The 57,426-nt window shown below is 71.4% G+C and carries 47 protein-coding genes and 3 pseudogenes (2 of these 50 cut by a window edge); 26 read left to right on the plus strand and 24 right to left on the minus strand.

The window, feature by feature from the left end:
* Positions 1-11, minus strand: partial view of a phosphatidylglycerol lysyltransferase domain-containing protein gene (locus tag ACFZCP_RS26670; protein WP_391431568.1) — the 5' portion only. It extends 1,810 nt beyond the left edge of the window; only the first 11 of its 1,821 coding nucleotides appear in the window; the start codon lies at positions 9-11; its stop codon lies beyond the left edge, outside the window.
* Positions 12-126: 115 nt separating this feature from the next.
* Positions 127-408, minus strand: a complete 282-nt coding sequence (locus tag ACFZCP_RS26675; RefSeq protein WP_362689453.1) for a hypothetical protein — start codon at positions 406-408, stop codon at positions 127-129.
* Positions 409-487: 79 nt separating this feature from the next.
* Here ACFZCP_RS26675 and ACFZCP_RS26680 point away from each other — a divergent pair, with 79 nt between their 5' ends.
* Positions 488-1,318 (plus strand): M55 family metallopeptidase, encoded by an 831-nt coding sequence (locus tag ACFZCP_RS26680; protein WP_391431020.1) that lies wholly within the window; start codon positions 488-490, stop codon positions 1,316-1,318.
* Between the two features lie 316 nt (positions 1,319-1,634).
* Here the strand turns inward: ACFZCP_RS26680 and pstB are convergent, their stop codons facing one another.
* The 8 genes from pstB to ACFZCP_RS26720 all read right to left on the minus strand — a co-directional run bounded on the left by pstB (position 1,635) and on the right by ACFZCP_RS26720 (position 13,219).
* Positions 1,635-2,459: a phosphate ABC transporter ATP-binding protein PstB gene (gene pstB, locus ACFZCP_RS26685; protein WP_391431023.1), complete on the minus strand. Its 825-nt coding sequence runs from the start codon at positions 2,457-2,459 to the stop codon at positions 1,635-1,637.
* A gap of 35 nt (positions 2,460-2,494) precedes the next feature.
* Positions 2,495-3,403, minus strand: coding sequence for a sortase domain-bontaining protein (locus tag ACFZCP_RS26690; protein WP_391431026.1), 909 nt, complete (start codon positions 3,401-3,403; stop codon positions 2,495-2,497).
* Between the two features lie 74 nt (positions 3,404-3,477).
* Positions 3,478-5,478, minus strand: a complete 2,001-nt coding sequence (locus ACFZCP_RS26695; protein WP_391431029.1) for an Ig-like domain repeat protein — start codon at positions 5,476-5,478, stop codon at positions 3,478-3,480.
* A 196-nt stretch (positions 5,479-5,674) separates the two neighbouring features.
* Positions 5,675-8,296: a hypothetical protein gene (locus ACFZCP_RS26700; protein WP_391431035.1), complete on the minus strand. Its 2,622-nt coding sequence runs from the start codon at positions 8,294-8,296 to the stop codon at positions 5,675-5,677.
* Positions 8,293-9,984: a substrate-binding domain-containing protein gene (locus ACFZCP_RS26705; protein ID WP_391431038.1), complete on the minus strand. Its 1,692-nt coding sequence runs from the start codon at positions 9,982-9,984 to the stop codon at positions 8,293-8,295. The genes ACFZCP_RS26700 and ACFZCP_RS26705 overlap by 4 nt, the downstream gene beginning before the upstream one ends.
* Positions 9,984-11,306 carry a phosphate ABC transporter permease PstA gene (pstA, locus tag ACFZCP_RS26710; protein WP_391431041.1) on the minus strand — a complete coding sequence of 441 codons (1,323 nt, stop codon included), beginning with the start codon at positions 11,304-11,306 and terminating at the stop codon, positions 9,984-9,986. The genes ACFZCP_RS26705 and pstA overlap by 1 nt, the downstream gene beginning before the upstream one ends.
* A 1-nt stretch (position 11,307) precedes the next feature.
* The gene (pstC, locus tag ACFZCP_RS26715) at positions 11,308-12,279 is read right to left on the minus strand and encodes a phosphate ABC transporter permease subunit PstC (protein ID WP_391431045.1); all 972 of its coding nucleotides are present in this window, start codon (positions 12,277-12,279) and stop codon (positions 11,308-11,310) included.
* Between the two features lie 337 nt (positions 12,280-12,616).
* Entirely contained in the window at positions 12,617-13,219 is a 603-nt protein-coding gene (locus ACFZCP_RS26720) for an ABATE domain-containing protein (protein WP_391431048.1), read from the minus strand.
* A gap of 102 nt (positions 13,220-13,321) precedes the next feature.
* On the opposite strand from ACFZCP_RS26720, the gene ACFZCP_RS26725 reads away from it, so the two are divergent.
* The 3 genes and pseudogenes from ACFZCP_RS26725 to ACFZCP_RS26735 all read left to right on the plus strand — a co-directional run bounded on the left by ACFZCP_RS26725 (position 13,322) and on the right by ACFZCP_RS26735 (position 16,291).
* On the plus strand, positions 13,322-14,104 hold the full coding sequence (locus ACFZCP_RS26725; RefSeq protein ID WP_391431050.1) for an MBL fold metallo-hydrolase: 783 nt from the start codon (positions 13,322-13,324) through the stop codon (positions 14,102-14,104).
* A 148-nt stretch (positions 14,105-14,252) separates the two neighbouring features.
* A pseudogene (locus ACFZCP_RS26730) lies at positions 14,253-15,173 on the plus strand (ABC transporter ATP-binding protein); the annotation flags it as partial.
* A gap of 275 nt (positions 15,174-15,448) precedes the next feature.
* Positions 15,449-16,291 (plus strand): ABC transporter permease, encoded by an 843-nt coding sequence (locus ACFZCP_RS26735; RefSeq protein ID WP_391431053.1) that lies wholly within the window; start codon positions 15,449-15,451, stop codon positions 16,289-16,291.
* 324 nt (positions 16,292-16,615) lie between these two features.
* Here ACFZCP_RS26735 and ACFZCP_RS26740 read toward each other — a convergent pair whose 3' ends face one another.
* A complete protein-coding gene (locus ACFZCP_RS26740) occupies positions 16,616-17,074 on the minus strand; it encodes a hypothetical protein (RefSeq protein ID WP_391431056.1) in 459 nt (152 codons plus the stop codon).
* A 196-nt stretch (positions 17,075-17,270) separates the two neighbouring features.
* Between ACFZCP_RS26740 and ACFZCP_RS26745 the strand changes: the two genes are divergently transcribed.
* The 6 genes from ACFZCP_RS26745 (at position 17,271) to ACFZCP_RS26770 (ending at position 24,155) form a co-directional block, all read left to right on the plus strand.
* Positions 17,271-18,239: a cyclase family protein gene (locus tag ACFZCP_RS26745; RefSeq protein WP_391431059.1), complete on the plus strand. Its 969-nt coding sequence runs from the start codon at positions 17,271-17,273 to the stop codon at positions 18,237-18,239.
* A gap of 234 nt (positions 18,240-18,473) precedes the next feature.
* Entirely contained in the window at positions 18,474-20,054 is a 1,581-nt protein-coding gene (locus tag ACFZCP_RS26750) for a GMC oxidoreductase (RefSeq protein WP_391431064.1), read from the plus strand.
* A gap of 173 nt (positions 20,055-20,227) precedes the next feature.
* Positions 20,228-21,067, plus strand: a complete 840-nt coding sequence (locus ACFZCP_RS26755; protein WP_391431067.1) for a glucose 1-dehydrogenase — start codon at positions 20,228-20,230, stop codon at positions 21,065-21,067.
* 36 nt (positions 21,068-21,103) lie between these two features.
* The gene (locus ACFZCP_RS26760) at positions 21,104-22,654 is read left to right on the plus strand and encodes a cytochrome ubiquinol oxidase subunit I (RefSeq protein ID WP_391431070.1); all 1,551 of its coding nucleotides are present in this window, start codon (positions 21,104-21,106) and stop codon (positions 22,652-22,654) included.
* Positions 22,651-23,691 (plus strand): cytochrome d ubiquinol oxidase subunit II, encoded by a 1,041-nt coding sequence (locus ACFZCP_RS26765; RefSeq protein WP_391431073.1) that lies wholly within the window; start codon positions 22,651-22,653, stop codon positions 23,689-23,691. The genes ACFZCP_RS26760 and ACFZCP_RS26765 overlap by 4 nt, the downstream gene beginning before the upstream one ends.
* Positions 23,692-23,819: 128 nt before the next feature.
* Positions 23,820-24,155 (plus strand): hypothetical protein, encoded by a 336-nt coding sequence (locus ACFZCP_RS26770; RefSeq protein ID WP_391431077.1) that lies wholly within the window; start codon positions 23,820-23,822, stop codon positions 24,153-24,155.
* 62 nt (positions 24,156-24,217) lie between these two features.
* Here the strand turns inward: ACFZCP_RS26770 and ACFZCP_RS26775 are convergent.
* Positions 24,218-25,114: pseudogene (locus ACFZCP_RS26775) on the minus strand (LysR family transcriptional regulator); the annotation flags it as partial.
* Positions 25,115-25,192: 78 nt separating this feature from the next.
* Between ACFZCP_RS26775 and ACFZCP_RS26780 the strand changes: the two are divergent.
* From ACFZCP_RS26780 to ACFZCP_RS26790, 3 genes are all read left to right on the plus strand, one after another.
* The gene (locus ACFZCP_RS26780) at positions 25,193-26,218 is read left to right on the plus strand and encodes an EamA family transporter (protein WP_391431080.1); all 1,026 of its coding nucleotides are present in this window, start codon (positions 25,193-25,195) and stop codon (positions 26,216-26,218) included.
* A gap of 104 nt (positions 26,219-26,322) precedes the next feature.
* Positions 26,323-26,985: an NAD(P)H-binding protein gene (locus tag ACFZCP_RS26785; RefSeq protein ID WP_391431571.1), complete on the plus strand. Its 663-nt coding sequence runs from the start codon at positions 26,323-26,325 to the stop codon at positions 26,983-26,985.
* 232 nt (positions 26,986-27,217) lie between these two features.
* Positions 27,218-31,462 carry a molybdopterin-dependent oxidoreductase gene (locus ACFZCP_RS26790; protein ID WP_391431083.1) on the plus strand — a complete coding sequence of 1,415 codons (4,245 nt, stop codon included), beginning with the start codon at positions 27,218-27,220 and terminating at the stop codon, positions 31,460-31,462.
* Positions 31,463-31,890: 428 nt separating this feature from the next.
* Here the strand turns inward: ACFZCP_RS26790 and ACFZCP_RS26795 are convergent, their stop codons facing one another.
* The 9 genes from ACFZCP_RS26795 to ACFZCP_RS26835 form a co-directional block, all read right to left on the minus strand.
* Positions 31,891-32,250, minus strand: coding sequence for a PASTA domain-containing protein (locus ACFZCP_RS26795; RefSeq protein WP_391431086.1), 360 nt, complete (start codon positions 32,248-32,250; stop codon positions 31,891-31,893).
* 132 nt (positions 32,251-32,382) lie between these two features.
* Positions 32,383-33,951: a multicopper oxidase domain-containing protein gene (locus ACFZCP_RS26800; protein WP_391431089.1), complete on the minus strand. Its 1,569-nt coding sequence runs from the start codon at positions 33,949-33,951 to the stop codon at positions 32,383-32,385.
* Entirely contained in the window at positions 33,948-34,373 is a 426-nt protein-coding gene (locus ACFZCP_RS26805; RefSeq protein WP_391431092.1) for a hypothetical protein, read from the minus strand. Before ACFZCP_RS26805 ends, ACFZCP_RS26800 begins: the two co-directional genes overlap by 4 nt.
* Positions 34,366-35,778 carry an MFS transporter gene (locus tag ACFZCP_RS26810; RefSeq protein ID WP_391431095.1) on the minus strand — a complete coding sequence of 471 codons (1,413 nt, stop codon included), beginning with the start codon at positions 35,776-35,778 and terminating at the stop codon, positions 34,366-34,368. Before ACFZCP_RS26810 ends, ACFZCP_RS26805 begins: the two co-directional genes overlap by 8 nt.
* A complete protein-coding gene (locus ACFZCP_RS26815) occupies positions 35,775-36,128 on the minus strand; it encodes a darcynin family protein (RefSeq protein WP_391431098.1) in 354 nt (117 codons plus the stop codon). The genes ACFZCP_RS26810 and ACFZCP_RS26815 overlap by 4 nt, the downstream gene beginning before the upstream one ends.
* Before the next feature lie 91 nt (positions 36,129-36,219).
* Positions 36,220-37,116 carry a hypothetical protein gene (locus ACFZCP_RS26820; protein ID WP_391431101.1) on the minus strand — a complete coding sequence of 299 codons (897 nt, stop codon included), beginning with the start codon at positions 37,114-37,116 and terminating at the stop codon, positions 36,220-36,222.
* Positions 37,113-38,024: a TauD/TfdA family dioxygenase gene (locus ACFZCP_RS26825; protein ID WP_391431103.1), complete on the minus strand. Its 912-nt coding sequence runs from the start codon at positions 38,022-38,024 to the stop codon at positions 37,113-37,115. The genes ACFZCP_RS26820 and ACFZCP_RS26825 overlap by 4 nt, the downstream gene beginning before the upstream one ends.
* Complete coding sequence (locus tag ACFZCP_RS26830) at positions 38,021-39,619, minus strand: AMP-binding protein (protein WP_391431106.1); 1,599 nt, start codon at positions 39,617-39,619, stop codon at positions 38,021-38,023. The genes ACFZCP_RS26825 and ACFZCP_RS26830 overlap by 4 nt, the downstream gene beginning before the upstream one ends.
* Entirely contained in the window at positions 39,612-40,259 is a 648-nt protein-coding gene (locus ACFZCP_RS26835; RefSeq protein WP_391431109.1) for a thermostable hemolysin, read from the minus strand. Before ACFZCP_RS26835 ends, ACFZCP_RS26830 begins: the two co-directional genes overlap by 8 nt.
* Before the next feature lie 435 nt (positions 40,260-40,694).
* Here ACFZCP_RS26835 and ACFZCP_RS26840 point away from each other — a divergent pair, with 435 nt between their 5' ends.
* On the plus strand, positions 40,695-41,735 hold the full coding sequence (locus ACFZCP_RS26840) for a LuxR C-terminal-related transcriptional regulator (RefSeq protein WP_391431112.1): 1,041 nt from the start codon (positions 40,695-40,697) through the stop codon (positions 41,733-41,735).
* Here the strand turns inward: ACFZCP_RS26840 and ACFZCP_RS26845 are convergent.
* On the minus strand, positions 41,663-43,915 hold the full coding sequence (locus ACFZCP_RS26845; protein ID WP_391431115.1) for an MMPL family transporter: 2,253 nt from the start codon (positions 43,913-43,915) through the stop codon (positions 41,663-41,665). The genes ACFZCP_RS26840 and ACFZCP_RS26845 overlap by 73 nt on opposite strands.
* Positions 43,916-44,064: 149 nt before the next feature.
* Between ACFZCP_RS26845 and ACFZCP_RS26850 the strand changes: the two genes are divergently transcribed.
* From ACFZCP_RS26850 to ACFZCP_RS26865, 4 genes and pseudogenes are all read left to right on the plus strand, one after another.
* Complete coding sequence (locus tag ACFZCP_RS26850; protein ID WP_391431574.1) at positions 44,065-44,811, plus strand: WHG domain-containing protein; 747 nt, start codon at positions 44,065-44,067, stop codon at positions 44,809-44,811.
* A 60-nt stretch (positions 44,812-44,871) separates the two neighbouring features.
* Complete coding sequence (locus tag ACFZCP_RS26855) at positions 44,872-45,273, plus strand: BlaI/MecI/CopY family transcriptional regulator (RefSeq protein WP_391431119.1); 402 nt, start codon at positions 44,872-44,874, stop codon at positions 45,271-45,273.
* Between the two features lie 17 nt (positions 45,274-45,290).
* Positions 45,291-46,253, plus strand: coding sequence for a M48 family metalloprotease (locus tag ACFZCP_RS26860; protein WP_391431123.1), 963 nt, complete (start codon positions 45,291-45,293; stop codon positions 46,251-46,253).
* 325 nt (positions 46,254-46,578) lie between these two features.
* Positions 46,579-46,992: pseudogene (locus ACFZCP_RS26865) on the plus strand (site-specific integrase); the annotation flags it as partial.
* A gap of 66 nt (positions 46,993-47,058) precedes the next feature.
* On the opposite strand, the gene ACFZCP_RS26870 reads toward ACFZCP_RS26865, so the two are convergent.
* On the minus strand, positions 47,059-47,496 hold the full coding sequence (locus ACFZCP_RS26870; protein WP_003974483.1) for a hypothetical protein: 438 nt from the start codon (positions 47,494-47,496) through the stop codon (positions 47,059-47,061).
* Positions 47,497-48,059: 563 nt separating this feature from the next.
* On the opposite strand from ACFZCP_RS26870, the gene hemL reads away from it, so the two are divergent.
* The 8 genes from hemL to ACFZCP_RS26910 all read left to right on the plus strand — a co-directional run bounded on the left by hemL (position 48,060) and on the right by ACFZCP_RS26910 (position 56,498).
* Positions 48,060-49,379, plus strand: coding sequence for a glutamate-1-semialdehyde 2,1-aminomutase (gene hemL, locus ACFZCP_RS26875; RefSeq protein WP_391431577.1), 1,320 nt, complete (start codon positions 48,060-48,062; stop codon positions 49,377-49,379).
* Between the two features lie 86 nt (positions 49,380-49,465).
* The gene (locus ACFZCP_RS26880) at positions 49,466-50,113 is read left to right on the plus strand and encodes a histidine phosphatase family protein (protein ID WP_391431580.1); all 648 of its coding nucleotides are present in this window, start codon (positions 49,466-49,468) and stop codon (positions 50,111-50,113) included.
* A 146-nt stretch (positions 50,114-50,259) separates the two neighbouring features.
* Positions 50,260-51,561: a hypothetical protein gene (locus tag ACFZCP_RS26885; protein ID WP_391431126.1), complete on the plus strand. Its 1,302-nt coding sequence runs from the start codon at positions 50,260-50,262 to the stop codon at positions 51,559-51,561.
* A gap of 235 nt (positions 51,562-51,796) precedes the next feature.
* Positions 51,797-52,387: a redoxin family protein gene (locus ACFZCP_RS26890; protein ID WP_391431129.1), complete on the plus strand. Its 591-nt coding sequence runs from the start codon at positions 51,797-51,799 to the stop codon at positions 52,385-52,387.
* 1 nt (position 52,388) lies between these two features.
* Positions 52,389-53,153 (plus strand): cytochrome c biogenesis protein CcdA, encoded by a 765-nt coding sequence (locus tag ACFZCP_RS26895; protein ID WP_362689509.1) that lies wholly within the window; start codon positions 52,389-52,391, stop codon positions 53,151-53,153.
* Between the two features lie 3 nt (positions 53,154-53,156).
* On the plus strand, positions 53,157-54,872 hold the full coding sequence (locus ACFZCP_RS26900) for a cytochrome c biogenesis protein ResB (protein WP_391431133.1): 1,716 nt from the start codon (positions 53,157-53,159) through the stop codon (positions 54,870-54,872).
* On the plus strand, positions 54,869-55,969 hold the full coding sequence (gene ccsB / locus ACFZCP_RS26905; RefSeq protein WP_362689515.1) for a c-type cytochrome biogenesis protein CcsB: 1,101 nt from the start codon (positions 54,869-54,871) through the stop codon (positions 55,967-55,969). Before ACFZCP_RS26900 ends, ccsB begins: the two co-directional genes overlap by 4 nt.
* A gap of 127 nt (positions 55,970-56,096) precedes the next feature.
* Positions 56,097-56,498, plus strand: a complete 402-nt coding sequence (locus ACFZCP_RS26910; RefSeq protein WP_391431136.1) for an SRPBCC family protein — start codon at positions 56,097-56,099, stop codon at positions 56,496-56,498.
* 77 nt (positions 56,499-56,575) lie between these two features.
* On the opposite strand, the gene ACFZCP_RS26915 is transcribed toward ACFZCP_RS26910, so the two are convergent.
* Positions 56,576-57,426, minus strand: the 3' portion of a protein-coding gene (locus tag ACFZCP_RS26915; RefSeq protein WP_391431583.1) for a hypothetical protein. It continues 697 nt past the right edge of the window; 851 of the gene's 1,548 nt are visible here — the last part of the coding sequence; its start codon lies off the right edge, out of view; the stop codon is at positions 56,576-56,578.

Raw genomic sequence — 57,426 nt, forward strand, 5'->3', positions numbered from 1 at the left:
CGTGCGGGCATCGACTGACTCGCGGGCATGGTGACGGGCACCTTGGGGGAAGGGGACGGGACACTTGACCCTACAGCTCGTAGGGGAGCGGGGGTACGGGCTTGCACATACCCGGTGCACAGGTTCTCATCCCGGGCGCTGGGTGCCGCGCCGGGCGGCCGCCAGCACCCAGGCCAGGTTGCCCACCGCCGCCCCGGCCGCCACCGCGGCGACGATCACCCCGCCGGTGGCGAGGCCGTCGCTGAACAGGTGCGGGCGCCGGTCGAGGCTGTGCAGCCCGAAGCCGCACAGCTCGTAGACGCCGACGGCGGCGACGATCAGGCTGACGACCAGCAGGGTCAGCGTGGGGCCGAGACTGCGCGGGCCGAGGTCCACCGATGGGTTCGGCTCCGTTTCCGTGTCCTGCATGGTGTCCCCCGTTGAACAGACGTGTGGCCGTTGGCGGTTGGGAACCTACAATACGTAGGGTCGGGTTAGGGTCGGTGCCGTGCGGATCTACATCAGCGTGGACATGGAAGGCATCACGGGGCTCGTCGACGCCGACGACGTCCAGCCCGGCGGGCGGGACTACGAGCGGGGCCGCTCCATGATGGCCGAGGATGTGAATGCGGCCGTGCGCGGCGCGCTGGCGGCCGGGGCGAGCGACGTCCTGGTGAACGACGCACACGGCCCGATGCGCAACCTGCTGCCCGAGGCACTGCACCCGGCGGCCCGCCTGGTGCGCGGCAGACCGAAGCGGATGGGGATGCTGGAGGGGCTCGGCGCCGAGCACGACGCCGCGCTGTGTGTCGGCTACCACTCCCGGGCCGGCGCCCTCGGTGTCCTCAGTCACAGCTTCATGGGGCACGAGATCGAGGACATCTGGCTCGACGGCCGCCCCGTCGGGGAGATCGGCCTCGCCCACGCCACCGCGGCGGCCCTCGGTGTCCCGGTGGTGGCCCTCACGGGTGACGACGCGGCGTGCGCGGAGATGGCGGCGTGGGACGCATCGGTCGTCACCGTCCCGGTGAAGTACGCGCACGACCGCTTCGCGGCCCGGCTGCGTCCGGCGGGCGAGGCGCGCACGGCCATCGAGGAGTCGGTCGCGCGGGCACTGGCCGCACCGCCCGGGCGTCCCCGGGTCCCGGCCGGCGAGGCCACCCTCGCCGTGCGCTGGCAGTCCGCCTCGGTGGCCGCGACCCTGCTCGGCATACCCGGGGTGACGGCCGACGACAGCCGCACGGTGCGGGCCAGGGGCGAACTTCCCTCGCTCTACCGCTTGTTCGGTGTGTGGATGCGGGTGGCGTCGTCGCTCACCGACCAGCCGCCGTACTGCTGATCGGCTCGCCGGGGCAGTCGCGGGGCAGTCGCGGGGCAGCCGAGGGGCAGTCGCGGTACGCCGTCGGTCGTCCGCGCCGTCGTGGTGGCCGGTTGCGCAGTTCCCCGCGCCCCTTTTGGGGTGGTTGTGCTCGGCTGGTTGTCTGCGGCGTCGTGGTCGTTGGTTGCGCAGTTCCCCGCGCCCCTTTTCGGGGTGGTTGCGCTGGGTGGGTTGTCCGCGGCGTCGTGGTGGCTGGTCGCGCAGGTCCCCGCGCCCCTTACGGGGCGCGTGTTTTGCCCGTCGTGCAGTGTTCCGCGCCACCTTCTGGGCGTGTGTCTCAGCCGAAGCGGCCCGCCACGTAGTCCGCCGTTCGTTGGTCCGTCGGCGCGTTGAACATCTGCTCGGTCGGGCCGTGCTCCACGATCCCGCCGGGGGTGCCCTGTTCGGCGAGGAAGAAGGCGCACTGGTCGGAGACGCGGGCCGCCTGCTGCATGTTGTGGGTGACGATCACGATGGTGACCTGGCCCGCGAGGTCGTGGACGGTCTCCTCGACCCGGCGGGTGGACGTCGGGTCGAGCGCCGAGCACGGCTCGTCCATGAGCAGGACGCGGGGACGCACGGCCAGCGCGCGGGCGATGCACAGACGCTGCTGCTGGCCGCCGGAGAGCGCACCGCCGGGCTGCCGCAGCCGGTCGCGGACCTCCTTCCACAGGCCCGCCCGCGTCAGCGACTCCTCCACCAGTTCGTCCTTCTCGCGGCGGCCCGCCCGGGCGCCCGTCAGCTTCAGGCCCGCCACCACGTTGTCGTAGATCGACATCGCCGGGAACGGGTTGGGCTTCTGGAAGACCATGCCGATCCTGCGGCGGGCGTCGGTCAGCCTCCGCTCGGGGGCGTAGATGTCCTCGCCCTCGAAGAGCACCTCGCCGCCGAAGGCCGCGCCCGGGATCAGCTCGTGCATGCGGTTGAGGGTGCGCAGGAAGGTCGACTTGCCGCAGCCGGAGGGGCCGATCAGGGCCGTCACCCGGCCCGCGGGCATGGTCAGCGACACCCGGCTGAGCACCTGGTGCGCACCGAACCAGGCCGAGACCGCGCGGGCCTCCAGGGTGGCGGGCGCGGCGCCGGGGGCGGCGCTCGCGACGGGCAGTACGGCGGTGTCGGTCATGGTGGGCACCTCGGGTTTCAGCGGGTCGCAGCGGGTCACAGCAGGTTCGGGAGCAGCTCGGTGGTGCGCGTGGCGACCTGGAGGCCGAGCACCGCGACGACCGGCGCGAAGACGATCCACGTCTGGTGGCGGCCCCAGCGGTGCCAGGTCCACACGGCGGCGACGGCGGCCAGCAGCAGCGCCTGCAGCCACAGCACCAGCGGCCAGGGCACCCCGGAGGGGCGGGCCAGAGGCTGCTCGGACTCCGGCAGGGTGCCGGAGCGGATCACCGCCGCCGGCGTCTGGAAGGGCCCGGAGACCAGGTCGGCGTCGACGCGCAGGACACCGGACGGCATGAACCGGGTGCCGGCCGCGGTGACCAGCACCAGCCGGCCCTTGCCCGCTGCGGGCGGCACGGGTGCCGGGTCGCCGGCCCGCCGTACGTCGATCACCTGGTAGCGGGCCCGGCCCTGGCCGGTGGTCACGGTGAACGTGTCGCCCTGGGCGAGACGGTCCAGCCGGCCGAACGGGCCGCCGTACGCGGCCGCCCGGCCCATCAGCACGCTGGTCCCGGACTGCCCGGGCATCGGGGTGTCCCGGCGGTGGCCGGGGCCGTCGGTCAGGACGGCGGAGTCGGTGCCTTCCAGCACCACCTGGCTCAGGGACAGCCTCGGCACGTCGATCAGCGCGACGGGCGTGCCGGGCGCGAGCAGCCGGCCGTCCATGTCGGTCTGGGACACCGGGGCCGTGCCCAGGGCGAGCTGCGCGCGCAGCTCGTCGAACGCGGCGTGCTGGGCGCTGTGCTGCTGGCTGCCGCTGACGAGCAGCAGCTGGGCGGTGACGCCGAGCAGCAGCGCGGCGAGGCTGAGCAGGCCTCCGCGGGCCAGGTGGCGCACGGCGGTGACGCCGCGGACGCGGGTGCGCGACGCGGCCGGTGCGAGCGTGGTCGGTACGGCGACGGCCACGGCGGCCCGCCTCCTTCGGTGGTCGTAGGGGGCTGCCGGGGAGACAGAGCGGGTCTCCCCGGCAGCCGCGCGGGTCAGGTGGACTTGATGGTGAAGGTGGCTCCGGCCTTCGAGTTGACCGTCGCCGAGCCCGCGTAGAACGCGTGCAGGCTGTGCTTGCCGCGGCTCAGCTTCGGCAGGGTGACGGTCACCTTGCCGCCGCTCAGCGTGCCGGTGGCGAGCACCTTCGAGCCCTCGTAGATGCGGACGGTGCCGCCGGGGGTGGTGCCGGTGGCCGTCACCTTGACCGTGACCTTGGCCTTCGCCGTGTGGCTGACGGAGGAGGGCGCGGTGGAGCTGACGGACGGCGTCGCCTTGGTGATCTTCAGGGAGACCGTGGCCGAGGACGCGTTGAGCCTGGCGTTGCCCGCGTAGGAGACGGACAGGCTGTGCGTGGCGACCTTGAGGTGGTTGGACAGGCCGACGGTGACCTTGCCGGAGGCGTCCAGGGTGCCGGTGCCGAGGACCGTGCGGCCCTCCTTCACCGTGACCTTGCCGGTGGGGGCCGCGCCGTGCGAGCCCTTGACGGTGACGACGACCTTCGGGGTCTTGCCGTAGGCGGTGGTCGCGGCGCTCGCCGTGGTGGTGCTGGCGAACTTCACCGAGCCGGACCAGGTGGCCGCCGAACCCCGGCCGTTGAGGTTGGCGCCGGTGACCGAGGCGGTGTAGCGGCCGTTGGCCAGGCCCGTGAAGGTGTGGGACGTGGTGTTCGCCGGGAGGTCCTTGACGGCCACGACGGCGCCGTCCGAGCCGGTCAGGGTGACCCGGTAGTCGGTGAGCGGCAGACCCGTGGGGGCCGGCGCGTTCCAGGACAGCTTCAGGCTCGCGTCGCCCGGGGTGGCCTTCAGACCGGCCGGCGCGGAGGGGGTCGAGGCGTCGATGCCCGACTCCTCCAGGCCGCCCAGCTTGGCGTGCTTGGCCAGGCTGATGGAGCCGTTGTACGGCTCGTTCTGGAAGCCGAAGCCGGCGATGACCTTCTCGGCGGAGTCGGACGCCAGCGCGGCGGTGTGGCTGCCGCTGGTGACGAAGATGTCGTAGAGGTTCTTGTCGAAGAAGATGCTGGTCGGGTCGATCGCCCGGCTCGGCACGACGTTGTACACGTCGCGGCCGAAGGTGGCGTTCTCGTAGTAGGCGTCGACGGGCGCGAGCTTGCCGTTGACCGTGGTGAGCGGGTTGGTGGCACCGGTGTCGCCGGGCAGCTGCACCGACGCCAGGTGGCCGCCGGCCGCGGCCGCGTCCTTGGTGTAGTCGGGCGCGACGTCGTTGTTCTGGGCGATCCAGCTGCCGACCGAGAACGGGACCAGGGCGCCGTCCTCGGTGAGCGCGGCGTTGCCCTGGTTCTCCTGGACGGTCGGGATGTCCGCGGAGACCGAGCCGTTGTCCAGGCCGATCGCGTTGAGGAAGAACTTGCGGGTGCCGGAGTTGGCCTGCGGGATGCGCGGGTGCACGGTGTGGCCGTTGACCTGGTGGAGGCTGCCCGCGTAGATGTCGTGCAGCTGGGCCACCGTCAGGTTGTCGATGCCCGCACCGCGCACCGCGACGCCGACGGCGTCGCGCGCGAACGGGATGTAGGTGAGCGCGGTGCCGGAGTTGGTCGGGCCGCTGGAGGAGCGGGCGAAGTCGACCTGGCCCTTGAGGGAGACACCGGTGTCGGGCGTCGGCCACTTGTCGCCGGTCAGCGCCATGCTCAGGGCCTTGCGGCCGTCGCCGGAGCCGTTCGGGCGGGCGAAGGCGGGACCGCCGGAGCGGGTGGTGATCTTCGACGTGGTCGAGCCGGTGCCGGGCTCGATCGCGTCGTAGGAGGCGACACCCGCGCCGCTCGCCGACTTCACGGCGGTGCCGGCGTAGCTCTTGCCGTTCACGGTGTCGCCGGCCAGGGCGTTGAGCACGTCCTGGGTGGTGTCGGAGCCCACGCCGACCAGTTTGCGGAAGGTGCCTGCGGGGGTGGGGTCGGCGTACGCCGGGCTCGCCAGAGCCAGGCCGCCGGCCACCACGGCGGCGGCGACGAGCGCCGCCGTAGAGCGCGTTCTGCGCATCGAGAGTCTCCTGAAGGTAGTGCTTCGGGTGCGGGAGAGGGATCTGGCAGGGTGGTACGGGCCGTCCGCCCCGACTGCCTTTCGGGGCGGGCGGCCGTCTGTGGGGGAGCACTTGGCTCCGGGTGCGTGGGGGGTGTCACGGGGGTGGTGCGGTCGGCTGCCGTGCGGCAGCGCCCCTAGGGGGCGTGGGGCGGTGTCACCGGGTGCCTCCGCCGCGCGGGCGCGATCGGCCACGGCGCGCTCCCAGGCGGCGCAGCGCCGTCCGGGCGGGGCCGAGCCGCAGCCGGCGGCCGCCCGCGAAGGGGGCGCCCGCTCCGGCGACCGCGCCGAGCGCGGCCCCGGCCGGTACGGCGTACCGCAGCGGGTTGGCGGGGTCGGCGGGGGTGTCGCCGGCGGCCGTGGTCCGGACGGCGTTGCCGCCGTCGAAGGACGCCGCGGGGCTGGGCGTGGGGCTCGGGCTGCCGCTGCCGCCCGTGGCGCCGCCGTCCGGCGTGCCGCCGGGAGTGCCGCCGCCCGGCCCGGTTCCGGTGCCGCCGTCGCTGCCGCCGCCGCTGTTGCCGCCGGTCGGGCCGCCGTCGTCGCTGCCGCCGGTGGGGCCCGGTCCCTTGTAGTGCACCAGGGCGTCGGCGGCCTTGGCCGTGCGCTCGCGCAGGGCGCGCGACAGCGGGGCGTACCCCGCGGGCAGCCGGCCCGGGTCGGCTCCGGAGACCTGTCCCGCGGCCGCCGCGTACCGGAGCAGGGTCGCGTAGTCGGCGCGGGCGTCCGCCTTCAGCGAGCCGGGCCGTAGGGCCGCGTACACCAGGTGGGCCAGCGGGTAGGCGCCTTTCGCCGTGGCGCCGGCCGGGGTGATCTCGGCGACGTCCTTGCCGGCCGCGGTCTTCGCCGCCTCGGTCAGGGACGTGGCGGTGGGGGTGACGTACCGGCCGGCGGCGTTGCGCAGGCTCGCGGTCTGCAGGCCGTAGCGGGCGGCGGAGGCCGCGTCGGTCACGGTGATGACGAACCGGGAGCCGACGGTCTGCGGGCCGGTGCCCTTGTAGGAGGGCGGACTGGCCAGCGGGTCCCAGGTCGACTTCCACAGGGTGTCGGCGCGCCGGGTGTGCAGGGCGCCCACGTGCATGTCGTCGACGTAGGGGTGGAAGTCGGTCATGCACTGCCGGGCGGTCTTGGGGGCGTCGCTGCCGGGCGGGACCGTGCACCAGGGGTCGCTCTTCGGGTACTCGTCGGTGTGCGCCGGATCGAAGGCCAGACCGGCCGGGTTCACGTCCGTGTTGGTGCTGTAGTACGGGTTGACCCGCATGCCCCAGTCGTCGGAGACCCCGGCGAGGAACCGCCGGGCGTCCTTGTCGGCGAGGATCCACTGCCACAGTGCGCGGGCGCTGTCGCTGTGCCCGAGCGAGGTCATCAGGTCGGTGTCGGTGTTCGGGGTCTCGGCGACCGACAGCTGCGCGAACTCGGGGTTGAGCGAGATGAATTCGGGATCGCTCGCCAGGCCGGCCGGGTTGTTCGCGGCCCAGCCGTAGCCCTTGGCCGGCTTGCCGCGCAGCACCGAGCCCCAGGGCGAGTTGCGGTACGACTCGGTCAGCAGCTTGGCGACCAGACGGGCGTTGAGCTTCAGCGAGCCGACCTTGGTGCCGGCGCTCTTCTCCACGTCCGCCGGGGCCCCGGCCCTGGGTCTGCGCTCGATGGTGAACCCGATGACGGTGCCGGTGAGCGCCACGGGCGCGTACGTCGTCGTCCCGGACGGTGCGCTGGTGCCGTAGTCGGCGCCCAGCGCCCGGGTGGTGAAGCCCATGCCCAGGGAGCCGTCGTTGCTCAGCCGGGTCCGGGTGTCGGGCTCGCCCAGCTCCGTGTAGCCGTACACCCTGCCGCTCGGGCACAGGGCGGCCTGCCAGCTGGTCATGGCGTCGGCGGCCAGCTCGCTGCCGGTGGTGGGGCGCTCGCTGGAGCCGAGCGCGCAGTTGGTGGCGACCTGGTTGAAGTGCAGCGGGATCGCGATGCGGTTCTTCCAGTTGGTCGAGGAGACCGGGGAGCCCGCGTTGACCTGGCTGTGGTCGGCGTACGGCTTGCCGTCGAGGTCGAGATGGCCCTGCGGCACGATCACCAGCCAGCAGGAGCGCGCAGTCCTGGTCCCGTTGACGGTGACGGGCGCGCCGCAGCCCAGGTGCGGGGCCTCGTTGGCGGTCTGCACCTCGAAGTACTCCTTGCCGGTGCCGTCGGCGCCGGTCCGGGCGAAGTCGACCTCGTTGGTGGTGTTGCGGTTGAAGTAGGGGTTGTTCTGGGTGTTGGCGGTGACCCACTGGCCGTCGACGGTCTTGAAGGGGACCTCGGCCGGCACGCCGGGGTTGGCCGCCCCGTAACGGTCGTCCTGGCCGTAGTTGGTCGGCTCGGCGTTGTAGAAGACCTGGCGGGTGTCGTCCAGCATGTTGCCCGGCCAGCTGCCCCGGTCGGTGGTCGGCGAGGCGCCGTACTCGCACTGGGTGCGCGGCGGGCCGGGGTTGTCCGGGACGGTGTGGTCGTCGTCGCCCCAGCACTGCATGATCTGTACGAAGTCCGTGTTGAACAGCGTGCCCGCGAACGTCGTCGGGGTGCCGCCCCTCCAGGAGACGCTGATCGCCTGGCTGGTGAGGCGGCCGGTCTGGCCGACCGTGAACCTCATGTCCTTGAACTCGCCCCGCCCGGAGACCGTGACGGCCGAGTCGGCCGGGGCGGCGGCGGTGGCGGCGGGGGCCGCCTGGGCGAGGGCGAGGCCCGCGAGGGCGCCGACGGTGGCGCCGGCGAGCAGCCGGACCAGGGCGCGGCGTATCGGGGCGGCTCTCATCGCGCGCTCCCTTCCGTGGAGCGGTCCCCGGACCGGGAGCCCACCAGGCGGGAGACCACCGAGGGCAGCAGGAGCAGCCCGAGCACCAGGAACGCGGCCAGCAGCATCAGCGTCTGTGTGCCGGTCCAGCCGTGCCCGGTGGCGACCGCGACGGGCTGGGCGAGGGCGACCGTGCCGCCCGTGACCGTGCCGCCCGCGCCCGAGCCGCCGCCGGAGCTGCCGCCCGGCGCGAGGGTCTGCCCGGTGTCCGGGTCGACGGACGGGCCGCCGCTGCCGCCTGTGCTGCTGGCGCCGCCGGGACTCCCCGTGCCGCTGCCGCCGGCGGCGGAGGTGCCGCCGCCGGCGGACCCGCCGGCCGCACCGCCGTCCTGACCGCCGTCGCCGCCGCTGCCGGACTTGGCGCCGCCGCTGCCCGTGGTGCAGGGCGCGGCGCCCTTCTTGTCACAGGGCTTCGGGTAGGGCGCGGTCTCGGCGAGCCGGTTGCGGCCGGAGGGGGTGAAGGTCGGGTTGTTGCAGCGGCGGATGTTGATGTTCTGCGCCTGCACACCGGGGATGCGGCGGATCTGGTCGAAGCCCGCCCTGACCAGGTTGATGGGCAGCGGCGAGTAGCCCAGCTGGGGCGCCTGCTGCTGGCCCTGGCACATGAAGTAGTACGAGAACGCGCCCAGCGTCCTGCCCTTGATCGGGGTGAAGGTGCCCTGCACCTTGAGCGGCAGGATCATGTACGAGTAGCTGGACAGCGGGTAGTTGCGCCTGTCGGTGTCGTTGTAGACGCCGTCGAGCTGCTGGGTGAGGTAGTCCGGGGAGCTCTTGTTCGTGTTGATCCGTGCCTTGAGCAGCGAGACCGCCACGTTCTGCGGGGTGGGCTCGGTGTAGTAGCCCGCGTGGTTGAGGACCTTGGCGACCGGATAGTGGGCGTTGAGCGCGTAGGAGTAGTTGACGTATCCGATCGCGCCCTCACCGTAGTTCTGGGCGACGTAGCCGGCCACGCCCAGGTCGCCGGACTGGGCGATCATCCCGGAGACGGTCGGGTAGTTGGAGGTCTGGCCGCAGGCGCCCGAGCGGCCGACCTTGCGGCAGTAGGCCTGCCACAGCGCCCTGTGCTGGTTGGCCATCCACAGCGTGAACTGGGCGGTGGAACCCGAGCCGTCGGAGCGGACGACCGGGACGACCGTGCGGTGGGGCAGCTGGAGGCCGGGGTTGTCGGCCCGGATCACCGGGTCGTCCCAGAACTTGACGACCCCGGTGAAGATCTTCGTGACGACGTCGCCGGACAGCCGCAGGTTGGTGACCCGCCTGCCGTTGACGGTCAGGTGGTACATGAAGACGGTTCCGCCGGCCACGATCGGCATGTACGCGTACGAGCCCGGTGCGGGGCGCTCGGCCGCGGAGCCGTCGGTGGGGTGGGTCTGGAAGGGGATGTCGGAGACCGCGAAGTCGACGGTTCCGCTGAGGAACTGGCGGCGGCCGTCGGAGGAGCCCATGCCGGCGTAGGAGATCCGCATGCCGTACTGGTTCACGGCGCGCCGCCACTCGTCGACGGCGTTCTCCGCCCAGGTGGAGCCCGCGCCGGCGATCGGGGTGTAGTTGTCGGCCGACGCGGGCGTGCCGGTGAGGGTGCCGAGGATGCCCATCAGCGCGGCCAGGATGCCCAGCCGTCGTAGGGCGTTGATGACAGGGCTGGACATCAGTGACGGTCTCCGTCCGTGGGGCCGTGCTCGGATTCGTTGGCGGGTGCGGGTTCGTCGTGGCCGGTCGCGCGGTTCCCCGCGCCCCCGGGGTGGCCGGTCCCGCCGGTGTCGTCACGGCCGACGGCCTCGAACAAGGTCAGTCCCGGTGCGTGCAGATCCGCGAAACGCTCTGCGTCCCGGCGCGACGCCCGCGCCGCCCTGCGCGCCTGGCGCCTGCTCTGGTGGCCCGCCCCGCGGCCGCCGATGACACGGGCGATCGCGAACAGGACCAGGACCAGGGCCATCAGGACCGCCGCCGAGCCGAAGCCGCGGGCGATCATGGCCGGCTGGGGCGACTTGACGAAGTTGAAGACGGCGAGGGGCAGGGAGACCATCGGGCCGTCGGTGGGGTCGGCGTTCAGGGACGCCGTGAAACCGGCGGTGAGCAGGACCGGTGAGGTCTCGCCGATGCCGCGGGCGGTGCCGAGGATGACCGCGGTGGCCAGGCCCGAGCGGGCCGTGGGCAGGACCACGTGCCACACCGTCCGCCGGCGCGGCGCGCCCAGCGCCTCGGCGGCCTCCGTCAGCGTGCCCGGCACCAGCCGCAGCACCACGTCCGCAGCCCGGATCACGATCGGCAGCATCATCACGCTGATCGCGAAGCCCGCCGCGAGGCCCGACTTCTGCATGCCGAGCCCGAGGATCCAGGTGGCGTACACCATCAGGCCGGCCACGATCGAGGGCAGCGCGGTCATCGCCTCGACGACGGTGCGCACGAAGCGGGAGAAGCGTCCCGGGATCTGGTTCAGGTACACCGCGCAGGCCAGGCCCAGCGGGACCGTGATCACCAGGGCGATGGTGATCATGATGAGGGTGCCGAGCATGGCGTGCGCGATGCCGCCGTGGGTGAGCGGGTCCAGGGGGCCGGCGGCCTGCATGTCCTGGGTGAAGAAGTTGCCGTGCGGCAGCGCCTCGCGGCCCCGCCAGGCGGTGAAGCCGACGACCAGGGCGAGGGCGGTGAACAGCAGCGTGGCCGCGGTCCACAGCACCACGGTCATCACCCGGTCCCGCACCGCCTGCCCGTCCTCCTCCAGGCCGGTGAGCACGGCGTGGACGAGGAGGAAGACGAGGTAGGCCGTGACGGTGAAGCCCAACGCCCCGGAGAAGGGCGCGAGTTCACCGAACAGGAGCACGGCCGTGCACAGGCCCGAGGCGGCGGCGCCGGCCAGGGACAGCACCCCGGAGCGGGTCGGGCCGCCGATACGGCGGGGGACGTCGGGCGGTTCGGCGCCGGCGCCGGGGACCGCGGGCGCCGCGAGGGTCTCTTCGACGACGGTCATCTCATGCCTCGCTCTGCGCGCCGGACCGGGAGCGGGCCACGATCGACGAGGCGGTGAAGTTGACCGCCAGGGTGAGCAGGAACAGCGTCAGGCCCGCCGCCATCAGCGCCGACATGCCGAAGGTGGAGGCGTCGCCGTAGTGCAGGGCGATCAGGGAGGAGACGGAGTTCGTGCCGGTCTGCAGGATGTGCGGCTGGATGGTGAAGACGGGCGAGATGATCAGGTAGACGGCGATGGTCTCGCCGAGCGCCCGCCCGAGCCCCAGCATGGTCCCGCCGATGATCCCGCCCTTGCCGTACGGCAGCACGACCGAGCGGATCATCCCCCAGCGGGTCGCGCCGAGGGCGTACGCGCCCTCCCGCTCCCCGGCCGGGGCCTGCGCGAACACCTCGCGCATCACCGAGCACTGGATCGGCGCCACCATCAGGGCCACGACGAGGCCGGCGATGAAGGCCGAGGCGGTGTAGACGCTCTCGGAGGCCAGCGGCTCGCCGGGCCGGGTCCCGTCCACCTTCAGCAGCGGTATCCAGCCGAGCCAGTCGGACAGCCAGCGCGACAGCCCGATCACGTGCTGCTGGAGGAAGAAGAGCCCCCACAGCCCGTACACGACCGACGGTACGGCCGCCATCAGGTCGACCATGCTGACGAGCGTGCGGCGCAGCGGGCGCGGTGCCACGTCGGAGATGAACAGCGCCGTGCCCACGGCCAGCGGTACGGAGATGGTCACGGCGACGGCGGCGATGAGCAGGGTCCCGGTGAGGACGGCCGCGATGCCGAAGTGGTGGACGTCCGGTTCCCACGCGGCGGTCGTGAGGAAGCCGAACCCCTGCACCCGCAGCGCCTGTCCGGCCCGTAGCAGCAGGAACAGACCGACTCCGGCCATGATCGCGAGCACCGCGACGCCAGTGGCCGTCAACTGGTAACGGAAGATGCGGTCTCCGAGCCCCTGTGCCGCGAACGCCTTGCGCGGCAAGGGCCGTTCGGGTCTTTCGGGATCTTCGGATCTGTCGGGCTCCGCTCTGCCGGGCCCCTCTACCGCGGTCACCACGTATGGCCCCCTATGCGACATGCAGCGACATGTACGGGAACGGTGGTCCCCGCGCGGGGAGAGTCAATGGCCGGATGCTGTCGACGCCGGGCGTCGCAGACAGAGCGAGAGTGAACGGCTCATGTCACTTCGGTGGGGGAACTGTGCGTGCACCAGGCACGCTTCCGGCGGCGTGCTCGGCGTGCTCGGCGTGCGGGGCGTGTGGGGCGTGCTCGATGTGCTCGGCGTGTGGGGCGTGCTCGGCGTACGTGGTGTGCTCGGTCTACTCGGCCGGCGGCTGCGCGGCGCGGCGGGCGTAGGCGCGGGCCGCGCGGGCGCGGTCGCCGCAGCGGGTGGAGCACCAGTGGCGGCGGCCGTGCCGGAGCAGGTAGCGGTTGCAGGGGGTGGAGCCGCAGGCGGTGAGGCGGTCGGCGTCGGGACCGGTGAGCAGGTCGGCGGCGTCGGCGGCCAGGGCCGCCAAGGCGTGCTCGACGATCTGCGTGGTCGGGTGGGACGCCGCCCGGTACAGGCCGCGTCCGGGGTGCCAGTGCAGCAGGGCTGCCGCGGGGGCGCGGGTGAGTGCCTCGTTGAGGGCGTTCAGGGCGCCGGCCGGGGCGGGGCGGCCCTCGACCCGCGAGGCGAGCAGGGAGCGGATCTCCTCGCGCAGCGACCGCAGCCGGGCCGCGCAGGTCTCCTGGAGGTCCGCGCCGGCCGGGGCCAGGGCGTGCTCCACGAGCCACCGGTCCGCCGCCGCGGGCGAGCCCAGCAGGTCGACCGAGTGGCCGCCGGGCAGGGTGACCGCACTGTTGGCGAGGTCGAGGGCCGGGTACTGCTCCGCGCCCGGCGCGGGGGGTGGTGTCTGCTCGCCTGTCACGCTCCCAGTCATGAATCTCATGGTACGGCTTGCGGCCATCCGTGAGGAAGGGCTAACGTCACTTCACGGATAGACCATTCGTCATCCGTGAGACGACGCTGTGAGGTGCGCATCATGACCGCTTCCGGTCCGACCCCCGACACCACGAACGAGCAGATACCCGTCCGCGTCCTCGGCGGCCCGACCGTCCTCGTCGAGTACGGCGGACTCCGCTTCCTCACCGACCCGACCTTCGACGGTCCCGGTGACTACCCCTCGCCCGGCGGCCGGACCCTGGTCAAGACAGCCCCGCCCCGGACCGGCCGGACCGAACTGGGCCCCGTCGACGTCGTCCTGCTCTCCCACGACCAGCACGCCGACAACCTCGACCACTCCGGCCGCGCCCTGCTCGCCGAGGTGCCCCGCACCTTCACCACCGCGAGCGCCGCCGGCCGCCTCGGCGGCACCGCCCGGGCCCTCGCGCCCTGGGAGTCCGCCGAGCTGCCCCGCCCCGACGGCGGCACCGTCACCGTCACCGCGGTGCCCGCCCTGCACGGGCCCAAGGGCTCCGAGCCGATCGTGGGCGAGGTCACCGGCTTCGTCCTGACCTCCGCCGACCTGCCGAGCGTCTACGTCAGCGGCGACAACGCCTCCCTGGAGCTGGTCCAGGAGATCGCCGACCGGTACGCGCCGGTCGACACCGCCGTCCTCTTCGCCGGCGCCCCCCGTATGCCCGTCCTCGACGACGCCCTGCTCGTCCTCGACGGCGCCGGAACCGCGCGGGCCGCACGGCTCCTGGACGCCCGCCGTGTGGTCCCGGCCCACTGCGACAGCTGGGCCCACTTCACCGAGACGAGGGAGGACGTCGTGAGGGCGTTCGCCGCGGCGGGACTGGCGGACCGGCTGCAGCTGGACTGAGCCGCCGGTGGCGCCGGCGTGTCGCGGTACCACCGGTGGGGGCCGCCCGTTCGGCCCCCGGTATCACGAAATCGGGGCGATTCGGACCCTAGCGTGGCAGGTGAGGCGTCGTCGCGACGCACGCCAGGGTCCGAGAGGAAGAGCGCCCATGATCGAGGCACGGCAGCTGACCAAGAGATACGGGGAGAAGACGGCCGTCGACGGGCTGGACTTCACCGTGGAGCCGGGCACGGTGACCGGCTTCCTGGGGCCCAACGGCGCGGGCAAGTCCACCACCATGCGGATGGTGGTCGGCCTCGACGCCCCGACGAGCGGCACCGTCACCGTCAACGGCCGCCCCTACGCCCGCCACCGGGCACCGCTCCAGGAGGTCGGGGCACTTCTGGAGGCCAGGTCGGTCCACCCGGGCCGCTCGGCCCACAACCACTTGCGGGCGCTCGCGCTCACCCACGGCATCCCGCGCCGCCGTGTCGAGGAGGTCATCGAGCTGGCCGGTCTCACCGCCGTCGCGCGCAAGCGGGCCGGTGCCTTCTCCCTCGGCATGGGCCAGCGGCTCGGCATCGCGGCGGCGCTGCTGGGTGATCCGCAGACGGTGATGCTGGACGAGCCCGTCAACGGCCTGGACCCGGAGGGCGTTCTCTGGATCCGCACCCTGCTGACCTCGCTCGCCGCGGAGGGCCGGACGGTGTTCGTCTCCTCCCACCTGATGAGCGAGATGGCACTGGTGGCGGACCGCCTGATCGTCGTGGGCCGGGGACGGCTGCTGGCCGACACCACCGTGCGCGACCTGGTCGGCGAGGCGGGCGGGGACACGGTGAAGGTGGCGACCGGGGACCCGGCCCGGCTGCGGGACGTGCTGGCCGCGCCGGGTGTCGGCATCACCGGCCGGGCCGGCTCCGAGGAACTGCAGGTGACCGGGTTGAGCGCCCGTGAGATCGGGCTGCGGGCCGCCGAGCACGGGATCGCCCTGTTCGAGCTGACCGCGCGGACCGTCTCCCTGGAGGAGGCCTTCATGGACCTGACCCGGGACGCCGTGGAGTACCACGGTTCCACGGCCGGCTCCGGGACCGGCTCTGCGGCCGGCTCCACCGTCGGCTCCGTGACCGGATCCTCGGCCGGTACCAGGAACCCCGAGCCCCGTGAGGCCGCCGAGACCTCCGGGACCGCTGAGGCTTCCCGGACCGCCGCGACCGCCGTAACAGCGGCAGCCGCCCTAACAGCTGAGACGGCCGGGATCACCGAGACGGCCGGGATCACCGAGATCCCTGAGACCCCGGAAACCCCGGAGGCCCCAGCGACACCAGCAGCGACCCCGGAGACCGCCGGGACCGCCAGGAGGACCGCATGAGCACCCTCACCAGCAGGGCCGAGCCGTCCCGCACCACACCGTCCGCCCGCCCCGACCACCGCGTGACCGGACGGCGGGTGCTGTCCTCCGAGTGGGCCAAGTTCTGGTCGCTGCGCTCGACCTGGATCACCCTGGGCCTCGGCCTGCTCTTCCTCGTCGTCTTCGGGCTGATCGCCGCGAGCCGCTACAAGTTCATGAACGGCACTCCCCGCATGGACCGGAACTTCGCCCGCGCGACGGCCGTGAGCCTGTCCCTCTTCGGCGCCAACTTCGCCCAACTGGCCCTCGGTGTCCTCGGCGTGTTGGTCATGGCGGGCGAGTACTCCACCGGCATGATCCGCTCCACGCTCGCCGCCGTGCCGCGCCGGCTGCCCGTCCTGTGGTCCAAGGCGGCCGTGTTCGGGCTGGTCGCGCTGGTCGTCGGCACCCTCGGCGCGTTCACCGCCTTCCTGGCCGGCAGCGGGATCGTCGCCGGCACCCCCGCCGCGATGGGCCTGACCGACCCCGGGGTCGTCCGCAGCCTGCTGGGCGCCGGGCTCTACCTCGGCCTGGTCGGTGTGATCGGCACCGCGCTCGGCGCGCTGCTGCGGTCGGTGGCCGCAGGCATCTCGCTGCTGGTCGCCACCCTGATGCTCATCCCCGGCCTGGCCTCGCTCCTGCCCAGCTCCTGGCAGGACGACATCAGCCCCTACCTGCCGAGCAACGCGGGCCAGGCGATGTACGCCCTGACCCACGACTCCACCACCCTTTCGCCCCCGGCCGGCCTGCTGGTCTTCCTGGGCTGGACGGCACTCGCGCTGGCCGGGGCGGCGTACCGGCTGATGCGCAGCGACGCCTGACACGGCCCGGCCGCCGTGTACGGACCGGCCGTCGTGTACGGACCGGCCGCCGTGTACGGACCGGCCCAGCACGGGTGCGGCCGAGGCATCGGCTGCGGCGGCAATGGATGCGGTGGCGGCAACGGGTGCGGCCGTGACAACGGCTGCGGATGCGACAACCGCTGCGGATGCGGCAACGGATGCGGCCGAGATGACCGATGCGGCTGCGGCGGCAACGGCTGTGGCCGAGGCGACACATGCGGCTGCGGCAAGGGACGCGGCTGCGTCGGCTGTCCCGGGCCCGCGGGTGCCCCGCAGGCCCGTCGCCGCCCGGGCAGCCGTCGTTCAGTAGCGCAGGGCCGAGCCGACCGCCGCGTGCACGTCCCCGCTCAGCTTGCGGTTGCTGGTGGCCGTGCCGTCGCCGGAGGCTCCGGCGGCCACGTTCGTGACCGTCACCACGGTCACGTCCAGCAGATTGCCGCTCTTGTCCGTGAAATTGACCTGGACGGCGAAGGACTTGGCGGAATCGGCGGTGTTCTTGGCGGTCACCTTGGCCGTCGCCTTGCCGTCGCCGCCGACGGCGACGGTGCCGAGCGTCACGTCGTCCTTGGCCTTCACTCCGTTCTTGACGCCTTCGAGCTTCTGCTTGGCCTGCGCCGACGCCGAGGCCAGCGCGTCGGATCCCTTCGAGGCCAGGGACGCGGCGGCCGAGGACGCCGCCGAAGCCGCCTTGCTGGCGGTTCCGGAAGAGGTCCCGGAACCGCCGGAGCACCCTGCCGCCGCGACCGCGACGACCACAGCCACCACCGCTCCCGCCGCACCCCGTGTCCTGTGCCCTGCCATACCGCACCTCCAGAGACTTCCGAGCCGTCCGGCCCTTCCCCCCTCAGTGAAGGCGGCGCCGCCTGCGCCTGCACGCCGAGCCGCCCGGGCGTGCGGGGCCCTGGGCCGGGTGCTCCAATGAACGGGAGGGAGGGGGCCGGACGAGGAGGAGTTCCCGGTGACCGCGCAGCCGCAGCCCGTGCCCGCGCATCCCCCGGCCTCGCACTCCCTGTCCGAAGCGGCCTTCCGGGACCTGTACCGCCGGCTGCGGGACGGGGCCGCGGTCGCCGCCGGGCACGGGCGCGGCGCCCTGGACCTCCTCACGCCCGAACGGGTGACGGCGGCCGCCGCCGAGGTCCGGTGCGGACGCACCGTGTCGCTGGCCGCGCCCATCGAGACCCGGGCCGGTCCCGACGATCCGGAGCCCGCGTCCCACCGGATGACTGCGCCGGCGTGCCGGGAGGAGACCGCGGGGCACGGGCTTGCGTTCGCCCGCGACCGGTTCGCGATGAACGTGCACGGGGACGTCGACAGCCACCTCGACGCGCTGTGCCACGTGATGTTCGACGGCGAGCTGTACGGCGGCGTCCCGGCGGACACCGTGACCCCGGACGGCGCCGGCGCGCTCACGCTCGACCTGGTGCGCGACGGCATCGTCGGCCGCGGTGTCCTCCTCGACGTCCCGCGTCTGCGGGGTGTGCCGTGGCTCGACCCCGGCGACCAGGTGACGGCCGAGGACCTCGTCGCGGCCGAGACCGCCCAGCGCACCCGGGTCGAACCGGGCGACCTGCTGTTCGTGCGCGTGGGACACCGGCTCAGGCGCCGAAGACTGGGTGCCTGGGACGTCTCCCTGGCGCGGGCGGGTCTGCATCCGGCGGCGATGCGCTTCCCCGCCGAGCGGGGCGTGTCCGTCCTGGGCTCGGACGGCAACAGCGACGCGGCGCCCAGCGCGGTGGCCGAGGTCCCGTTCCCCGTGCACGTGCTGGCCGTCAACGCCCTGGGTCTGCATCTGCTGGACTGGCTGGACTTCGAGGAACTGGTGCCGGTGTGCGAACAGCAGGGCCGCTGGCACTTCCTGTGCGTGGTGGCCCCCTTGCGGCTGCCCGCGGCGACCGGCTCCCCGGTGAACCCGATCGCCGTGCTGTGATCGCCGTTCGTCATTCCGGGACCGCCGTCCGGTGTTCGTCGTTCCGGGACCGCCGTCCGGTGTTCGTCGTTCCGCGACCGCCGTCCCGTGCTCGCCGCCCTTGCGTACCGGCCGTTCTGCCGCCGTGCCGGTGCGGGGCACACTCCAGGTGCCGCACGGCCGTGGGGCGCGTACGTTCGAAGGGGGGAGAGCCGGAAACGGCCGCGGACCGGACGAGCAAGGACGGTGGTCGCCGTGGACACCCTGTCCCCCTACGACGTCATCGTCATCGGCACCGGCGCCGGGGGCGGCACGCTCGCCCACCGCCTCGCCCCGTCCGGCAAACGTGTGCTCGTCCTCGAACGCGGCGACTACCTGCGGCGCGAACGCGACAACTGGGACTCGACGGCGGTGTTCGTCAAGGGCAAGTACCGGGCCCCGGAGTTCTGGCTCGACCGGCACGGCAACGAGTTCCCGCCCGAGCTGAACTACTACGTCGGCGGCAACACCAAGTTCTACGGCGCCGCGCTGTTCCGGCTGCGCCCGCAGGACTTCGGCGAGCTGCGCCACCACGACGGCATCTCTCCCGCCTGGCCCCTCGGTTACGAGGACCTGGAGCCGTACTACACCGAGGCGGAGCACCTCTACCTGGTGCACGGACGGCACGGAGAGGATCCCTGGGAGGGCGCGTACAGCGCGCAGTACGCCTACCCGCCGGTCGAACACGAGCCGCGCATCGAGCAGTTGAGCCAGGACCTGGAGAAGCAGGGACTGCACCCCTTCCACCTGCCGATCGGCGTCGACCTCACCCAGGACGAGCACGGCCGGGCCACCCACTCCAGCGTCTGCATCCGCTGCAACCGGGTGGACGGCTTCCCCTGTCTGGTCCGCGGCAAGTCGGACGCCCAGGTCATCTGTGTGGAGCCGGCGCTGCGCCACCCCAACGTCGAACTGCTCACCAACGCCCGGGTGACGCGGCTGGAGACCGACCCCACCGGCCGCAGCGTCACCACGGTCGTCGCCCGGCTCCCCGACGAGGAGGAGGCGCGCTTCTCGGCCGGCATCGTGGTGGTGGCCTGCGGGGCGGTCAACTCCGCGGCCCTGCTGCTGGCCTCGGCGAACGACCGGCATCCGGGTGGACTGGCGAACAGCTCGGACGTCGTGGGCCGCCACTACATGCGGCACAACAACCTTGCGCTGATGGCCGTTTCCAAGGAGCCCAACGACACCCAGTTCCAGAAGACCCTCGCCCTGCACGACTGGTACCTGGGCGCAGACGACTGGGACTACCCCCTGGGCGGCATCCAGATGCTCGGCAAGTCGGACGCCGAGCAGATCCACGGCCAGGCCCCGCGCTGGGCCGGAGCGGTGTCACCGGACATGCCCTTCGAGGTCCTGGCCCATCACGCCGTCGACTTCTGGCTGTGCGGGGAGGACCTGCCGCAGCCGGACAACCGGGTGACCCTGGAGAGCGACGGCCGTATCCGGCTCACGCTCGACGAGACGAACAACATCGCCGGTCTGGAGCGCCTGCGGCACAAGCTGCAGCACATGCTCGGCCGTCTCGGCATGCACGAGCACCAGATGCTGTCCCGCAGCATCTACCTGCACAAGGGCATGCCGATCGGCGCCACCGCCCACCAGGCCGGCACGGTGCGCTTCGGGACGGACCCGGCGGCCTCGGCCCTGGACGTCAACTGCAAGGCCCACGACCTGGACAACCTCTACGTCGTCGACACGAGCTTCTTCCCGAGCATCGGCGCGGTCAACCCGTCCCTGACGGCCATCGCGAACGCGCTGCGCGTGGGCGACCACCTGGTGGAGCGGCTGGGCTGACCTCCGCCCGCGCCCCGCCCGCACCCCGTCCCCGACCGGGCGAAGATCCTCGGCCGGGCAGCGCAACGCCGTCCGCCCCGGCATGCCGCCGCCCCTCCCCGGTGCTTGTCTGAAGCCCGGACCTGGGCTCCCGGGCCCGGCCGGTCCGGCACGTAGTGGAGGAGCAGGGCATCGTGAGTTCCACCGAGGGCGCACCGCAGGGAGTTGCCCCCGCACACCTGCTGAAGGGCCAGAAGGCACTGGTCACCGGCGCGAACTCCGGAATCGGCCGGGCGACCGCCGTCGCCCTGGGCCGGGCCGGGGCCGACGTCGTGGTGAACTACGTGGCCGGCCGGGAGGACGCCGAGCAGGTGGTCGAGGAGATCACCGCCTTCGGAGTGCGCGCCGCGGCCTACGAGGCGGACGTCTCCGACGAGGCCCAGGTCGTCGCCATGACGAACCGCATGGTCCAGGAGTTCGGCACCATCGACATCCTGGTCGCCAACGCCGGACTCCAGCGGGACGCCCCGCTCACCGACATGACCCTCGCCCAGTGGCAGAAGGTCCTGGACGTCAACCTCACCGGGCAGTTCCTGTGCGCCCGTGAGGCGACCAAGGAGTTCCTGCGCCGCGGAATCGTCCCGGAGGTGTCCCGCGCGGCCGGGAAGATCATCTGCATGAGTTCCGTCCACCAGATCATCCCGTGGGCCGGTCACGTCAACTACGCCTCGTCCAAGGGCGGCATCCAGATGATGATGGCGACCCTCGCCCAGGAACTCGCCCCGAAGAAGATCCGGGTGAACGCCGTCGCCCCCGGAGCCATCAAGACCCCCATCAACCGCGACGCCTGGGACACGCCCGAGGCGGAGCGGGACCTCCTGCAACTGATCCCCTACGGCCGGGTCGGCGAACCCGACGACATCGCCCACGCCGTCGTCGGCCTCGCCTCCGACCTCATGGACTACGTCGTGGGAACCACCCTCTACGTCGACGGCGGCATGACCCTCTTCCCCGGCTTCGCCACCGGCGGCTGACCCACCCCACCGCCTCGGCCCCCGGGGGAGACCCGTATGCACACCGTGATGGCGGCTCTGGCGCCCGCACCCGCGCAGATGCTCCCGGCCAGATCGCTGATGGCCTTCACCCTCGCCTCCCACATCATCCTGGTGCCGCTGGGCGTGGCGCTGCCGCTGATCACCCTGATCATGCACGGCTACGGCCTGCGCCGCGGCGATGCGACCGCCCTGCTCCTGGCCCGGCGGTGGTCGGCCGTGATGGCCGTCCAGTTCGCCATCGGCGTCGTCACCGGCACCGTGCTCTCCTTCGAGTTCGGGCTGCTGTGGCCGGGGATGATGGGCCGCTGGGGCGATGTGTTCGGCATCGGCTTCGGCGTCGAGGCGTGGGCCTTCTTCCTGGAGGCCGTCCTCATTGCCGTCTATCTGTACGGCTGGCGCAGGCTCCCCGCCCGTGCCCACTTCCTGCTCGCGCTGCCGCTGCCCTTCGCCGCCCTGCTCGGGGCCTTCGGGATCCTCGCCGCCAACTCCTGGATGAACACACCCCGGGGCTTCACCCTCGACGCCGCCGGCAACCCCATGGACGTGAACATCCAGAAGGCGATCTTCACGCCCATGTTCGGCCCGGAGTACTGGCACTTCGTCATGGCGATGTTCGTCACCGCGGGTTACGTCACCGCGGGCGTCTACGCCGTGGGACGGCTGCGCGGCCGCCGCGACCGCTACCACCGGCTCGGTTTCACGATCCCCTTCACGCTCGCCGCGGTGTGCACACCGGTGCAGTTCATGCTGGGCGACTCCATCGCCCGGCAGGTGTTCCACAAGCAGCCGGTGAAGTTCGCCGCGACGGAGATCGTCTGGAAGACCGACACCCACGTGCCGGAGTACCTCTTCGGCCGACTGCACCCGGACGGGACCGTCTCCGGGGGCATCAAGATCCCCCAGCTCGACTCGATCCTGGCCGGCTTCCGCCCGGACACCAGGGTCACCGGGCTGACCTCGGTGCCGGCCGACGACCGGCCGACCGCGACCCAGGCCACCCTCACGCACTTCGCGTTCGACGCCATGGTCGGCCTCGGCTCCCTGCTGCTCCTGCTCGCGCTCTGGTACGCCCTGGTGTGGCTGCGCCGCCGCCGGCTGCCCGCCTCCCCCTGGTTCTACCGCGTCGCGGCGTGCGCGGGCGTGGCCTCCGTGCTGGCCGTGGAATGCGGCTGGATCACCACCGAGGTGGGCCGCCAGCCGTGGATCGTCTACCAGAACATGCGGGTCGCGGAGGCGGTGACGGCGACGCGCGCCGGCAGCCTGTGGATCATGTTCGCCCTGGTCGTCGCGGTGTACGTCTTCGTGTTCGGGTCGTTCCTGGCGATCCTGCTGAAGATGCGGACCCGCTGGCGGCAGGCCGACGAGAGGGGCGGCCCGCGGCCGCCGGAACAGACACCGGAGGCGGGCACACCGGAGGCGGGCACACGGGAGGCGGGCACACGGGAGGCGGGCACACGGGAGGCGGGCACACGGGAGGCGGGCACACGGGAGGCGGGCACACGGGATGCGGACTCGCCGGAGACGGACACACCGTACGGGCCGCGCTCGGCCGGGAGCCGGCCGTGATCGCCGGGGTCATCGCCGTCGTCCTGCTGCTCGCGATCGCCGCCTACGCCTGCGCCGGCGGCACCGACTACGGAGCCGGCTTCTGGGACCTGACCGCGGGCGGGGCGGAGCGCGGCAAGCGTCCCCGATGGCTGATCGACCACGCGATGGCCCCCGTGTGGGAGGTCAACAACGTCTGGCTGATCTTCGTCCTGGTCATCATGTGGACGGGGTTCCCGGTCCTCTTCCAGCGGGTGTTCACCACGATGTGGCTGCCCCTGGCGCTGGCCGCCGTGGGCACCGTGCTGCGCGGGGCCGGCTTCGCGCTGCGCAAGCCCGCCCGGCGGCTGGCCGGCCGACGCCTGTACGGCGCGGTGTTCGCGATCTCCTCGCTCCTGACGCCGTTCTTCCTGGGTGCCGCGGCCGGGGGAGTGGCCTCGGGCCGGGTGACCGCCACGACGCAGGCGTCGACGGATGCCTGGGCCAACCCCACGTCGCTGCTCTTCGGTCTGCTCGCCGTCGCGGCGACGGCGTTGCTCGGCGCCGTCTTCCTCGCTGCGGACGCCCGCCGCTTCGCCGTGCCCGACCTGGACGGCTACTTCCGGCGGCGGGCCCTCGCCGCCCTCGCCGCCGTCGCCGTCCTCGCCGTGATCACGCTGGTCGTCACCCACGGGGACGCCCCTCATGTGTGGCACGGGCTCACCCATGGCGTGGGGCTCGTCTTCGTCGTCGTGGCCGTGCTGGCCACGCTCGCCACGGCGTGGCTGCTGATGCGTCCCTCCGGGGCCTGGTCCCGGGTGAGTGCGGTCGGCGTGGTGGCGTCGGCCGTCATCGCCTGGGGGATGGCGCAGCGCCCCTACCTCGTCCCGACCTCGCTGACCGTCGCCGAGGGCGCGGGCGCACACACCACGCTGCGCTGGCTGGCGTTCGTCACGTTCGTCGCCCTCGTGCTCATCATCCCCGCGGTCGCCCTGCTCTACTGGCTGGACACCCACGGTGAGCTGGAGAGCCTCACCGACGCCGACCTGCGGGGCACGGGGGCCGGCGACGACGGCTGACGGCACCGGGGGACCGTGGCCCCAGCTCCGTGGAGGCCGTCCCCCGCCAGGCGTGTGGGCCCCTTTTGGCGGATAGTGGTGGCGAAAGGACGTCCCAGCCAGCTCCCCGTCCCGGTACAGGAGGCCCGATGCGTGCTTCACGGCCGCTGGCCACGCTCACCGGTATCGCGTTGCTCGGCATCACCCTCGCCGCCTGCCAGGATCAGGCCGGAGGCCAGATCACGGCGCGCAACGGTGTCAGACACGTGGACACCATCACGAACCCGTCGGTCCACGGGTGCCACCCCTTCAGCGACGGCGTGACCCGCGTCGAGAACTACACGCAGAGCAGCATCCTCCTGTACACCACACCCGACTGCACTCAGCCGCCGGGCGGGTCGAACATCTACGTGAGCATGCAGTCGTCGGACGAGGCGGTCAGGTCCACCGGCCTGTGGCGCAGTTTCTCCATCGCACCCGAATGACCTCCGGGCGCGGGGCGGTCACCGCGGTCGCGCGACGGCGCGGTTGACGAAACACCCGCCCGGGACGCCGCTGACGGTGGCCGGACCCCGAGGACGTCGAGCATCGCCCGGGTGGCCGGGCTCGGGTTGAACCGGCCCCACGCCAGATACTCCACACGGCGTGGCCCGTCGGCCACCGGGACCAGCACCAGCCCGGGATCCGCGGCCGCCAGCGGCCGGATGAACGCCGACGGCAGCAGCGCGACGCCGAGCCCGCGCGCGATCAGCCGGGTGATCAGCTCGACGACACCGGCCTCGTACGCGACGTCGCGGACCAGGCCCGCGGCGGCGAACGCCTGATCGGACTGGGCGCGGGCGGGTGTCCCGGCTACGAAGTCCACGAACGTCTCCCCGGCGATCTCGTGCAGGGCGACCCGGGAAGCACCGGCCAGCTGGTGCCCGGCCGGCACCACCAGGACGTGCTCGTCGTGATCGAGCACGACGGTGTCCACACCGGAGGGCGGTTCGTTCTCCGGCAGGCCGAGGAAGGCGATGTCGAGGTCGCCGTCGCGGATCGCCGCCACCAGGTCGTCACTGCGTCCGGAACGCAGGGCGACGCGGACGTCCGGGTGCTGGGCGCGATACCGCTGCAGCAGTTCGGGTACGTCGACGGCAGCCGTCGTCACGATCACGCCGACCGCGAGCCGGCCGCGCACCACGCCGGTCGCGGCGACGGCGTCGGCGGCGGCGCGGTCGGCAGCGGCCAGGCACTCGCGCGCCGCGGCCACGAACGCCGCGCCGGCGCTGGTCAGCTCGACGCGGCGACTGGACCGGGCGAACAGCTTGACGCCCAGCTCCCGTTCCAGACCGGCGATCCGGTGACTGAGCGACGACTGCACCACGGAGCAGCGCTCCGCGGCGCGGGTGAAATTGCGTGTCTCGGCGGCGGCGACGACGTAGCGCATCTGCTGGAGGTCCACATGTCCATCGTTCTGATTCATGGCTGGGATGACAAGCATGCGTTGGATTCATGACGGGAGCTGCGGACACTTCATCGCATGCACTCCCTGACCGAGCGGTCGTCGGGCCTGCCACGGACCCCGTACGCGCAGCAGGCGGCGACCGTCGCACTGACCGCACTCGCTCCCGCCTCCTGGGGCACCACGTACGTCGTGACCACGCGGCTGCTCCCGCCCGGGCACCCGCTGTTCGCCGGGCTGATGCGTGCCCTGCCCGCCGGGCTGCTCGCGCTGGCGCTCACCCGGGTGCTCCCGCGCGCGGACTGGTGGTGGAAGGCCGCCGTCCTCGGCGTGCTCAACATCGGCGGGATGCCCCTGCTGTTCCTGGCGGCCGAACGACTGCCCGGCGGTGTCGCCGCCACCCTCGGCGCCGCCCAGCCACTGCTGGTCGCAGGCCTGGCCGCCGCTGTGCTCCGCGACCGGCCGACCGCCTGGCGACTGGCCTGGGGCGTGACAGGCGTGATCGGCGTCGGACTCGTCGTGCTCGGCCCGCGGGCCCACCTGGACACCGTCGGGGTGCTGGCCGGCCTCGGCCATACGGCCACCATGGCCGGCGGGGTCGTCCTCACGAAGCGCTGGGGCCGTCCGGCGGGGGTCGGCCCACTCACCCTGGCCGGCTGGCAACTGACGGTCGGCGGCCTGCTGTTGCTCCCGCTCACCTTCGCGTTCGAAGGGCTGCCGCAGCGGATCGACGCCGGAGCCGCAGGCGGCTACCTGTGGCTCGGCAGCATGGGCGGGCTGATCGCCTACACGTTGTGGTTCCGCGGGATCGGACAGCTGCCGGTCGGCGCGTCCGCACCCCTGGTGCTGCTGTCGCCGCTGGTCGCGACCGCCATCGGCGTCGTGCTGGGCGAGTCGCTGAGCCTGCTCCAGACCCTCGGCTTCGTCCTGGCCCTGGCCGCTCTGCTCGCCGCGCAACTCGGACCCCCGGGCCGGGCGGGCCGGGCCGGCCGCATCGCACGCGGCGGAACGTCAGACGACCACGGCCGAGACCACAGCCGAGAAGGCCAGACCCGAGAAGGCCACAGCCGAGAAGGCCAGACCCGAGAAGGACGGATTCGATGAAGACAGGCTCGAAGAAGACGGGCGAGATGAAGACAGGCTCGAAGAGGACAGGCTCGACGAAGGCGGGCGAGATGAAGACGGGCCCGACGGCGACGGCGGCGGGCATGACGATCGCCGTGCTCGGTGCCACCGGGATGGTCGGCAGCCGCGTGATCACCGAGGCCGGTGCACGCGGACACCGGGTGCTCGCCCTGTCCCGGAGGCCGGCGGGCGGGGACCCGGACGTGACACCGATCGCGGTCGACGTCAACGACCCGCATGCCGTGGGGGAGGCGCTTGCCGGCTCCGCCTCGCACCGTGCCGCGGACGCCGTCGTGCTGGCCGTGCGGACCATGCCGGTCGACCGGGACTTCCTGGTCGGCGCCACCCGTACGGTGCTGGACGCCGCCGCACGGAGGGGGATCCGCGTCCTGGTCGTCGGCGGCGCCGGTGCGTTGCGCAGCCCCGGCGACCCCGATCTGCCGGTCGCCGACAATCCCGTGTACGTGCCTGCCGAGGTGAAGGCCGTCGCCGCCGCCGGGACGGCCCAGCTGCGGACCTGCCGGGCCCATGCCGGTGCCGACTGGGTCTACCTGAGCCCGCCGGCCCGGCTCGAACCCGGTGAGCGGACGGGCCGCTATCGGCGCGGCACCGACACCTTGCTCACCACCGCCGACGGGCAGTCGTGGATCAGCGCCGAGGACCTGGCCGTCGCCGTGGTCGACGAGCTGGAAACCCCCGGCCCCGAACGCCACATCACCGTCGGCCACCGGCCGCCCGGCGACTGACCAGCCCGCACGCCGGTGTGCTCACATCCGCCCGCCCGGCCCTGTGCGGCGGGCTTAACCCCTGGTGATCGGGTGCGGAGACACCCGCGTAATGAGCGCTTCGTACGGTCGCGAAGGGTGAGATCAGGCCGAGCACAGCAGAAGGGGGGCGCCCGTGGCCGCGCCGGGCTCGCGGAGCGAGGACACGACGACGGTGCGGACCGTCTGCTCGTACTGCGGGGTGGGTTGCGGCATGGTCCTCGACGTCGGCAGGGGACCGGACGGACGGCGTACGGTCCTGAAGGCGAGCGGGGACAAGGAGCACCCGGCGAACTTCGGCCGGCTGTGCACCAAGGGCGCGACCACCGCGGACATGCTCGCCGCCCCGGGCCGGCTGACCGGCGCCCTCGTCCGGCCGGACCGCGGCGAGGAGCAGCGGCCCGCACCCCTGGCGGACGCCGTCGCCGAGACCGCCCGCCGCCTGCGCGCGATCGTCGACGAACACGGGCCCGACGCGGTCGCCCTCTACGTCTCCGGGCAGATGAGCCTGGAGGCGCAGTACCTCGCGAACAAGCTGGCCAAGGGCTTCGTCCGGACCACCCAGATCGAGTCCAACTCCCGGCTGTGCATGGCCAGTGCCGGCACCGGCTACAAACTCTCGCTGGGCGCGGACGGCCCGCCCGGCTCGTACCAGGACCTCGACAAGGCCGACGTCTTCCTCGTCATCGGTTCCAACATGGCCGACTGCCACCCCATCCTCTTCCTGCGGATGATGGACCGGGTGAAGTCGGCGGGCGCCCGGCTGATCGTCGTGGACCCCCGGCGCACCGCCACCGCCGACAAGGCCGACCTGTTCCTGCAGATCGAGCCCGGCACGGACCTCGCGCTGCTCAACGGGCTGCTGCACCTGCTGCACGCGAACGGCCGCACCGACCCCGGCTTCATCGCCGCGCACACCGAGGGCTGGGAGGCGATGCCCGCCTTCCTCGCCGACTACCCGCCCGCGGCCGTCGCCGCGACCACCGGCATCCCGGAGGACGACATCCGGGAGGCGGCCCGGCTGATCGGCGAGGCGAAGGAGTGGACGAGCTGCTGGACGATGGGCCTGAACCAGTCCACCCACGGCACCTGGAACACCAACGCCCTGGTCAACCTGCACCTCGCCACCGGCGCGATCTGCCGCCCCGGCAGCGGGCCGTTCTCCCTCACCGGCCAGCCCAACGCCATGGGCGGCCGCGAGATGGGCTACATGGGACCCGGGCTGCCCGGACAGCGCTCCGTCCTCGTCGACGCCGACCGGGCCTTCGTCGAGGAACTGTGGGAGCTGGAGCCCGGCGCCCTGCGCGCCGACGGCGTCGGCAGGGGCACGGTCGAGATGTTCCGGAAGATGGCCGACGGGGACATCAAGGCGTGCTGGATCATCTGCACCAACCCGGTCGCCTCCGTCGCCAACCGCAAGACGGTCATCGAGGGGCTGGAGGCCGCCGAGTTCGTCGTCACCCAGGACGTGTTCGCCGAGACGGAGACCAACGCCTACGCCGACGTCGTCCTGCCCGGCGCTCTGTGGACCGAGACCGAGGGCGTCCTGATCAACAGCGAGCGCAACCTCACCCTCGCCCGCCCGGCCGCCGATCCGCCCGGGGAGGCGACGGCGGACTGGCGGATCATCGCGGCCGTGGCCCGCGCGATGGGGTACGGGAAGGGATTCGCGTACGACAGCGCCGAGGAGGTCTTCGAGGAGATCAAGCGGGCCTGGAACCCGGCGACCGGCTGGGACCTGCGCGGTGCGAGCTACGAGCGGCTGCGACAGACGCCCGTGCAGTGGCCGGCGGCGAGCGCCGACGGTCCCGACCGCAACCCGGTCCGGTACGTCGGTGAGGACGGCTCGCCGGTCTTCCCGACCGCGAGCGGCCGAGCCGTCTTCCACGCCCGCCCGCACGTCCCGGCGGCGGAGATGCCCGACGACGACTACCCGTTCGTGCTCAACACCGGCCGTCTCCAGCATCAGTGGCACACGCTGACGAAGACCGGCAGGGTGGCCAGGCTGAACAAGCTCAACCCCGGTTCCTTCGTCGAGGTGCACCCGCAGGACGCGGCCGGACTGGGCCTTGCCGAAGGGGATTCGGTGGAGGTCGCCTCGCGCCGCGGGCGCGCCGTGCTGCCCGCCGTCGTCACCGACCGGGTGCGGCCCGGCTGCTGTTTCGCGCCGTTCCACTGGAACGACCTGTTCGGGGAGTACCTGAGCGTCAACGCGGTGACCAGCGACGCCGTCGACCCGCTGTCCTTCCAGCCCGAGTTCAAGATGTGCGCGGTGTCGCTGACCAAGGTGGCCACCCCGGTGACGGTGCGGGCCCCGGCCCCGGCGGGTGCCTCGGCCACGATCCCGGCGGGTGCTTCAGTTACGGCTCCGGCGGGTGCTTCGGCCACCGCCCCGGCGTCCATCGAGGTCGCGCCACCGGCCGCCGTCCTTGCCACCGTGCCCGCTCCCGCCGTGCCGTTCGGGCTGGAGCCGGGGCCGCCGCCGGTCCTCGCCGAACACGAACGCCGGTATCTGACCGGTTTCCTGGCCGGCATTCCCTCGGGTGCCTCCGGCGTACCGGTGCTGCCGGCGGACGCCCCGTTCAGCCCGGAGCACGCCCTGTGGGTGAACGGGGTGCTGGCCGGGATGTACTCCAGGTCCGGGGCGACGCCGTCCAGGGCGCACGGCCCCGCCGGGGACACCCCGCAGCCGGGCACCGGCACCCCCCGGCGCCAGGTCGTGATCCTCTGGGCGTCGCAGACCGGCAACGCCGAGGAGTTCGCGACCGCCACGGCCGAGCGGCTCACCTCGGACGGCCACCCCGCCGCCCTCCTGCCCATGGAGGAGGCGGACCCCGCCGCACTGCCCCGCGACACCGACCTGCTGCTGATCACGAGCACCTTCGGGGACGGCGACGCCCCCGACAACGGCGCGGGGTTCTGGGACGCCCTGACCGCGCCCGACGCCCCGCGCCTGGCGGGCAGGCGCTATGCCGTCCTGGCCTTTGGCGACTCCTCCTACGACGACTTCTGCGGCCACGGCCGCCGTCTGGACCGGCGCATGGAGGAGCTGGACGCGGTGCGGCTGGCCCCGCGCACCGACTGCGAACCGGACTACGAGACCGAGGCCGGGGCCTGGCTCGACCAGGTGCTCACCGCGCTGCAGAGCCCCGAACGTCCGGAACCCGGCTCGGAACCCGGCTCGGAACCCGGCTCGGCATCCGGCTCGGAACCCGGCTCGGCATCCGGCCCGGCACCCGGTCCGAGTTCCGGATCGGCACCCGGCCCGGCTCCCGCTCTGGTGCCTGCTCAGTTCCCTGCTCAGGTCCTCGCCGCCCCGGTGGCTCCCCGGCCCGGCCGTTCCGCCCCCGCCACCGCCCGCCTCACCGGCAACCGCCTGCTGAGCCGGCCCGGTGCGGGCAAGGAGGTCCGGCGCTTCACCTTCGACACCCGGGACGGCGACACCCCGCTGGTCTACGAGGCCGGGGACGCCCTGGCGGTGCACCCGGCCAACTGGCCCCGGACGGTGGCGGAGTGGCTGGCCGTCACCGGCCTGGACGCGGACACGGCCGTCCGGGTCAGGGATGCCGGGGACGTGCCCTTCGCCGAGGCGCTGCTGCGCCACCTGGACATCACCCGGATCACTCCCGGCCTGCTGCGCTTCGCCGCCGACCGGGCCCGCGACCCGCGCGAGCTGCGCAAGCTGCTGCGGCCGGACAACAAGGACGGGCTGGCACAGTGGTCCTGGGGACGCCAGGCCGTCGACGTAGCCGCCGAGTTCGGCATCCGGGCCCCCGCACAGGAGTGGGCCGACGTGCTGGGGCGCCTGCAGCCCCGCCTGTACTCCATATCCTCCAGCCCCCTGACCGACCCCCGACTGGTGTCGCTGACGGTCTCCGTCGTCCGCTACGAGAACCAGGCCGGCCTCCCCCGCCAGGGCGTGTGCTCCCCTTTCCTCGCCGACGCCGAGCCCGGCACCCCGGTGCCGGTCCGTGTCCAGCGGGCACCGCACTTCCGCCCGCCCGCCGACTCCGCCACACCGGCGGTGATGGTGGGGCCCGGCACCGGCATCGCGCCGTTCATCGGTTTCCTGGAGGAACGCCGGGCCCGCGGTCGCCGCGCCCCGAACTGGCTGTTCTTCGGCGAACAGCACCGGGCGAGCGACTTCTACTACGAGGAGGAACTGGCCGCGTTCCTCGCCGAGGGCACGCTCACCCGTCTGGACACCGCCTTCTCCCGCGACCAGCGCGCCAAGGTCTACGTCCAGGACCGGATGCGCGAACACGGCCCGCTGCTGTGGTCCTGGCTGCGGGACGGCGCCCACTTCTACGTCTGCGGCGACGCCACCCGCATGGCCAAGGACGTCGACCGGACCCTGCGGGAGATCGCCACCGTGCACGGCGGCCTGGACGAGGCCGAGGCGGCGGCCTGGATCAAACAACTCACCGCCGACAAACGCTACGTGCGCGACGTGTACTGACCACGGACGGCTCCAGCGGCCTCGGCGCTGAGGGCGGCCCCGGATCGGCCACGCCGCCGGGAGGCACGCTCACGCACGGACGTCACGCGGTCGCGGAGCGAGCGCATGACGAGGGGCAGGGCCCGAGAGCCCCGCCCGGAAAAGCCCCGCCCAAAACCGGGAAACCCCGGCTCAGGGCCACACCAGGCAATACGGCTGATGCCCCGCCTCATGCAACCGATGGCTGAAGTCCTGCCACTCGTGCAGCGATTGGGAGTTACGGGGCATTGACCTGGGGATTCTCGGTGGAATGTGCGTTGACCTGCGGAAACTCTCCTCGGCAGTTCTCGCGGGTCAACGCCGTTTCCCGGGCTCATGTGCCCTGGATGTGCCCTCGGGGGCACGTGCCTGGGCGATGCATTCATACCGAGCTTTCGCACGTAGCTTGGCTAGAGCACGTGGCCGTGATGACGCTCGCGCCACGTCAGCTTGCCCACGCCGAGCACACGCACCTGCTTCACTCCGAGCTGCGCACCCGCCTTCACCGACTGGGTGTTCACGTCCCAGTTCGCCGGCACCAGCACCACCAGATGGTTTCCGTCATCCGCCTGCAGCTCGATCCGGCTCTTGGGCACACCGAGCTTTTCCAGCTGCTCCTCGGGCTTCTCGGCGTTCTTCCCGGTCAGATCGGGCATCGTCACCGGGCCTGTCGCGACGGGCGTGGGTGTGCCCTTCCCGAAAGCACCACACCCGGCCAGCGCCGGCACCACCGCGAGTATGAGCGCCGCGCCGCAGATGTACTTCCTCATGCTCCACTCCTAGGCTTCGCGGTCCAGCCCCTGCGGTTTCACCCACGTACGAGGATCGTAGGCAGCACAACCAGCGTTCGGCTCTGCCGTCCGGCTACTGGGCAGCACGCACATTGCCGTCGGCCCTCCGCATCACACCACCTGGAAGTTCGCCATCATCGCCATGTCCTCGTGCTCCAGATTGTGGCAGTGCAGCATGTACCGACCTCGATAGCCCTGGAAGCGGACCAGGACGTCGACCACCTCGTACGGCCGCACGTCGACCGTGTCCTTCCAACCGGCATCGGTCGGGGCAGGCGGACGGCCACCGCGGGATATGACCTGGAAGTGAGCCAGGTGGAGGTGGACGGGGTGGTGGAAGTCGCTGGTGAAGCGCCAGCGTTCGACCGTGCCCAGGCGCGGGCTGGCCAGGGATTCGGCGGCGTTGAAGGTGCGGCCGTTGATGGTCCACATGTCGTCGCCGCGTCGGAAGTCGAAGTGCCGGGTCGCGACCGCCGACGAGGAGGCAAGGGCTGCGTAGCGCGAGAGGCGGTGTGGAACGTGGCTTGTGTCCTTGGCCTTGCGGACGACCCGGAAGCGCATCACCTGGTGCATCCGTCCCTCCGCCAACGTGTTGACGAGCGTCACCGTGCTGCCTACCGGGCAGGCGGCGAAGTCGACTACGACGTCGAAGCGTTCGCCTGGTGACATCGGAACTGCCGGGAGTCGTTGGGGCGTGGCAAGAAGGCCGCCATCGCCGCCGATCTGGGTGAAGGGCAGGGCCCGGTCGTCGTCACCGCGCAGGACCAGGCTGTAGCGGCGGGCGTTGGACGCGTTGAGCAGGCGCAGGCGGTAACGCGCTGTGGAGACTTCCAGCTCCGGCCATGGGGCGCCGTTGACGAGCTGGACGTCGCCCAGGACGCCGTCCATGTAGGCGTCCGCGACGCCGGGGGTGCCGGTGCAGGTGGGGGAGTGGGCCGGGTAACGGAAGGAACCGTCCTCCTCGAAGGAGCGGTCACACAGGAGCAGCGGAACGTCTCGGTCGCCGCCGGGGAGGGGCAGCGCGTCCTCCTCGGAATCGTGGACCAGGAACATGCCGGCCAGCCCCCGCCAGACCTGCGGACCGCTGAAGTCCATGCGGTGGTCGTGGTACCAGAGCGTCGCCGCACGCTGGCCGAGCGGGTACTCGTACGTCTTGTACGCCTCGCTCACCGTCCAGTCGGCCGCAGCCGTGTGCATGCCGTGCTGCATCTTCCGTGCAGGGAAGTCGGCTCCGCACTGGGCCGGTACGACGATGTCAGTGGGGTAACCGTCCGAGTGCGGCGGGGTGACTCCTCCGTGCAGGTGGAGCGAGGTGGGCACGGTCAGCTTGTTCAGCACGCGCACCCGCGTCGTACGGCCCGACCGGGCGACGAACGTCGGACCGGGGAAGATGCCGTCGTAGCCCCAGATCCGCGTCCGCGTGCCCGGGATGATCTCCACTTCGGCCTCGCGCTGCGTGATGTCGTAGAAGTCCGTGCCGTCGGGGCGGTGGACCGGGCGGGCGCGGGGCGGCACGGGCAGCGGCACGATGAACGGCTTCGGGAGGCGGAGGCGGCTGACCAGCTCCGTTCCGGTGCGCTCCGGGGACCAGCGGGCGTACGCCGCCGCGCCCGCCGGGATGGCGAGGCCCGCCGTGATGCCTGCGGTGATCCCGAGGGTCTGCCGGCGTGAGAGCGTCATCCGCGGCCTCCCTCGGCGCCCCGGTAGGTGCACGACCACCACGCCAGGACGGTGCCGGCACCGAACACGGCCAGCGCGAGTGGCACATGGCCGCCCAGCATCCGTGCGGCACCCAGTCCCATCTGGGCGGCCACCAGGACCACCAGACCCACGGCTGTGGTGAAGGGCCACGCCGGACCCTTCAGAGAACGCCAGACCACCAGCGCCGCCACGGCCTCCAGGACAGACAGGGCAGCCAGCAACTGCGCGTTGGCCGCGTGCAGGTCGAGGAAGCGGACGTCGCCGGTGATGAACAGGCCCGCCAACGCGGCCTGCAGCAGTGTGTCGAAGAGAAACGCGACCGACGCCACCCGGAGCACGGTGAGTGCTCGGCGGCGTGGCGCGGTCTGCTCCGCCGTAGTGGATGCGGAAAGGTCAGTCATCGGCGGCCTCCGTCGCTGCGGACTTCAGACGTCGTGCCGCCGGCAGTGCCAACAGCCCCACGGCCACCAGCACACCGAAGGCCAACCGGTACGACGTCACGCGGGCATCGGCGCCACCGAGGTCCTCCTCGGCACCGTGCTGGATGCTGGCGATCAGGTTGACGCCGACGGCCGCCCCGATGTTGCGGCACAGAGTCACCGCACCGGTGTAAGCGCCCAGCTGTTCCGCCGGAGCCGCGTTCTGGGCCTGGACAAGCGCGGTGGCCACGGTAAAGCCCGTGCCCAGTCCCGCCAGAAGCTGTCCGGCGATGGCTGCTGGTAGGGACGGCTCGGTCGGTAGGCACAGCACCGCCGCTCCGATGGCGAGCAGTACTCCGCCGATCGTGGCGACCGTGCGCCCGCCGAACCGGCCCAGCAGACCGGCGCACACGGCCGAACCGGCCACCCAGCCGAGCGAGGCCACCAGCACGACAAGGCCGCTCGCCGTGGCGCCGGCCGCGCCCGTCCTGGTCAGGGCCAGCGGGAGCTGGGTGACCGAGGCGTACAGCAGGACCGAGGCGAGGAGGGAGACGAGGGCTGCCGCGCGCGGTACCCGATCGGTCACCATGGCGACCGGTATGAGGGATGCCTCCGGGGTACGACGGACTCGGCGGATATGGAGCGTGACGGTGACCGCGGCGATCACGGCGGCGATCACGAGCAGCACCGGCTCGGGGGACACGACCACGATCAGCAGTGCGGTCAGTCCCACCGAGAAGGTTGCCAGGGCGCGTCCGTCCAGCTTCGGGCGTTCGCTGCCGTCCACGGTCCCGGCGGGGGCCTTTCGGGCCACGACGAGTGCCGCCGCCAGCGCCAGCGGGAGGTTCACGGCGAACACCCACCGCCAGCCGACGGTCGCTTGCGCTGCCGAGCCCAGCGCTGGGCCCGCCACGGCGGCAAGCCCCCATATCGCGGACAGCAGGCCCTGCATCTTCGCCCGGCCGGCCGCGTCGAAGACCTGGCCGACGAGGACGTACGCCAGAGTGATCACCGCTCCGGCGCCCAGGCCCTGCAGTGCGCGTGCGGCGATCAGGACGACCATGCCGGGGGCGACGGCGGAGGCGGCCGAGCCGGCTGCGAAGAGCAGCAGTGCGGCACACATGGCCGTACGGGAGCCGAAGCGGTCGGCCGCGGCTCCGGAGACGGCGGTCGCCAGGATGCTGCACAGCAGGAAGCCGGACACGAGCCAGGGGTACAGCTCGTCCTGGCCCAGACTGCGGGCCATGGTCGGCAGGATGGAGCCGACGACGGTCGAGTCCGCGGCGGCCAGGAAGAGTGCGAGCAGCGCACCCGTGATCAGGGAGCGGCGCCCGGCCGGCGCGCCGCTCCCCGAGCGGGTGTCGGGTGCTTCGGTGAGGACGGTCACCGGTGCTGCCCGTCCTCGCCGTCGGCCTGGGCCGCCTCGAACTGCTGGAAGCCGTCCTCGATGCCCATGAAGATGTCGTTGACGACCAGGTAGCCCTGGGCGATCAGCGGCGAGTCCCGCAGCTCCTCGATGAGGAAGTAGTACGCCTTGAGGTCCTCGGTCTCCAGCAGGACGAAGTCCGAGAAGGCGGTGTGGAACGCCTCCGCGTCGAAGAAACGCGCCGAGACCCGGTCCGCGTACTTGGCGAAGACAGGGTGAATGTGGGCGGCCTCCATGGCGTTCCGCTCGTCGCGCGGCAGCGCGAGCCAGGCCGGGGTGAAGGTGTAGGTCAGGATGATCGTGGTCTTCACGAGCAGCTCCAGGAAGTGGTGAGGGGCGGACGAGCACGGTGCCGGGGCCGTCCGGGGGTCGATCGACCCCGGCACCGTGGACTGGGGAGGGTCAGACGTGGACCGATGTCGTGCCGCTGAACCGCTCCAGCAGGGCACGGGTCTCGTCGTCGAGGGCGTCGTCGAGCTTGGTGATCGGTCCCGCGAGGGCGTGCCGGCCGAAGGCCATGGTCAGCTCGGTCTGCATCTGGTGGATCAGGTTGCCCTCGGTGTAGTCGACGCCGAAGGTGTCCTTGGCGTGCTTCTCGAAGGCCATGGCCAGCTGGACGTTGAGCTCCTCGGTTCCGGCGATGATGCGCCGCATCGCCGCCTGCTCCTCCTCGTTGAACGAGGGGATCAGCTCGTCGATGACCCAGTGGTCGGTGCGGACGTGCCGCTCCTCGTCGAGGTTGTGCAGGTGCAGCAGCTTCGGCAGGAAGTACGACATCTCCGGGTCGTAGGCCCGGGTACGCCGCTCGATCACGGTGATGATCGACTCGCCGATGTACGCGGTGCAGCACAGGGCGGCCAGCTTCACGTACGGGGAATCGTCGCCGAGGTAGAGGGCGAGCCGCTCGTTGAAGAGGTTGTCCGGCAGGACGAAGTCCACGCCGCCCAGCTCACGCACGTACCGGTAGAAGGCGTTGGCGTGGTTGAGCTCTTCGGAGGCGAAGCAGGAAAGGGCGTCGTGCAGGCCGCGGCCCTCGGTGAAGGGGTTGTCCTGGCCCTGGACCTCGGACAGGACGATGGACATCACCGCGGAGACGTGTCGCTCGATCTCGGCGAGCTGGGCCAGTTCCTTCACCGCGTAGGCGACGGCGGCCTGCTCGTGACCCTCCTCGTCGAAGCAGACGCGGGAGAGGTAGGCGAGCTCCGCGGCGTTGCGGGCCTTCTCCCAGGGCAGGGCGTTGGGGTGGAAGGTGTTGATGTGGGCGAGTTCGTTGACCCGTTCCAGAGCCTGGGCGGTCATGCGGCGGCCTCCACGTCGATGTAGCTGAGGGCGTTGTAGATGGTCCGCTCGGTGTCGAGGATGGCCCGACGGCCGTGCATCACACGCGTGTTGTCGATGATCGCGATGTCGCCGTCCTGCCAGTCGAGGTTCTCGGTGAGCCGGTCGGTGACGTCCGAGATCTCCAGGATCAGCTCGGTCGGGAACTCGGTGCCGTCGGCGAACGTGATACGCGGCTTCTCGTAGTTGGTCGAGGGGCCGAGGATGGAGTTCGCGAAGGCGATCCGCTCACCGAAGAGGGTGGGAGCGGCGGCCGGCGTACGGAAGGCGTACGTGATGCCGCCGTCCTCGTGCAGCTCGACGGTGGTGCCCGGCACGGAGTCGGCCAGGGAGCGCAGCTGCTCGAAGGTGATCTCCTCCATCGGCACCCGCTGCTCCGTCATGTGGAACGCCATCGCACGCCACTGCTGCTCACCGACGTAGCGGGAGTACACGATGTCCTGCGCCGAGAAGGCCGCCTTGGCCTCGTCGGAGAGGGCGTCCCAGACGCGGTAGCCGTCGCAGACGGTGGTCTGCGAGCCCTCCTTGGCGGCCTTCTCCGAGAAGAACCAGGCGAGGTGCGACCGAAACGGGTTGTTGCCGTTCTCGGTGTGCAGGCCGATCGGGCCGGTGCCGGCGTCGACCTTCTGGGCTACCTCGGAGTAGAAGTCACGGGCGGGGTCGATGGTGGTGCGGACGCTTACGCTGTTGACCAGCGCGGTGAACGCGTCCATGTCCGCGCCGAAGCCGCGCAGCAGCAGGAAGCCGGACTCCGAGAGCAGCTTCAGCAGGTGGGCCGGCTCGATGTCGGCGACCGAGCCGGAGCCGGCCGGGGTCAGCACGAGGCCCTGGCCGGAGCCGTAGCGGGCCGTGTGGACAGCGGTGCTCATACGTGCTCCTCGATGAGGTCCTGGGTGAGCAGAAGGTCGCGGACGGCCTGCCGCTTCGGGCGGCCGGTCACGGTGAAGCAGGTGAGGTAACGCGGGTCGTCCTGCCGCATCAGGCGGATGTCGGTGACCCGTTCGACGTCGGAGAGCTGCCGCTGCCCGAAGTCGGTGATCTCCTTGCGGGCGAGCTCCTCGTCGACGTCGCCGTCGACCACGAACAGTCCGCGCACGGTGTCGAGTCCGTCGGCGAGGACGACCGCCTCGCGTACGAACGGCAGTCGGCGGTACTGGCCCTCGACGAACTCCGGCGAGACGTTGCGCCCGCCGGCGGTGATGATGATGTTCTTCTTCCGGCCGACGATCCGGATGTAGCCGTCCTCGTCGATCGTGGCGAGGTCGCCGGTGTGCAGCCAGCCGTCCTCGTCGACGGCGCAGCTGGAGGGGTCCTCGACGGTGTATCCGGCGAAGAGCGAGCTGCTGCGGACGTGGAGTTCGCCGTCCTCGGAGAGCTTCACCTCGACGTGGTCGAGCGGCTTGCCGACCGTGCCGATGCGGACGCTGCCCGGGAAGTTCCAGGCGACGACCGAACTGTTCTCGCTCAGCCCGTACCCCTCGTACAGCGGCAGCCCGAACTCCTTCAGGCGGGTCAGCACCTCCGGGGGCACCGGGGCGCCGCCACAGGCGATGAACACCGGTCCCTCGTGACCGAAGAACCGGAAGTGCCGCCCGGCCACGGTCTCGTCGGGGCTCTGGACGCACAGGGACAGCAGCAGCGCTGCCATGGTCGGCGGCATCACCAGAGCGGTGGGGCGTGCCGAACGCAGCAGGGACAGCATTCGTGGCCCGGCGTCGCCGGCGGTGCCCACGAGTGCCGTACCCGGCGGAAGGAAGATCACCGAGCCGCCTGCCAGGAACGGCATGTACAGACCGGTGACCTGCTCCACCAGCAGGCTGAGCGGCACGATGGAGAGGTAACGGCGGAAGATCGCCGGGTCACTGCGCTTGCGCAGCGACTCCAGGAGCGCCTCGATGCCGTGCCGTCGGATCATCACGCCCTTGGGCGCTGAGGTCGTCCCCGAGGTGTGGATCACCTTGAAGACGGCGTCCTCGTCCCAGGAGGCGATGGGGTGGGCGACCCGCTCGTCCCGGTACGCTCCTGCGGCAATCAGGGCGGGCAGGTCGACCGCGTCGACCTGGCAGCCGGCCGACAGGACTCGCTCGTGCCCCCACTCCTCCAGTCGGCCGGCCCCTCGGCTGTCCACAAGACAGGCGTCGGCCCCGGCCAGCAGGGATGCCGCCTGCTCAGCGCTGAAGGCGGTGGGGACCGGGATCTCGACGGCGCCGGAGAACAGCAGTGCCAGGTCGGCGACGACCCACTCGGCCGAGTTCTCGGCCAGCAGGCCGACCCTCGGCGTACGGCCCAGCCGGGCCGCGAGGACGGCGATGTCGTCGGCGAGCACCTTGGCGGCGCCGATCACCTGGCGGTAGGTCCACTTCAACGTCGGGCCACCGGCCGGGGAAAGCACCTCGACCATGGTGTCGTCGCTGCCGGCGCGGGCCAGCAGGCCGTCGATCAGTGAGACACGGGTGTCAGACACCGGCCGGCTCCTTGCGTCGGGTGGGGATCAACTGCATGTCGATGGAGGCGAACTGGTAGCGGCCGACGCCGTTGACGAACGACTGCGTCTGCTCGGCGATGACCGCGTAGACCACGAGCGGCCGCTGGTCGTAGAAGGAGCCCCAGCGCTCCAGCTCGCCGGCGTCGAGCCGGGTCGGGTCGGCCTCCGCGATGGGGTTGAAGACGATGCCGAGACGCTTCTGCAGGGCGAGCGAGCGCCGCGTGGACGTCATCACGGCGTAACGGCAGCCCAGACCCCACAGCACGACCGTCAGCGCCTTGAACAGCTCGGCGCCGGCAGTGGCGCGCACCGACGCCACCGATCCGAGCTGGACGATCTCATGACGGCCCGTCACCGTCTGGCCGTCAGCGCGGATCAGGTCCTCGATGGGAAGGTCGAGGTACTTCTCCAGGAACAGCGGTCCGCCCTCGGCCGCCGTCAGGCCGGTGCAGGCGAGGACCTCCTCACGGCCAGTTTCCGGGTTGTGTTCCAGGTAAGAAAGAAAGCTTTCCGGGTCCACCGTGATATCGGCCCCGAAGCTGTTCGCATAGACCTTCCTGACGAGGTCTGCGGACTCCTGCCACCATATGGATCCGCGTTCGGACAGCACAATGCGCATGACTCGTATCCCCCTGTACGACGTTCTTTTCTGGTTTCCGGTTCAGGCCGTCGGCCACCACTGGCGTGATGTTGCGCACACGGCGTTGACCAGCGCAGAAGAGTGCAGCACGACGATGTCGCGACGCATGAAAATGCCCCCGTTGAATGAATGAGAGAGATGGCGGAGGTTAATTTTCACGACTGGTGTCGGAGCCCCCCGCTCGTCATCCATTCTGCCTGATCAGAAAACCTGGAACCACGTTTTTCGGCTGCGCCTGGTCGCCATGGCGAGAATTCGCCAGGAGGTGATGCGACCTCGCCTTGGAATGACAGGACTCACTCACTTGGCGTCACGGCCCCCGACGCGCCCGGCCGGCGGTCGGCGACGACCGGCCCGGCCTCAGAACGGTAACGTGTAGATGTTCGAAAGATCATCGGGGGGATCGGGGGAGACGTGCGAAGACCGGCGGAGCCGCAGGAGCAACGGGAGCAGAGCGCTGTCGCTCCGGCCCTGTACCAGTGGGTGCGGACCGGAGGCGCTACCGACGAGGCCACGCTGCGTGCCGAGTTCGAGGTGGGGGGAGAAGAACTCGGTGTGGCGTGGACTGAGTTGAAGGAGCTGGGCCTGGTCCACGCCGGCTCCGACGGATCCTCCCTCTCTGTCGTGGATCCGGAGGCAGCGCTGCTGCGGCTGCTGGACGAGCAACGGCGCTACATGAACCTGCACCGGCAGTTCGTCGACCGGGGAATGTGGGCGGTCGAGAGTCTCGTCGGCCGCTATCGGCACACCGTCGAGCACGAGCAGGGCGACATCGAGGTCGAGGTCATCCGGGACGCCCGGCGCATCAACCGACTGCTCGACGACCTCGTGGACCTGGTTCAGTCCGACGTCGCCTCCCTCCACCCGGGGCCGTTGCCCCCGGCGGAAGTGCTGCGCCTCGGACTCGAACGCGACCGGGGCCATGTCGAGCGCGGTGCGCGAGTGCGCACGGTCTACCCGACCCGCTTCGCCGCGCTCCCCTACGTCCAGCAGCATCTTCAGGATCTCCTGGCGCTGGGCAGCGAGGTGCGGCTCAGCCCCACTGTCCCGCTGCACATCATCGTGGCGGACGGCCGTATCGCACTCCTTCCGATCGACCCGGACGAGCCTGGCAAGGGCGTGATCCTCGCCCGCGGCGCCACCCTGGTGCGCTCGTACGCCGCCCTGTACGAGTACTGCTGGCATGCGGCCTCCCCGGTCACCGCCGACCATGGAGTGGCGCCGCCCGGCCACGCGGCCACCGAGCAACAGCGTGCGGTGGTGCGGCTGATGGCCACGGGCATCAAGGACGAGCAGGTGGCGCGGCACTTGGGGATCTCCCCTCGGACGGTGAGTCGGGTCATGTCGGAGGTCATGCAGCAACTGGGGGCGGAGAGCCGCTTTCAGGCGGGCGTCCGGGCGCTGGAACTCGGCTGGCTGAGTGGTTCGGCCCCGGCTGCGGGTGGCTCCGGCTGACCGGAGGCCAAGGGCTGCGGGCGGGAGTCTCCGGAAACCGAGGGCCGTGCGTCCGTCTCTCGCACTCCGTGCCGTTCCCACCAGCGGGCCAGTGGCGCCGGGGCCCACCAGGCCGCCCGGCCCAGCAGCCGCAGCGCGGCCGGCATGAGCAACAGGCGCACCACCGTGACGTCGAGGACGATGGCGACTGCCATGCCGACGCCGATCATCTTCACGAAGCTGATGCCGGAGGTGGAGAACGCGGCCACCACTACGACCAGGAGCAGTGCTGCGCTCGTGATGATGCGGGCGCTGCGCTGGACACCGACCGCGACCGAGTTCACGGCGTCGCCCGTGGCGTCCCAGTGCTCCCGCATCCGGGCCAGCAGGAACACCTCGTAGTCCATGGACAGACCGAACAGGACCGCGAGCATCAGGATGGGCTGGCTGGCGTCGATGGTCCCGGTCGCGGTGAAACCGAGCAGACCGTCGCCGTGGCCTTCCTGGAACACCCACACCACCACACCGAACGCGGCGAACAGCGACAGAGCGTTCATCAGTACGGCCTTCAACGGCAGGACGAGCGAGCCGAAGGCGAGGAAGAGCAGGGCCATCGTCGCCAGGACGGCCACCAGCGCCATCCAGGGCAGGTGAGCGGCGAGGCTGTCGAGCTGGTCCACGAGCGCGGCGGTCGGCCCGCCCACCAGCGCGTCGCTGTGTGCGGGTGCGGGAACGCCGCGTACGCCGGTGACCAGGTCCCGCGCCTGCTTGCTCATCGGGTAGGCGGAGTAGCCGACTTGGATCAGTGCCGAGTCGCCGTGCACGGCGGTCACCTGGGCTCCGTCGGCCCCGGGTACCTGCGCCAGGCGATGCGCGTAGGCGGTGAGCTGCTCCGGAGCCGGCCGGCCATCGCCGAAGGTGACGACCACGGTCATCGGCGAGGTGAGGTTCGGTGCGAAGTCGCGGTCCAGACGCTCGCCGGCCACGCGACTGCCGGTGTGCTCGGGCAGCACCTTTTCCGTGACACCGCCCCAACTCGCCTTCAGGAAGGGCAGGCCGAGTGCGACCAGGACGACCACGACGGGTACGGCCACCCGCAGCGGACGGCGCATGACCGCACGCGCGGCGCGGAACCAGCGCCCGTCCTCGACCGCCCCCTCGCCACCGCGCTTGCCCTTGGGCAGGGGAACGCGCAGGGAGTTGATGCGCGGACCGAGTAGGGCCAGAAGGGCGGGCAACACGGTGAGGGAGGCCAGCATGGCGATGCCTACTGCGGCTACACCGCCGTAACCCATGGACCTCAGGAATCCTTGCGGGAAGATCACCAGGCTGCCGATGGACACCGCGACCGTGACGCCCGAGAAGGCGACCGTGCGGCCGGCGGTGGCCATAGTCTCCCGTACCGCGTCCGGGGTCGGCCGTCCGGCCGCCAACTCCTCGCGGAAGCGGCCTACCACGAACAGCGCGTAGTCGATCGCGAGTCCGAGGCCGAGCATCGTCACGATGTTCAGCGAGAACACCGAGACGTCGGTGAAGTGGGCCAGCGCCCGCAGGACCGTGAAGGAGCCGAGTACCGCCAGCGCACCGATCGCGAGCGGCATCGAGGCCGCCGCGAGGCCGCCGAAGATCAGCACGAGCAGCAGCAGGAGCAGTGGTGCGGACAGGGTCTCGGCGCGGGAGGTGTCCCGCTTGGTCAGGGTGCCGACGTCGTCCATGACGACGGCGTGACCGGTGAGACCGAGCCGTACCCCGGAGGCGTGGAAGTCGCTCTTGATACGGCCGAACACGTCCTTGGCGCTGTCGGCGTCCGGGGCGTCGAGCCGCAGTGCCGCGAAGGTGCTGTGCCGGTCGTGTGAGACGAAGACGGGCGACTTGGTCGTCCAGTAGGTCTTCGCGCTCTTCACCGCGCCCTTCGGCAGGCCGTTCAGCGACTCCTCCACCGCCCGGCGGAAGGCAGGGTCCGTGACCGTGTGGTGCGGGTCGCTGAAGACCGCGATGACGTCCGTGCGTTCGTCGGGGAACTCCCGCTCGATCCGCTGAGCCGCCCGCTGTGACGTACTGCCGGGCGTGTCCCAGCCGCCGCCGCTCAGGTCGTCGCCGACCCGTCCGCCCCACACTGCGCCCACGACCACGACGGCCAGCCCCAGCACGAGCATCAGCCATCGCCGACGTGCGACGAGCTCCCCCCAGCGAGCGAGCATGTCCCCTCCGCTTCCCCCTGCCGGATGACGCCACCCGCCATCCGTAAACGCTGTTAGCTTACACCGTTTACTAGATGCTACTGGCGTTAACATTGTCAAGCGACGACGAGCGGGACCCGGGGTCCCCAGCAGGAGGCAGAGCCGTGAGCATGCAATTCGCCCCGCCAGCTACACGGCGGGCGCAACAACGGGAGCAGGCGCGCGAGCGCCAGCGGACCGAGACGAAGTCGGAGATCCTGCGCTGCGCGCGTCGGCTCCTGGTCGAGGAGGGGCCCGGCGCGGTGTCGTTGCGGGCCATCGCGCGCGAGATGGGCATGACCGCACCCGGCCTGTACCGCTACTACGCGGACCACCGCGAACTTGTACAGGCGCTCACGGCCTTCCTCTACGACGAGTTCACGGTGGAGCTGCAACGCGCCCGCGACCAGGCCCCGGACGCCTCCCCGGCGGGCCGCTTCGCCGCGACGGCCCGGGCCCTGCGTACCTGGGCGCTCGCCCACCAGGCAGAGTTCACGCTCATCTTCAGCAAGCCCATGTCGGACGCCGACTGCGCTCCCGGTGACCCGTGCCACGCGGCCAGTTGGCGCTTCGGCGCTGTGTTCGTCGGTCTCATGATGGACCTGTGGCGGACCGGGACCATCCCCCCGCCAGAGCCTGGCAAGCTCGACCCGGCATGGCTCTCCCAGCTCGAGGAGGTACGCGAACACGTCGGCTCCGAGCCGCCGCTCGAGATCCTTTACCTCTTCGTACTGGCCTGGTCCCGGCTGTACGGCCAGGTGTCCATGGAGGTGTTCGGCCACCTGGCCTTTGCCCTGGCCGATCCGGAGCCGCTGTTCGAGCACACCTTGCGGGACATCCTGCGCCTGCTGGGCGCAGACCCCGTTACCGGCAGGTAAGGAGCCCGTGGCACACTCCCCTCTCACGGGATTCTCACGGGCAGGGGAGCAGCCACGGTCATGATCCGCAGAGCACTGCTCGGCATGGGGGACCCGGGAGGCCGCCGTCCCAACGGCACCCTGGAGGCGGAGGTGTTCTCCGTGCTCCAATCGGCTGGGGGCGCGCTCACACCGGGCGAGGTGATCAGCCGCCTCACCGGCGACTACGCCTACAGCACGGTGGTGACCACGCTGTCCCGCCTGCACGACAAGGGCCTCTTGTCCCGCTCTCGGCGAGGGCGCGCGTACGCTTACACCCCGGTCGACGACGAGCCCGGTCTCGCCGCCCGCCGCATCCACCAGATGCTCGCGGACGAACCTGACCGCGAAGCCGTCCTCAGCCGCTTCGTGGACACCCTCACCTCCGAGGACGAGCAGTTGCTACGGCGTCTTCTGGGCGCCGACCTGTCCCCCGACGGCTGAAGGGAACCGATACCTCCGTGTTCTGCACGGTCTACGTCCTCCTGCTCCTGGCCCTGCCCGCCGCTTTGCTCGCGCGTCCCCTTGCCGAGCGTGTGGACCCCCAGGTGGCGACCTGGGTCCTCACCGGCACCGCCGCCGTCCTGTCCGTGGCCAGCAGCGCCGCGCTCGCCCTGCTCACCTTCACCGGTCTGCTCCGCCTCCCGGCCGTTGCCGCCATGGGCCGTTGGTCCGTAGGGGTCCTCCGGCAGGGCACCCCCGCCTGGGACGGCTTGCCCCTGCTGGCCGGCGCCCTGCTTGCGGCGCTCACCGCCAGGACACTGCGCACGCTGCGACGGCGCACCCGTGCTCTGCGCACAGCCGCGGTTGAGACGGCGCGTCTGCCGGAGGCGGTTGCGCTCGGGGGCGGCGACATCGTCGTACTGGACGACCCGGCGGCCGAGGCGTTCGCCGTCCCTGGGCCGGCCGGACGAATCGTCGTGTCCACCGGCATGCTGGCGGCCCTCGCTCCGGAGGAGCGCACCGTCCTCATCGCCCACGAGCGGGCCCACCTGCGGGACCGTCACTACCTCTTCGTCACCGCGGCCCACTTGGCGGCTGCGGCGAACCCGCTCCTGCGCCCGCTGGCCCGCCACGTCTCCTACACGGTCGAACGCTGGGCCGACGAGCGAGCTGCCCATGCCACCGGTGATCGTAGGCGGGTGGCCTGCGCGATCGGCAAGGCTGCGCTCGCCGGGCGCCGCTTCGGAGCCGGCCGAAGCCCCCACGGCTCGGCCGCACTTCACGCCACCGGCACCCCTGCTACCCCCAGCGCCGTCCCACGCAGGGTTGCCGCGCTGCTGGAGCCACCGCCGTCCCGTCCTCCGCTCGTGATCGCCCTGACCGTCACGCTGACCGTCCTGTCCACCGCGGGCATCTGCTGTGCGGATCTGGCACACGACGTGGTGCGACTTCTGGAGTTGGCGAGGGCGGCGGAGCGCTAACCCGAGGCAGTCCATCCATGCCCACAACGCCGGTCCGGCGACGGCTCGTCCGTAACGTGGAAGGTGGTGGCGGACGACTGCCCCCACCAATCGGCGGACGACGGAGCGCGCAGTGAACGACGTGTGGCAGTCCCTGATCGGCATCGCAGCCGGCCTGATCGCCTGCTGGCTGATCCTGCTCGCAGTCCTCGCGCTGGCCCGCCCCCGGGGCAACCTGCTCACCGAGGCGGTCCACCTTCTGCCGGACCTGCTCCGCCTGGTGTCGCGCCTGGCCCGCGACCTGCCGCGCCGCACCCGCTGGCTGCTGTGGCTCCTGGTCGGCTACCAGTCAGTACCCCTGCCGGCTCAGATCGCCTTCGCCCTCAAGGCCCACATGGAGGAGTTCCGACCGGTCGAGGTCACCTTGCCGTGGGGCAAGCCGGACGGCGAGCCGAAGACCTTCCGCCTCCTCTTCGTCGACACGAAGGGGCGGGCCTACAACCGCAGCGTCTTCAACATGGGCGACTGGAAGCGCGCCCTTGCCGCCGCCGGCGTCATACCTCTCGGTCACTCGGACCCGGGCTTTACGCTCCGGACGTACACGCATCTGCTGCCGTCCAGCGAGACCCGCACCCGCAAGGCGATCGACGATGCCTTCGCGGAGGCCGAGGCGGCGGACGACGGCGACCCTGTCGCCGCCCAGGGCACATCGGTGCCTTCACCCAAACCCATGTGCCCCCAATGTGCCCTGGCCGCCTAACGGCCCCTCTCAGGCACTAGCGGGAGCGGGACCCGAAAGCCCGCCCGAACCCCACAAAAACCCAGGTCAGGGCCACACCAAGCAATAAGGCTGATGCCCCGCCTCATGCAACCGATGGCTGAAGTCCTGCCACTCGTGCAGCAGCTGGTAGACGTTGAACGCGTCCCGGGGGCCGCCCCGGTCCGGCACGGTGGACCAGATGAAGGCCGCCGCGCCCACCGCTTCCTCACCGATGCCGCGCAGGGGGTCGACGACCGTCATGGGGAGCTTGACGACGGCGTAGTCGGGGTGCAGGACGACCAGCTCCAGGGGCGGCACCTTGTGCAGGGGCACGCCCTCGATGCCGGTCAGCACCATCGCGGCCATCGTCTCCGGCTTGATCTTGGTGAACATGCCGTTCATGCCCAGCTCGTCGCCGCCGAGTTCCTCGGGGCGCATCGAGATGGGGACGCGGGCCGCGGTCGCGCCGTCCGGCGCGCCGAAGTATTTGTACGTCACCCCCACCCGACCACCATTCCTGCTCCCCGCCCGGAGGCGGTCGGCCCGGTGGTCGAGCCGGCGCTCGACCGGCCGGTCCAGTTGCTGGTCCAGTTGCCGGTCGGTCTGCCGGTCGTACCGCTCGGGCTCATTCGGTACACCCTGTGCCTGCCGTGCGTCCGTCTGCCGTGCCTCGGTCGTCTCCTCCGCGTCGCGCCGGTGCCTTCCCCGCCGGGCACGCCGAGGACCGAGGTCATCAGTCCCCTCGCCCAGTCCGCCACCGCGATGCATATCTCCACCCGACTGCTTTTCTAGGACGCGTGGCCCCCGCCGCGCAACCCGATCATCGTGTCAGTGACCTCCCCCACGGCCGCCCGCCGAAACGTGCGGTGAAACACCAGTCCGCAGGATCTTCAACAGCTCCTGACTACTACGTGCCGATGAGCTGTGTGTATCAGGTGCCAGTCTCGCAGATGGCGCGGCCGCGATCTTGGGGTCCGCCGCTTGCGGAGCGAGCAGCGGCCTACCCTGAGGAGGTCACTACGCATCCGGAGTCCGAGAAGTCGGAGAAGTCGCACGTCATGAGTGCCATGAGCGAACTGCCCTATCCCTATGAAGCGCCTGCCTCGCAGGCGCTCTTCGACCGTGCGTCCGTCGTCACGCCGGGCGGCGTGAACTCCCCGGTGCGCGCCTTTCGCGCCGTGGGCGGCACGCCCCGGTTCATGGTGTCCGGCAAGGGCCCGTACCTGACCGACGCGGACGGCCGGGAGTATGTCGACCTGGTGTGTTCCTGGGGTCCGATGATCCTGGGGCATTCCCACCCCGAGGTCATCGGCGCCGTCCAGGAAGCGGTCGCGCGCGGTACGTCCTTCGGTACGCCCGGTGAGGGCGAGGTCGCGCTCGCCGAGGAGATCGTCGCCCGGGTGGAGCCCGTCGAGCAGGTACGGCTCGTGTCCAGCGGGACCGAGGCGACCATGTCGGCGATCCGGCTCGCCCGCGGGTTCACCCAGCGGTCCAAGGTGATCAAGTTCGCCGGGTGCTACCACGGGCACGTCGACTCCCTGCTGGCCTCGGCCGGCTCCGGCGTCGCGACCTTCGCGCTGCCCGACACGCCCGGCGTCACGGGCGCCCAGGCCGCGGACACGATCGTGCTGCCGTACAACGACCTGGAGGCCGTGCAGGAGGCCTTCCACCGGCACCCGGGCGAGATCGCCTGTGTGATCACCGAGGCCTCGCCCGGCAACATGGGTGTCGTCCCGCCGCAGCCCGGGTTCAACCAGGGACTCAAGGACGCCTGCGGGAAGAACGGCGCCCTGTTCATCTCCGACGAGGTCATGACGGGCTTCCGGACCAGCCGGGCCGGGTGGTACGGCATCGACGGGGTCAGGCCCGACCTCATGACCTTCGGAAAGGTCATGGGCGGAGGGTTCCCCGCCGCCGCCTTCGGCGGGCGGGCCGACGTCATGGCCCACCTCGCGCCCGCCGGGCCCGTGTACCAGGCCGGCACCCTCTCCGGGAACCCGGTCGCCACCGCCGCCGGGCTCGCCCAGTTGCGGCTCCTCGACGACGCGGCGTACGACAAGGTCGACGCCGTCTCCGGGCAGATCCAGTCCCTCGTCACCGAGGCGCTGAGCAAGGAGGGCGTCGCGCACCGGCTGCAGACCGCCTCCAACATGTTCTCGGTGTTCTTCACCGACCGGCAGGTGCGGGACTACGAGGACGCCAAGCGGCAGGAGTCATTCCGCTTCACCGCCTTCTTCCACTCGCTGCTGGCGAACGGCGTCTACCTGCCGCCGTCGTCCTTCGAGTCCTGGTTCGTGTCCACGGCCCACGACGAGCGGGCCGTCCAGAAGATCGCCGACGCCCTCCCGGCGGCGGCCCGAGCGGCCGCGGAGGCCACGGCAGCATGAGCAGCAACGGCAGCAGCGGCAGCAGCGGCGACAACGGCAGCAACGGCGACAACGGCGGCAAGGGGGACATCACCGTCGTCCACCTCATGCGGCACGGCGAGGTCGACAACCCGGACGGGATCCTCTACGGGCGGCTGCCCGGCTACCACCTGTCCGAGCTGGGCCGGCAGATGGCCGACCGGGTCGCCGAGCACCTCGCCGCGCGGGACGTCACCCACGTGGTGGCCTCGCCCCTGGAACGCGCGCAGGAGACCGCCACCCCCATCGCCAAGGCGCACGGGCTCGACCTCGCCAGCGACGCGCGGCTGATCGAGGCCGGCAACGTCTTCCAGGGCAAGACCTTCGGGGTCGGCGACGGCGCGCTGCGCAAGCCCGAGAACTGGAAGCACCTGGTCAACCCGTTCAAGCCGTCCTGGGGCGAGCCGTACATCGACCAGGTCGTCCGGATGATGGGCGCGCTGAACGCGGCCAAGGACCAGGCCCGCGGGCACGAGGCGGTGCTGGTCAGTCACCAGCTGCCGATCTGGATCGTGCGGTCGTACGTCGAGAAGCGGCGCCTGTGGCACGACCCGCGCAAGCGGCAGTGCACGCTCGCCTCCCTGACGACTTTCACATACCAGGGTGACAGGATCGTTTCCGTCGGCTACGCCGAGCCCGCCATCGATCTGGTTCCGGCCCACCTCCGCGCCGGCGTCAAGCCGGTGAAGGGGAAGAGCAAGGCCTTCGGCGCGTAACTGCCGCTCCTGGCGGTCTGTTTGACTTGCCTTAGGGTGCTTTTGTCGGAGCTATTGCGAAAAACATACAAATCTTAGTGAACCTCCCCGATCGTCACGCCCTCTGACTGGGTGACCACCAGCAGGCGTGATGATCGGGGATTTCCATGCGCACGTTCTCCCGGACCCATTCCCGGAGGGGAATACTCGGCCTCGGCGCGGGTGCCGCGGCTGCCGCCGGCCTCGCCGGCTGTGGGTCCCTCAAGTCCTCGGACGGCGAGGGGCATGCGTCCGGTTCCGGGAACTCGGGCGGAGGAAGCGGCGACGGAGGGGCGAACGGCGGGACCAAGGGGCGTCCCATCGGCGACGGCTCCACCTCCTTCACCGGCAAGCAGCCGCACCAGCCGGCCAAGCCCGAGCCGCTGGAGCCGGGGCAGACCCCGCCGCAGTTCGTGATCTTCTCCTGGGACGGTGCCGGCGAGGTCGGCAACGGTCTCTTCCCGCGCTTCCTGGACCTGGCCAAGGAGCACGGCGCGAGCATGACCTTCTTCCTCTCGGGGCTGTATCTGCTGCCCGAGGCGAAGAAGCGGATGTACCAGCCGCCGAACAACCTGCGCGGCGCCTCCGACATCGGCTACCTCAGCGACCCGCACATCAAGGCGACGCTGACCAACGTGCGCCGGGCCTGGCTGGAGGGGCACGAGATCGGCACCCACTTCAACGGGCACTTCTGCGGCGAGACCCACGGCTCGGTCAAGTGGTGGACGCCACAGCAGTGGCAGAGCGAGATCCAGCAGGCGAAGTCCTTCGTGAAGGAGTGGAGGACCAACACCGGCTGGCACGATCTGCCCTCGCTGCCCTTCGACTACGACAAGGAGCTGGCCGGCGGCCGTACGCCCTGTCTGCTCGGTCAGAGCAACCTGCTGCCCACCGCCAAGAAGCTGGGCTGGCGCTACGACGCCTCCTCGCCGGGCGGCCGTCAGGTGTGGCCGGTGAAGCAGATGGGCATCTGGGACCTGCCGTTGCAGCAGATACCTTTCCCCGGGCATTCCTTCGAGGTCCTGTCCATGGACTACAACATGCTCGCCAACCAGTCGGTCAATACGACCAAGGCGCCGGCCTACAACTACCCGGGCTGGCGCAAGCAGTCCGCCGGGGCGTACATCGCGGGCTTCGAGCGTGCATACAAGACAAACCGGGCACCGTTCTTCATCGGCAACCACTTCGAGCAGTGGAACGGCGGCATCTACATGGACTCCGTCGAGGAGGCCTTCAAGCACATCGCGCGCGAGAAGGAGAAGGGTGCGGACGTGCGCATGGTCTCCTTCCGGCAGTTCGTGGACTGGATGGACGTCCAGAAGTCCGAGGTGCTCGCCAAGCTGCGCACGCTGGAGGTCGGGGCGCAGCCGGCCGGGGGCTGGAAGGAGTTCCTGCGGAGCGGCGGGTCGGCCTCCTCGGACGCCGCCTGAGACGCCGCCCGGGTGTCGCCGGGGGAGCGCCGGACGCCGCCGGAGGGGCACCGGCGTGCAGTGGTGGAGAGCGCCGGGCCCGGTCGGGGAATGCCGGGTCCGGCCGGGGGAGGTCGCGCGGAAGCCGCTGGGTGATCCATCCGGAATGTCCGGAGTAAGTACGCCCTGAAATGCGGTTTTCCGCCCGGCAGGGGGGCGCGCGAGATCCCCGGAACAGGCATGCGAAACTTTTCACATGAGTACCCGTAGCCGCGCCGCCCTGCTCGGCGCCATGGCTGCCGCGGCGGCCCTGACCCTGTCCGCGTGCGGCAACGGCGGCACCTCCGGCGGCGGTGGCAACACCAACTTCGTCACCGGCAACAACGGCATCTCCACCGCCCCCGAGGGCAAGCGGTCCGCGGCGCCCGACCTGTCCGGCAAGACCATCGACGGCAGGACCGTCGACGTCGCCGACTACAAGGGCAAGGTCGTCGTGATCAACGTCTGGGGCTCGTGGTGCGGGCCCTGCCGGGAGGAGGCCAACTACTTCTCCAAGGTCTCCCGCGCGTATGCGGACAAGGGCGTCCAGTTCGTCGGCATCAACACCCGGGACACCAGCACCACCCCCGCGGTCGCCTTCGAGAAGGAACACGGGATCGACTACCCGAGCCTGTACGACCCGACGGGCAGGCTGATGCTCCGCTTCAAGCGGGGCACCCTCAACCCGCAGCTGATCCCCTCCACGATCATCATCGACAAGGAGGGGAAGGTCGCCGCGCGGGCGCTGGAGGCGCTCGACGACACCACCCTGCTGAAGATGCTCAAGCCCGTCCTCGCGGAGAAGTGACGTGAGCGCACTCCTCACGCTGGCGGCCGAGAACGAGACCGTGAAGCACGGCGCCCTGCTGGTCGCCCTGCCCATCGCTCTGCTCGGCGGGCTCGTCTCCTTCTTCTCGCCCTGCGTACTCCCGCTGGTCCCCGGCTACCTCTCCTACGTCACCGGGGTCGCCGGCACCGACCTCGCCGACGCCAGACGCGGGCGCATGGCCGCCGGAGCCGCCCTGTTCGTGCTCGGCTTCAGCGCCGTGTTCATCTCCGGCGGGGCGCTGTTCGGCTCCTTCGGCTGGACCCTGCAGGAGCACAAGGGCGTTCTGACCAAGGTGCTCGGCGTACTCATGATCGCCATGGGCGTGTTCTTCATGGGGCTTATGCCCTGGTTCACCCAGCGCGAGTTCCGCTTCCACAAGCGACCGGCGACCGGCCTGGTGGGCGCGCCGATAGTCGGAGCCCTGTTCGGCATCGGCTGGACGCCCTGCATCGGCCCGACCCTCGCGGCGGTGAACGGCCTCGCCATCGAGCAGTCGAGCGCCGGGCGCGGGGCGGTGCTGATGGTCGCCTACTGCGTGGGCCTCGGCGTGCCCTTCGTGCTCGCGGCCGTCGCCTTCCGCAAGGCGCTCGGCGCCTTCGGCTGGGTCAAGCGCCACTATGTCTGGGTGATGCGCATCGGCGGCACGATGATGATCGTGACCGGTGTGCTGCTGCTGACCGGGGCGTGGGACAGTCTCGTGCAGGAGATGCAGGGCTGGTCCAGCGGCTTCAATGTGGGGATCTGATCGATGAGCAAGACCGAAACCGGCAGCGGCCAGGACCAGGAGGACCTGGGGGCGGCAGGCGCCCAGCTGTCCACCGCCCCGCAGGAGGAGGCCTCGGGCTTCATCGGCCTGGGTGTGATCGGCTGGGCCCGCTGGTTCTGGCGGCAGCTGACCTCCATGCGGGTCGCGCTGCTGCTGCTCCTGCTGCTCTCGCTCGGCGCGATCCCCGGCTCGCTGATCCCGCAGACCGGCGCCGACCTCAACAAGGTCGACGACTTCCGCAAGGCGCACACGACACTCGCGCCGATCTACGACAAGCTCGGCCTCTTCCACGTCTACAGCTCGGTGTGGTTCTCCGCGATCTACATCCTGCTGTTCGTCTCCCTCATCGGCTGCATCGTCCCGCGCACCTGGCAGTTCGTCGGCCAGTTGCGCGGCCGCCCGCCGGGCGCCCCCAAGCGGCTGACCCGGCTGCCCGCCTACACCACCTGGCGCACCACCGCGGAGCCCGAGCAGGTCCGCGAGGCCGCGCTCGCGCTGCTGAAGAAGCGCCGCTTCCGCGCCCACACGGCCGGTGACGCGGTCGCCGCCGAGAAGGGCTATCTGCGCGAGCTGGGCAACCTGGCCTTCCACATCGCGCTGATCGTGCTGCTGGTCGCCTTCGCCTCCGGCCAGATGTTCAAGTCGGACGGCACCAAGCTGATGGTGGAGGGCGACGGCTTCTCCAATGCGCTGCCGATGTACGACGACATCAAGTCCGGCAGCATGTTCACGCCCGACGACCTGGTGCCCTTCAGCTTCGACCTGAAGGACTTCCACGCCACCTACGAGGCCAGCGGCCCCAACCGGGGCACCCCGCGCACCTTCCAGGCGAAGATCAGCTACAGCGAGGGCGCGTACGGCAAGGAGAAGCCGGCCACCATCAAGGTCAACGAGCCGCTGAAGATCGGCGACTCCAAGGTCTACCTCGTCAGCCACGGCTACGCGCCCGTCATCACCGTCCGGGACGGCCGGGGCAAGGAGGTCTTCCACGCCCCCGTGCCCCTGCTGCCGCTCGACGGCAACGTCACCTCCAACGGCGTGATCAAGGTGATGGACGGCTACCGCGACGGACAGGGCAAGAAGGAGCAGCTCGGCTTCCAGGCCTTCTTCGTGCCGACCTTCGACCCGAAGGCGGGCACGATGCTGTCGCAGTTCCCGGCGCTGGTGAACCCGTTGCTCGCGGTGAACGCCTACCACGGCGACCTCGGCGTCGACACGCGCAGCCAGAACGTGTACCAGCTCGACACCACGCACATGAAGCAGTTCAAGGACGCCAAGGGGCAGCAGCTGAAGAAGCTGCTCAGGCCGGGCGACACCCTGCAGCTGCCGAACGGCGCCGGGTCCCTCACGTTCGAGAAGGACGTCAAGGAGTGGGCCGGCTTCGAGATCGTCCAGGAGCCGGGCAGCGGCTGGGCGCTCGGCGGTGCCGCCGCCGCGATCTTCGGTCTGGCCGCCTCGCTGTTCATCCAGCGCCGCCGCGTGTGGGTGCGGGCGGTGCGCGGCGCCGACGGTGTCACGGTCGTCGAGATGGCCGGGCTCGGCCGCAGCGAGTCCGCCAAGGTCCCCGAGGAACTGGGCGACCTCGCCGCAATCCTTTACGAGCAGGCGCCGGGGGCACCCGACCCCGACGGCTCCTCAGCATCCAACGAAGCAACCCCCGACCCTCACGTCGTACCTGCCGAAGGGGCTGAGAAGTGACTCTCGCCGCCGCACACGATCTCGCCGCAGCCACCAACGAACACCTGGCGAGCATCAGCAACACGCTGATCTACTCCTCGATGGCCGTCTACACGCTGGCCTTCTTCGCCTACATCGCCGAATGGCTCTTCGGCAGCCGCAGCAAGGTGGCCCGTACGGCCGCCGCGCTGACCGCCGACGGTGGCCGGCAGGCGGGGGCGCCCGCCGTGACCGTGAAGCAGGCCGGGGGGACCGCCGTGCTGGAGCGGCCCAAGGTCGTCGTGCGCTCGGCGTCCGGCGCCCGGGACGTGCCGGACGGGCCCGGTGCGCACGGCGGGGACGAGCAGGGCGACCTCTACGGGCGCATCGCCATCTCCCTCACCGTGCTCGCGTTCCTGGTGGAGCTGGCCGGCGTCGTCGCCCGCGCGGCCTCCGTGGAGCGGGCGCCGTGGGGCAACATGTACGAGTTCAACATCACCTTCTCCACGGTCGCCGTCGCCGTGTACCTCGGGCTGCTGGCGCTGAAGAAGAACGTGCGCTGGCTCGGGCTGTTCCTGGTCACCACCGTCCTGCTCGACCTCGGCCTCGCGGTCACCGTCCTGTACACCGCGAGCGACCAGCTGGTCCCGGCCCTGCACTCGTACTGGCTGTACATCCACGTCTCCACCGCGATCTTCTGCGGCGCGGTGTTCTACGTCGGCGCGGTCGCCACGATCCTGTACCTGTTCAAGGACTCGTACGAGAACAAGCTGCAGACCGGCGGCAAGCCCGGCAGGTTCGCCACCTCGGTGCTGGAGCGGCTGCCCGCCTCCGCCTCGCTCGACAAGTTCGCCTACCGCGTCAACGCGGCCGTCTTCCCGCTGTGGACGTTCACGATCATCGCGGGCGCGATCTGGGCGGGCGACGCCTGGGGCCGCTACTGGAACTGGGACCCCAAGGAGACCTGGTCCTTCATCACCTGGGTCGCCTACGCCTGCTACCTGCACGCCCGCGCCACGGCCGGCTGGAAGGGCCGCAAGGCCGCCTACCTGGCGATGATCGCCTTCGGCTGCTGGCTGTTCAACTACTACGGCGTCAACATCTTCGTCAGCGGCAAGCACTCCTACGCGGGCGTGTAGCCCCCTCCGACCCCGAGGCCGGTTCCCGTGACCCATGGTCACGGGAACCGGCCTTCGTCGTGGCGGGCCTTCGCGGCCGGGCCCGCAACCACGTGCGGAAGCCTCGGCGACGGGTCAGGCTGGTGTCATGAGCGGTTCCATCGAACAGGGCACCAGCCAGACGCACGGGAACACGCACATACTCCACTTCCTGGTGCGGCTCCCGCGGCCCATGGAGCAGGTCTGGCCGGCGGTGGCCACCCCCGGGGGGCTCGGGTCCTGGTTCACCGCCGTCGACGTCCTGGAACCCCGGCTCGACGGTGTGGTCACCCTGCGTGAGCTGGGCACGGGGCGGGTCACGGCGTGGGACGTGGACCGCGTCGCCGAGTACACCGTGGGCGGCGGCGGCCGGGTCCGGTTCCATCTGGAACGGGACGGGGGCCGGGGGTGCGTGCTGCGGTTCACCCATGAGTTCCAGGGTGAGGGGGAGTCGGAGGCCGACTGGCGGTCCCGCTTCGAACGGCTGATCGAAATTCTGAACTCTCCGTGACCTGGGCCCGCGCGACGGACCGGCGGCCGGGGACCGCCCCCCCCAGGACGGCGGACCGGTTCCCGGGAGCGCGGTCCCTAGGACGGCGGCAGGCACTCCTTCGACGGTGGCTTTCCCTCCGGCCAGGCGATCTTCACGAACCGCGAGCCGCCTTCGGGAGTCAGCTCCACGATCGGTACGGCCTTGTCGTACGGATTGCCGTGCACGTCCAGGCAGATCCAGCCGCTCGCCCCGCCGACCCGCAGCGAGCCCTTGACCTGTGGCCACTGCAGGCCGACGTCCGCGAGCGCCGGGAAGTTCTTCCCGTCCGGCACCGCCTCGCGGATGCCGTGCACCGCCAGCTGCAGTGCGTCGTAGCCGATGATCAGCTGGCCGTCGTCCAGGGCGGCCGGACCGATCGGCCCGGCCGGCCCGCGCTCGGCGGCGGTCAGCAGCTTGTGCAGCGCGTCGAAGTCCGCCGCCGTGCCGCCCGTCCTCGCGGGGTCCTTCGTCCATGCGTCCGGGTGGGCCAGGGAGGTGTAGCGCACGGAGAGACGGTGGCGCAGGGCGGAACGGTCCAGGTCGCTCTCGTGGGTCAGGTACGAGGCCTCGTCACCGGTCAGCACGGTGAACGCCCGGTCCTGGCAGCCGCGTGCGCCCAGTGCGTTGATGAACTGCCGCAGCTGCGTGTGCCGCCCCGCGAACAGGATCGTGTCCGTCTCCCGGGAGGTGTCGCACACCAGATGCGTGATCTGCCGGAAGGTGTTCGCGGTGGTCCCCTCCTCGCTGCGGTCCGCGGGCGGCGTGAACGGCTGCGGCTCGTACGGCGAGCCCTTGATCAGCGCCGCGAACGACTTCTGCAGCGTGCGCGTGTACGGGTCGCCCGGCCTGTCGTACACCAGCAGCGCCTTGCCCGCGCTCACCCGGGCGAACGAGGCCAGCGCGCGGG

Origin of the sequence: Streptomyces sp. NPDC007971 (assembly GCF_042958635.1) — a bacterium.
Classification (GTDB): Bacteria; Actinomycetota; Actinomycetes; order Streptomycetales; family Streptomycetaceae; genus Streptomyces.

What these genes read in the sequence shown, in the direction of transcription:
- ACFZCP_RS26890 (WP_391431129.1), top strand. Translation starts at nt 51,797, where the DNA reads ATGAGTACCCGTAGCCGCGCCGCCCTGCTCGGCGCCATGGCTGCCGCG.
- ACFZCP_RS26720 (WP_391431048.1), bottom strand. Translation starts at nt 13,219, where the DNA reads ATGACTGGGAGCGTGACAGGCGAGCAGACACCACCCCCCGCGCCGGGC.
- ACFZCP_RS26700 (WP_391431035.1), bottom strand. Translation starts at nt 8,296, where the DNA reads ATGAGAGCCGCCCCGATACGCCGCGCCCTGGTCCGGCTGCTCGCCGGC.
- ACFZCP_RS26790 (WP_391431083.1), top strand. Translation starts at nt 27,218, where the DNA reads ATGGTCCTCGACGTCGGCAGGGGACCGGACGGACGGCGTACGGTCCTG.
- pstA (WP_391431041.1), bottom strand. Translation starts at nt 11,306, where the DNA reads ATGACCGTCGTCGAAGAGACCCTCGCGGCGCCCGCGGTCCCCGGCGCC.
- ACFZCP_RS26695 (WP_391431029.1), bottom strand. Translation starts at nt 5,478, where the DNA reads ATGCGCAGAACGCGCTCTACGGCGGCGCTCGTCGCCGCCGCCGTGGTG.
- ACFZCP_RS26760 (WP_391431070.1), top strand. Translation starts at nt 21,104, where the DNA reads ATGCACACCGTGATGGCGGCTCTGGCGCCCGCACCCGCGCAGATGCTC.
- ACFZCP_RS26735 (WP_391431053.1), top strand. Translation starts at nt 15,449, where the DNA reads ATGAGCACCCTCACCAGCAGGGCCGAGCCGTCCCGCACCACACCGTCC.
- hemL (WP_391431577.1), top strand. Translation starts at nt 48,060, where the DNA reads ATGAGCGAACTGCCCTATCCCTATGAAGCGCCTGCCTCGCAGGCGCTC.
- ACFZCP_RS26795 (WP_391431086.1), bottom strand. Translation starts at nt 32,250, where the DNA reads ATGAGGAAGTACATCTGCGGCGCGGCGCTCATACTCGCGGTGGTGCCG.
- ACFZCP_RS26825 (WP_391431103.1), bottom strand. Translation starts at nt 38,024, where the DNA reads ATGAGCACCGCTGTCCACACGGCCCGCTACGGCTCCGGCCAGGGCCTC.
- ACFZCP_RS26800 (WP_391431089.1), bottom strand. Translation starts at nt 33,951, where the DNA reads ATGACGCTCTCACGCCGGCAGACCCTCGGGATCACCGCAGGCATCACG.
- ACFZCP_RS26725 (WP_391431050.1), top strand. Translation starts at nt 13,322, where the DNA reads ATGACCGCTTCCGGTCCGACCCCCGACACCACGAACGAGCAGATACCC.
- ACFZCP_RS26845 (WP_391431115.1), bottom strand. Translation starts at nt 43,915, where the DNA reads ATGCTCGCTCGCTGGGGGGAGCTCGTCGCACGTCGGCGATGGCTGATG.
- ACFZCP_RS26675 (WP_362689453.1), bottom strand. Translation starts at nt 408, where the DNA reads ATGCAGGACACGGAAACGGAGCCGAACCCATCGGTGGACCTCGGCCCG.
- ACFZCP_RS26880 (WP_391431580.1), top strand. Translation starts at nt 49,466, where the DNA reads ATGCGGCACGGCGAGGTCGACAACCCGGACGGGATCCTCTACGGGCGG.
- ACFZCP_RS26885 (WP_391431126.1), top strand. Translation starts at nt 50,260, where the DNA reads ATGCGCACGTTCTCCCGGACCCATTCCCGGAGGGGAATACTCGGCCTC.
- ACFZCP_RS26900 (WP_391431133.1), top strand. Translation starts at nt 53,157, where the DNA reads ATGAGCAAGACCGAAACCGGCAGCGGCCAGGACCAGGAGGACCTGGGG.
- ACFZCP_RS26805 (WP_391431092.1), bottom strand. Translation starts at nt 34,373, where the DNA reads ATGACTGACCTTTCCGCATCCACTACGGCGGAGCAGACCGCGCCACGC.
- pstB (WP_391431023.1), bottom strand. Translation starts at nt 2,459, where the DNA reads ATGACCGACACCGCCGTACTGCCCGTCGCGAGCGCCGCCCCCGGCGCC.
- ACFZCP_RS26910 (WP_391431136.1), top strand. Translation starts at nt 56,097, where the DNA reads ATGAGCGGTTCCATCGAACAGGGCACCAGCCAGACGCACGGGAACACG.
- ACFZCP_RS26855 (WP_391431119.1), top strand. Translation starts at nt 44,872, where the DNA reads ATGATCCGCAGAGCACTGCTCGGCATGGGGGACCCGGGAGGCCGCCGT.
- ACFZCP_RS26780 (WP_391431080.1), top strand. Translation starts at nt 25,193, where the DNA reads ATGCACTCCCTGACCGAGCGGTCGTCGGGCCTGCCACGGACCCCGTAC.
- ACFZCP_RS26820 (WP_391431101.1), bottom strand. Translation starts at nt 37,116, where the DNA reads ATGACCGCCCAGGCTCTGGAACGGGTCAACGAACTCGCCCACATCAAC.
- ACFZCP_RS26770 (WP_391431077.1), top strand. Translation starts at nt 23,820, where the DNA reads ATGCGTGCTTCACGGCCGCTGGCCACGCTCACCGGTATCGCGTTGCTC.
- ACFZCP_RS26850 (WP_391431574.1), top strand. Translation starts at nt 44,065, where the DNA reads ATGCAATTCGCCCCGCCAGCTACACGGCGGGCGCAACAACGGGAGCAG.
- ACFZCP_RS26705 (WP_391431038.1), bottom strand. Translation starts at nt 9,984, where the DNA reads ATGTCCAGCCCTGTCATCAACGCCCTACGACGGCTGGGCATCCTGGCC.
- ACFZCP_RS26835 (WP_391431109.1), bottom strand. Translation starts at nt 40,259, where the DNA reads ATGCGCATTGTGCTGTCCGAACGCGGATCCATATGGTGGCAGGAGTCC.
- ACFZCP_RS26785 (WP_391431571.1), top strand. Translation starts at nt 26,323, where the DNA reads ATGACGATCGCCGTGCTCGGTGCCACCGGGATGGTCGGCAGCCGCGTG.